The 57671-nt window shown below is 47.7% G+C and carries 52 protein-coding genes and 1 rRNA gene (1 of these 53 running past the window's edge); 23 read left to right on the top strand and 30 right to left on the bottom strand.

Features of this window, described 5'->3' with window-relative positions; all coding sequences use genetic code 11:
• From rrf to aroA, 3 genes are all read left to right on the top strand, one after another.
• Positions 1-108 (top strand): 5S ribosomal RNA (gene rrf, locus NDA03_RS16635); the annotation flags it as partial.
• Positions 109-241: 133 nt separating this feature from the next.
• A complete protein-coding gene (locus NDA03_RS16640) occupies positions 242-1579 on the top strand; it encodes a hypothetical protein (protein ID WP_348238629.1) in 1338 nt (445 codons plus the stop codon).
• A 202-nt stretch (positions 1580-1781) separates the two neighbouring features.
• Positions 1782-3128, top strand: a complete 1347-nt coding sequence (gene aroA / locus NDA03_RS16645; protein WP_348238630.1) for a 3-phosphoshikimate 1-carboxyvinyltransferase — start codon at positions 1782-1784, stop codon at positions 3126-3128.
• 94 nt (positions 3129-3222) lie between these two features.
• On the opposite strand, the gene NDA03_RS16650 is transcribed toward aroA, so the two are convergent.
• The 4 genes from NDA03_RS16650 to NDA03_RS16665 all read right to left on the bottom strand — a co-directional run bounded on the left by NDA03_RS16650 (position 3223) and on the right by NDA03_RS16665 (position 6194).
• Positions 3223-4212 (bottom strand): glutathione S-transferase family protein, encoded by a 990-nt coding sequence (locus NDA03_RS16650; RefSeq protein ID WP_348238631.1) that lies wholly within the window; start codon positions 4210-4212, stop codon positions 3223-3225.
• A 113-nt stretch (positions 4213-4325) separates the two neighbouring features.
• Positions 4326-4616 carry an Asp-tRNA(Asn)/Glu-tRNA(Gln) amidotransferase subunit GatC gene (gene gatC, locus NDA03_RS16655; protein ID WP_348238632.1) on the bottom strand — a complete coding sequence of 97 codons (291 nt, stop codon included), beginning with the start codon at positions 4614-4616 and terminating at the stop codon, positions 4326-4328.
• A 90-nt stretch (positions 4617-4706) separates the two neighbouring features.
• Positions 4707-5228 carry a photosystem I assembly protein Ycf3 gene (locus NDA03_RS16660; protein ID WP_190430410.1) on the bottom strand — a complete coding sequence of 174 codons (522 nt, stop codon included), beginning with the start codon at positions 5226-5228 and terminating at the stop codon, positions 4707-4709.
• 318 nt (positions 5229-5546) lie between these two features.
• Entirely contained in the window at positions 5547-6194 is a 648-nt protein-coding gene (locus NDA03_RS16665; protein ID WP_242037125.1) for a pentapeptide repeat-containing protein, read from the bottom strand.
• A 68-nt stretch (positions 6195-6262) separates the two neighbouring features.
• Between NDA03_RS16665 and NDA03_RS16670 the strand changes: the two genes are divergently transcribed.
• Positions 6263-7588, top strand: a complete 1326-nt coding sequence (locus NDA03_RS16670; RefSeq protein WP_348238633.1) for a hypothetical protein — start codon at positions 6263-6265, stop codon at positions 7586-7588.
• On the opposite strand, the gene NDA03_RS16675 is transcribed toward NDA03_RS16670, so the two are convergent.
• Together NDA03_RS16675 and NDA03_RS16680 are read right to left on the bottom strand one after the other, a co-directional pair.
• Positions 7583-7807 (bottom strand): hypothetical protein, encoded by a 225-nt coding sequence (locus tag NDA03_RS16675; protein ID WP_190414362.1) that lies wholly within the window; start codon positions 7805-7807, stop codon positions 7583-7585. The genes NDA03_RS16670 and NDA03_RS16675 overlap by 6 nt on opposite strands.
• A 130-nt stretch (positions 7808-7937) precedes the next feature.
• A complete protein-coding gene (locus tag NDA03_RS16680) occupies positions 7938-9083 on the bottom strand; it encodes a SpoIID/LytB domain-containing protein (RefSeq protein ID WP_190430423.1) in 1146 nt (381 codons plus the stop codon).
• A gap of 471 nt (positions 9084-9554) precedes the next feature.
• On the opposite strand from NDA03_RS16680, the gene NDA03_RS16685 reads away from it, so the two are divergent.
• Positions 9555-10511 (top strand): ribonuclease Z, encoded by a 957-nt coding sequence (locus NDA03_RS16685; RefSeq protein WP_190526345.1) that lies wholly within the window; start codon positions 9555-9557, stop codon positions 10509-10511.
• A gap of 40 nt (positions 10512-10551) precedes the next feature.
• Here the strand turns inward: NDA03_RS16685 and NDA03_RS16690 are convergent, their stop codons facing one another.
• Both NDA03_RS16690 and cobU read right to left on the bottom strand, forming a co-directional pair.
• Positions 10552-10974 (bottom strand): hypothetical protein, encoded by a 423-nt coding sequence (locus tag NDA03_RS16690; protein WP_348238634.1) that lies wholly within the window; start codon positions 10972-10974, stop codon positions 10552-10554.
• Between the two features lie 113 nt (positions 10975-11087).
• The gene (gene cobU / locus NDA03_RS16695; protein WP_348238635.1) at positions 11088-11642 is read right to left on the bottom strand and encodes a bifunctional adenosylcobinamide kinase/adenosylcobinamide-phosphate guanylyltransferase; all 555 of its coding nucleotides are present in this window, start codon (positions 11640-11642) and stop codon (positions 11088-11090) included.
• 319 nt (positions 11643-11961) lie between these two features.
• Between cobU and NDA03_RS16700 the strand changes: the two genes are divergently transcribed.
• From NDA03_RS16700 to hpsU, 4 genes are all read left to right on the top strand, one after another.
• The gene (locus NDA03_RS16700) at positions 11962-12699 is read left to right on the top strand and encodes a hypothetical protein (protein ID WP_190414370.1); all 738 of its coding nucleotides are present in this window, start codon (positions 11962-11964) and stop codon (positions 12697-12699) included.
• A 93-nt stretch (positions 12700-12792) separates the two neighbouring features.
• Positions 12793-13755, top strand: coding sequence for a glycosyltransferase family 2 protein (locus NDA03_RS16705; protein ID WP_190414371.1), 963 nt, complete (start codon positions 12793-12795; stop codon positions 13753-13755).
• A 51-nt stretch (positions 13756-13806) separates the two neighbouring features.
• Complete coding sequence (locus NDA03_RS16710) at positions 13807-14760, top strand: glycosyltransferase family 2 protein (RefSeq protein ID WP_190414372.1); 954 nt, start codon at positions 13807-13809, stop codon at positions 14758-14760.
• 1 nt (position 14761) lies between these two features.
• The gene (gene hpsU / locus NDA03_RS16715; protein ID WP_339380476.1) at positions 14762-15355 is read left to right on the top strand and encodes a hormogonium polysaccharide biosynthesis acetyltransferase HpsU; all 594 of its coding nucleotides are present in this window, start codon (positions 14762-14764) and stop codon (positions 15353-15355) included.
• Positions 15356-15416: 61 nt separating this feature from the next.
• Here hpsU and NDA03_RS16720 read toward each other — a convergent pair whose 3' ends face one another.
• The gene (locus tag NDA03_RS16720) at positions 15417-16793 is read right to left on the bottom strand and encodes a proton extrusion protein PcxA (protein WP_190414373.1); all 1377 of its coding nucleotides are present in this window, start codon (positions 16791-16793) and stop codon (positions 15417-15419) included.
• A 44-nt stretch (positions 16794-16837) separates the two neighbouring features.
• Here NDA03_RS16720 and NDA03_RS16725 point away from each other — a divergent pair, with 44 nt between their 5' ends.
• The gene (locus NDA03_RS16725) at positions 16838-19030 is read left to right on the top strand and encodes a recombinase family protein (RefSeq protein ID WP_190414374.1); all 2193 of its coding nucleotides are present in this window, start codon (positions 16838-16840) and stop codon (positions 19028-19030) included.
• A gap of 22 nt (positions 19031-19052) precedes the next feature.
• Here NDA03_RS16725 and NDA03_RS16730 read toward each other — a convergent pair whose 3' ends face one another.
• From NDA03_RS16730 to NDA03_RS16740, 3 genes are all read right to left on the bottom strand, one after another.
• Entirely contained in the window at positions 19053-20240 is a 1188-nt protein-coding gene (locus NDA03_RS16730) for a serine/threonine-protein kinase (RefSeq protein WP_348238636.1), read from the bottom strand.
• Between the two features lie 106 nt (positions 20241-20346).
• Complete coding sequence (locus NDA03_RS16735) at positions 20347-21714, bottom strand: type IV pilin-like G/H family protein (protein WP_348238637.1); 1368 nt, start codon at positions 21712-21714, stop codon at positions 20347-20349.
• Between the two features lie 83 nt (positions 21715-21797).
• Positions 21798-23216: a serine/threonine-protein kinase gene (locus NDA03_RS16740; RefSeq protein ID WP_348238638.1), complete on the bottom strand. Its 1419-nt coding sequence runs from the start codon at positions 23214-23216 to the stop codon at positions 21798-21800.
• A 25-nt stretch (positions 23217-23241) separates the two neighbouring features.
• Here NDA03_RS16740 and NDA03_RS16745 point away from each other — a divergent pair, with 25 nt between their 5' ends.
• Positions 23242-23472, top strand: a complete 231-nt coding sequence (locus NDA03_RS16745) for a hypothetical protein (protein ID WP_190678743.1) — start codon at positions 23242-23244, stop codon at positions 23470-23472.
• Here NDA03_RS16745 and NDA03_RS16750 read toward each other — a convergent pair.
• The gene (locus NDA03_RS16750) at positions 23469-24668 is read right to left on the bottom strand and encodes a phosphoglycerate kinase (RefSeq protein WP_190526327.1); all 1200 of its coding nucleotides are present in this window, start codon (positions 24666-24668) and stop codon (positions 23469-23471) included. The two genes, NDA03_RS16745 and NDA03_RS16750, sit on opposite strands and share 4 nt — an antisense overlap.
• A gap of 177 nt (positions 24669-24845) precedes the next feature.
• Between NDA03_RS16750 and NDA03_RS16755 the strand changes: the two genes are divergently transcribed.
• Positions 24846-25268: a universal stress protein gene (locus tag NDA03_RS16755; RefSeq protein WP_190433305.1), complete on the top strand. Its 423-nt coding sequence runs from the start codon at positions 24846-24848 to the stop codon at positions 25266-25268.
• Between the two features lie 77 nt (positions 25269-25345).
• Entirely contained in the window at positions 25346-26209 is an 864-nt protein-coding gene (gene ylqF, locus NDA03_RS16760; RefSeq protein ID WP_348238639.1) for a ribosome biogenesis GTPase YlqF, read from the top strand.
• 47 nt (positions 26210-26256) lie between these two features.
• Here the strand turns inward: ylqF and NDA03_RS16765 are convergent, their stop codons facing one another.
• Complete coding sequence (locus NDA03_RS16765) at positions 26257-27780, bottom strand: protein kinase (protein ID WP_190414479.1); 1524 nt, start codon at positions 27778-27780, stop codon at positions 26257-26259.
• Positions 27781-28309: 529 nt separating this feature from the next.
• Here NDA03_RS16765 and NDA03_RS16770 point away from each other — a divergent pair.
• Entirely contained in the window at positions 28310-29920 is a 1611-nt protein-coding gene (locus tag NDA03_RS16770) for an adenylate/guanylate cyclase domain-containing protein (protein ID WP_348238640.1), read from the top strand.
• A 131-nt stretch (positions 29921-30051) separates the two neighbouring features.
• Here the strand turns inward: NDA03_RS16770 and NDA03_RS16775 are convergent, their stop codons facing one another.
• Positions 30052-30309: a hypothetical protein gene (locus NDA03_RS16775; RefSeq protein ID WP_348238641.1), complete on the bottom strand. Its 258-nt coding sequence runs from the start codon at positions 30307-30309 to the stop codon at positions 30052-30054.
• Positions 30310-30323: 14 nt separating this feature from the next.
• Between NDA03_RS16775 and NDA03_RS16780 the strand changes: the two genes are divergently transcribed.
• Positions 30324-31976 carry an adenylate/guanylate cyclase domain-containing protein gene (locus tag NDA03_RS16780; RefSeq protein WP_190689045.1) on the top strand — a complete coding sequence of 551 codons (1653 nt, stop codon included), beginning with the start codon at positions 30324-30326 and terminating at the stop codon, positions 31974-31976.
• An 8-nt stretch (positions 31977-31984) separates the two neighbouring features.
• Here the strand turns inward: NDA03_RS16780 and NDA03_RS16785 are convergent, their stop codons facing one another.
• Complete coding sequence (locus NDA03_RS16785) at positions 31985-33157, bottom strand: glycosyltransferase (protein WP_348238642.1); 1173 nt, start codon at positions 33155-33157, stop codon at positions 31985-31987.
• 270 nt (positions 33158-33427) lie between these two features.
• On the opposite strand from NDA03_RS16785, the gene NDA03_RS16790 reads away from it, so the two are divergent.
• Entirely contained in the window at positions 33428-33838 is a 411-nt protein-coding gene (locus tag NDA03_RS16790) for a VOC family protein (RefSeq protein WP_190414385.1), read from the top strand.
• A 53-nt stretch (positions 33839-33891) separates the two neighbouring features.
• On the opposite strand, the gene NDA03_RS16795 is transcribed toward NDA03_RS16790, so the two are convergent.
• Positions 33892-36027 (bottom strand): pentapeptide repeat-containing protein, encoded by a 2136-nt coding sequence (locus NDA03_RS16795; RefSeq protein WP_348238643.1) that lies wholly within the window; start codon positions 36025-36027, stop codon positions 33892-33894.
• 236 nt (positions 36028-36263) lie between these two features.
• On the bottom strand, positions 36264-36614 hold the full coding sequence (locus NDA03_RS16800) for a hypothetical protein (protein ID WP_190986390.1): 351 nt from the start codon (positions 36612-36614) through the stop codon (positions 36264-36266).
• Positions 36615-36860: 246 nt separating this feature from the next.
• Here NDA03_RS16800 and NDA03_RS16805 point away from each other — a divergent pair, with 246 nt between their 5' ends.
• A complete protein-coding gene (locus NDA03_RS16805; protein WP_190526312.1) occupies positions 36861-37295 on the top strand; it encodes a hypothetical protein in 435 nt (144 codons plus the stop codon).
• 58 nt (positions 37296-37353) lie between these two features.
• Here NDA03_RS16805 and NDA03_RS16810 read toward each other — a convergent pair whose 3' ends face one another.
• From NDA03_RS16810 to petB, 5 genes are all read right to left on the bottom strand, one after another.
• Positions 37354-37734: a hypothetical protein gene (locus NDA03_RS16810; protein WP_190414389.1), complete on the bottom strand. Its 381-nt coding sequence runs from the start codon at positions 37732-37734 to the stop codon at positions 37354-37356.
• Positions 37735-37848: 114 nt separating this feature from the next.
• On the bottom strand, positions 37849-38997 hold the full coding sequence (locus NDA03_RS16815) for a glycosyltransferase family 4 protein (protein WP_348238644.1): 1149 nt from the start codon (positions 38995-38997) through the stop codon (positions 37849-37851).
• A gap of 18 nt (positions 38998-39015) precedes the next feature.
• The gene (locus tag NDA03_RS16820; protein ID WP_190526307.1) at positions 39016-40017 is read right to left on the bottom strand and encodes a GDP-mannose 4,6-dehydratase; all 1002 of its coding nucleotides are present in this window, start codon (positions 40015-40017) and stop codon (positions 39016-39018) included.
• 189 nt (positions 40018-40206) lie between these two features.
• Positions 40207-40689 (bottom strand): cytochrome b6-f complex subunit IV, encoded by a 483-nt coding sequence (petD, locus tag NDA03_RS16825; RefSeq protein WP_190414392.1) that lies wholly within the window; start codon positions 40687-40689, stop codon positions 40207-40209.
• A gap of 210 nt (positions 40690-40899) precedes the next feature.
• Positions 40900-41568 carry a cytochrome b6 gene (gene petB, locus NDA03_RS16830; RefSeq protein ID WP_190430667.1) on the bottom strand — a complete coding sequence of 223 codons (669 nt, stop codon included), beginning with the start codon at positions 41566-41568 and terminating at the stop codon, positions 40900-40902.
• A gap of 181 nt (positions 41569-41749) precedes the next feature.
• Between petB and ctpA the strand changes: the two genes are divergently transcribed.
• The 5 genes from ctpA (at position 41750) to trmFO (ending at position 50019) form a co-directional block, all read left to right on the top strand.
• Entirely contained in the window at positions 41750-42985 is a 1236-nt protein-coding gene (gene ctpA / locus NDA03_RS16835; protein ID WP_348238645.1) for a carboxyl-terminal processing protease CtpA, read from the top strand.
• Positions 42986-43641: 656 nt separating this feature from the next.
• On the top strand, positions 43642-46590 hold the full coding sequence (locus NDA03_RS16840) for an ATP-binding protein (protein ID WP_348238646.1): 2949 nt from the start codon (positions 43642-43644) through the stop codon (positions 46588-46590).
• Positions 46591-46706: 116 nt separating this feature from the next.
• A complete protein-coding gene (locus NDA03_RS16845) occupies positions 46707-46952 on the top strand; it encodes a hypothetical protein (protein WP_190414396.1) in 246 nt (81 codons plus the stop codon).
• A gap of 19 nt (positions 46953-46971) precedes the next feature.
• Positions 46972-48471, top strand: coding sequence for a site-2 protease family protein (locus tag NDA03_RS16850; RefSeq protein ID WP_348238647.1), 1500 nt, complete (start codon positions 46972-46974; stop codon positions 48469-48471).
• A gap of 147 nt (positions 48472-48618) precedes the next feature.
• A complete protein-coding gene (gene trmFO / locus NDA03_RS16855) occupies positions 48619-50019 on the top strand; it encodes an FADH(2)-oxidizing methylenetetrahydrofolate--tRNA-(uracil(54)-C(5))-methyltransferase TrmFO (protein ID WP_348238648.1) in 1401 nt (466 codons plus the stop codon).
• Positions 50020-50126: 107 nt separating this feature from the next.
• On the opposite strand, the gene NDA03_RS16860 is transcribed toward trmFO, so the two are convergent.
• From NDA03_RS16860 to NDA03_RS16880, 5 genes are all read right to left on the bottom strand, one after another.
• A complete protein-coding gene (locus NDA03_RS16860; protein WP_190414399.1) occupies positions 50127-50294 on the bottom strand; it encodes a hypothetical protein in 168 nt (55 codons plus the stop codon).
• Between the two features lie 258 nt (positions 50295-50552).
• Positions 50553-51596 (bottom strand): UDP-N-acetylglucosamine--LPS N-acetylglucosamine transferase, encoded by a 1044-nt coding sequence (locus tag NDA03_RS16865; protein WP_348238649.1) that lies wholly within the window; start codon positions 51594-51596, stop codon positions 50553-50555.
• Positions 51597-51708: 112 nt separating this feature from the next.
• The gene (locus NDA03_RS16870; RefSeq protein WP_348238650.1) at positions 51709-52362 is read right to left on the bottom strand and encodes an FHA domain-containing protein; all 654 of its coding nucleotides are present in this window, start codon (positions 52360-52362) and stop codon (positions 51709-51711) included.
• A 3-nt stretch (positions 52363-52365) separates the two neighbouring features.
• Positions 52366-53058 (bottom strand): hypothetical protein, encoded by a 693-nt coding sequence (locus tag NDA03_RS16875; RefSeq protein WP_348238651.1) that lies wholly within the window; start codon positions 53056-53058, stop codon positions 52366-52368.
• A 100-nt stretch (positions 53059-53158) separates the two neighbouring features.
• Positions 53159-54082: a hypothetical protein gene (locus NDA03_RS16880; protein ID WP_348238652.1), complete on the bottom strand. Its 924-nt coding sequence runs from the start codon at positions 54080-54082 to the stop codon at positions 53159-53161.
• A gap of 164 nt (positions 54083-54246) precedes the next feature.
• On the opposite strand from NDA03_RS16880, the gene NDA03_RS16885 reads away from it, so the two are divergent.
• Positions 54247-55512, top strand: coding sequence for a glycosyltransferase family 4 protein (locus NDA03_RS16885; RefSeq protein WP_348238653.1), 1266 nt, complete (start codon positions 54247-54249; stop codon positions 55510-55512).
• Here the strand turns inward: NDA03_RS16885 and NDA03_RS16890 are convergent.
• Together NDA03_RS16890 and NDA03_RS16895 are read right to left on the bottom strand one after the other, a co-directional pair.
• Entirely contained in the window at positions 55473-56690 is a 1218-nt protein-coding gene (locus NDA03_RS16890) for a glycosyltransferase (protein WP_190531694.1), read from the bottom strand. The genes NDA03_RS16885 and NDA03_RS16890 overlap by 40 nt on opposite strands.
• A 281-nt stretch (positions 56691-56971) precedes the next feature.
• Positions 56972-57671, bottom strand: partial view of a PP2C family serine/threonine-protein phosphatase gene (locus NDA03_RS16895; RefSeq protein WP_348238654.1) — the 3' portion only. 38 nt of this gene lie beyond the right edge of the window; only the last 700 of its 738 coding nucleotides appear in the window; its start codon lies beyond the right edge, outside the window — the gene reads right to left on this strand; its stop codon occupies positions 56972-56974.

The following is a 57671-nucleotide window of genomic DNA, read 5'->3' on the forward strand; positions in this document are numbered from 1 at the left end:
CTAGCGTTGTGGAACCACACCGACTCCATCCCGAACTCGGAGGTGAAACGCAACTGCGGCGAAGATACTCGGTGGGTGACTGCCTGGGAAAATAGCTCAGTGCCAGGTTGATTATCAAAAAGCTCTCTTGCCGAATAATGATGCAAGAGAGCTTTTTTGCTTTTTGTATTGGGGGATAAATACTTTTGCTTAATTTCTTGAATAACCTTTAACCTAGAATTGTTGAACGAGAGATTGAGCTGTGGATGCCATATTAGAGCGATCGCATGAATTAAAACAAGCTTTAATTGAGTTTGTCTTGGAGGCGGAAGGAGAGCTGGCGCAATCGCTAGAAGCTTATGCCGCTGCTCAGCCACACCGAGAGCGTCAGGATATTGCACAAAGAGACCTAATTATTGATACCTTCTTGACTGAAGGAAAAGTAGGGGATGGGGATAAAGACGTTTTGGATTTGTTTCTGGAGAGCCAGCCAGAATTGTCCGAAAATGATCGCAACTTAGTCGGTAGCTGGCGGTGTAGCTTCATTGGCTTGTTTGCTACGCTCCAAGTCTTACCAGATGGCTTTGAGTTGATGAACTGGCTGACTGCTAAGCGCTACATCGTCAAGCCAAACACGCTTCTAACGTGGCAGGAGATGAGCCGGTTTAAAGAGGGAGAAATTTTACTCACTCGCATTGCACCTGTAACCGAGAGCGTCTGGATGTTTTCTGGCCCTTGTATCCCAATGGGGAGATTAGGAAAACCCAAGCTGGCGGTGGCAATCGGAAATTTTAAGGAAAATTACAACAAGTCGCTTTATAGCGATGCCCCAGAACTTCTAGAACTGGCGTGGCAATCAGTAGAACAATATCACCAAGATTTTCTGGGCTTTTTTGGTAGCGACGAAGTCGTAATGCCTGGGTACCAGATGAATAAGAAGATAGAAGAATTTCAGGAATTACTAACTAAGAAACGCTTAGCAGCGGCAGGCATTGATGAAAATAAATCGCTCTCCGAAATAGCCGCAGAAGCTGGGGTTACAGAAGAGGAAATGAAAGCAGCCGCAGAAGAATCAGGTGCCGATTCAAAAGCGATCGCTCAGATGTTTGACAGCAAAAACCCAACTAAGATGGTGACACCTAAAGTTGAGTTGCCTGCAAATCTCAAGAAAGCCGAACAGCTAACAGCCCTCACCCATCCTCGTTGGGGTCAAATATTTCTGCCTACATACAGCCGGTTCAAGGCAATGCTAGAAGCAGAAGACTGGCAGAACAACATTGAAAACACTGAGAAGCTGGTTCGTCAGTATCTAGAAGACTCGACGATTAATGCCTTCATTTGGCATCGCTTAGCCGAAACTTATCCAGCCCAAATGGAAAAGCTGTTGAAAACAGTGTTACAGCGTCCAGAATTGAAAATTGACCGCGATTTAGACGCTTTACTCCAAGAATATAACAAGGCGTTAGAGCCTGATTTACCGGAGATTGCCAGTGTGCCAGTGCATTTACATGATTTATTTCAGGAAGCGCTGGCAGAGGTTAATAAATCAAAATCTAAGGGCAAGAGTAAAAAGAAGATAGGAATAGGCTTTCAAAAGTAGCTATTGGGACTGAAGTGGTTACTGTAGCACTTCTCAGTTGGATGGAATGTATTGCGGTTCTAAGGTTTGGTAGGGGCTTTTTGATTGCCATGCCCCTACAGATGTATCGCAACCCAATCGAGAATTGCTATAACTCCAGTGCTATCGTCAGTGTCAGCAATTGGTAGAATCACTATTTGCAACTTCATCCCAGTCCTTCTTCATGCCAGCCGCAGTTGTCACGCTAGAAAATACTGAAAATCAGGATCGTTTAATTATTCAGAATCCCGCAGCAGGGCTATCCTTGCAGGGACGCATTCGGGTGCCAGGGGATAAATCTATCTCCCACCGGGCTTTGATGTTGGGAGCGATCGCCCAAGGAGAAACCACCATTCAGGGACTCCTCTTGGGAGAAGATCCCCGCAGCACTGCTAGCTGTTTTCGGGCGATGGGTGCCGAAATTTCGGAACTGAATACGGAAATGGTGCGAATTCAGGGCATCGGACTCGGCTGCCTACAAGAACCAACCTCAGTCTTGGACGCCGGTAACTCAGGTACTACCTTGCGACTGATGCTGGGGCTTCTCGCCTCTCATCCGGGACGTTTTTTTGCTGTGACGGGGGATAGCTCGCTGCGATCGCGCCCAATGTCCCGTGTTGTCAAACCGTTACAAGAGATGGGCGCTCAAATTTGGGGACGTCAGAACGGCTCTTTAGCGCCTCTGGCAATTCAAGGACGACAACTGCGACCGATTCACTATCACTCCCCGATTGCCTCAGCACAAGTCAAATCTTGTATCCTCCTAGCTGGATTAATGGTGGAAGGACAAACTACCGTTACCGAACCTGCCCTCTCCCGGGACCACAGCGAACGGATGCTCAAAGCTTTTGGGGCAGAACTCAGCATCGATCCAGAAACCAATAGCGTTACCATTACTGGCTCAACCAAGCTGCAAGGGCAGCCGGTGGTTGTGCCTGGGGATATCAGCTCAGCTGCCTTTTGGTTGGTTGCTGGGGCGATTGTACCGGGTTCGGAGTTATGTGTTGAAAATGTTGGGATTAATCCCACTCGTACCGGCATTCTAGAAGCTCTGGAGAAGATGGGCGCTGACATTCAAATTGAAAATCAGCGGGTTGTCGCGGGTGAGCCAGTCGCAGATTTGCGGGTACGTTCCAGTGGCCTTAAGGCATGTGAAATTGCTGGCACTCTAATTCCTCGCCTGATAGATGAGATTCCAATTTTGGCTGTAGCGGCAGTGTTTGCCCAAGGAACTACTGTCATTCGAGATGCAGCCGAGTTGCGGGTCAAAGAAAGCGATCGCATTGCCGTTATGGCATCTCAGCTCAACCGCATGGGTGCCAAGGTTACAGAAAGACCCGATGGGTTAGAAATTACGGGGGGCACTCCTCTCATCGGCACTGATGTTGATAGTCATACCGACCATCGAATTGCCATGAGTTTAGCAATTGCTGCCCTTAATGCAGAAGGCACTACCACAATTGGGCGTGCGGAAGCCGCGGCTATTTCTTACCCTGACTTCTTTCAATCCTTAATCGGGATTATCAAGTGATATTTAAGCTCAGATGCTTACAGCATTTGCGTTTTCACCCTAGTTAAAAAAAAAGCAAGGTGGGTAGTATCCACTTTGCTTTTTAAATGAAGAATCACACAGCGATCGCCTTGGTTTTAGGCGATAATTGTTCGCGGTTATGAGGTTCCTCAAAATCAATTAACGGCCCTTTCGGAACAATTCTGGTGGGATTAACTTTTGGGTGGCTTTTATAGTAATGGCGTTTGATATGGTCGAGGTTGCAGGTTTCCTTTACCCCCGGCACCTGGTAGAGGTCTTTCAGGTAATTCCAGAGATTGGGGTAATCCACAATCCGGCGTGAATTGCACTTGAAGTGGACATAGTAAACGGCATCGAAGCGCAAGAGAGTGGTAAACATACACCAATCTGCCTCGGTGAGGCTTTCTCCACACAAATAGCGTTGCTCCGCTAACACTTTTTCCCAACGATCGAGAGCATCGAATAGTTCCGTCACCGCTTCATCGTAGGCGGCTTGGCTAGTCGCAAATCCTGCCCGATAAACGCCATTATTAATCGGTTGGTAAATTGCATCAATCGTCTTATCAACCGCCTCCTGCAATTCTGTTGGATAAAAATTCATCTCAGACTTGGCGAAATCATCGAATTCTGTATCAAACATCCGAATGATCTCGCGGGATTCATTATTCACAATCGTGGCAGTTTCTTTATCCCAAAGAACTGGGACAGTCACCCGCCCATTATAATTAGAATCCGCTTTAAGATAAACTTCCCACAAATAGCGAGTCTTATTTACCGTATCGGGGATAGAACCTGGTTCTTCTGAGAATTCCCAACTACTTTGAGCAATTTCGGGTGCCACAACTGAGAGACTGATAACATCTTCTAATCCCTTCAATTGGCGCATAATTGCGGTTCGTTGCGCCCAAGGACAAGCCCAGGAAATATAGAGATGATAGCGGCCCGGTTCAGCCTTAAAGCCACTAGAACCATCAGCTGTAACTTTGTTGCGGAAGGTTGTTGATGGGCGAATAAATTTTCCTTGGGAGTCTTCTTGTTCTCGTTCGCTAACCCACTTTCCATCAATCAAAAGACCTAAACCCATAACGTTCTCCTTTGAGAGTATGAAGGGCAACCCCAGGAAGATTGCCCCACACTTATTGGCTCAGGTTCTCACCTAAAATTCATCGGTCTTAGGTGCAAAATAGGGCGAGTACCTTACTCAGCGCTGAGGATTTTTGGCACTTTGAAAAAGTCACCCTCTTGATCTGGGGCACCTGTGAGAATAGCTTCCCGGTGGGGAAAGGGTTGCAGTTCATCAGGGCGGGTCACATTGCTGACATCAATTGCCCTTGTTGTGGGTTGCACATCACTGACATCAAGTTCGCTTAATTGTTCAAAATACTCCAAAATACTGCCTAGTTGGGTTGTAAATTGGGCTTCTTCTTCGGGGGTCAGTTCTAGGCGAGCCAGATGGGCAACTTTGCGAACTTGTTCGCGGTCAATCATAACAGTGGTAATGGCTTATTGGTAATTGGTCATTGGATAGTAGGTAGTAGGTAATTTTTTCTCTTGTGTTGATTACCTATTCCCTATTACCTAAAAGAAGATATCCATCGTAGAGCGCCCAGTCGTTTTGAGCCAATTTTGGGCTTCGATGTAGTTATTCGGAGCCATACTAATCGCTTGTTTCCAATATTCTCCTGCTTTGTCAAACAAAGCTTCAGCAGCTTCGGGATCTCCATCTTCCTTGATCTTTTCACCCTGGAAGTGGTAAATGACGGCAATATTATTCAACGCTTGAGGCAGGCGGGGATTACAGTCAAGGGCTTGGTGGTAGTATTCCAAAGCCTGCTCGTGGTCACCATTGCTGGCGTATATCAGCCCCATATTGTAGAGGATATAACTGCGGTCGTAAGTGTCTTCCTCTAGCGTTAGGGCTTCCCTGTAATTGTCTAGAGCTTCGGCGTATTCACCATCTGCCTGCGCTGACATACCATCGCGGTAGTAGATGAAGGCTTCTTTTGCTTTCTTGTTGGCAGGCAGGATTTTCAGGATTATATCCGCCATTACCGTGAAGCTCTTGTCAATGAAGTTATCGTTTTTTTGCGTTCTTGGCATATCCGGCTCTGTAATGCTGCGCTAATTAGGAGAGTGTAGACTGGTCAGTTTATCGCTCAGTGATGCTCTTTAAGCTAATTTAACGCGCTCTGGGAGTCAACTGGATTGAGATTAACAAATGCGATCGCGCATTTCTTGTTCTTTCCTCAATCAACCGAGTTTCTCAGCATTTTTTTCGCAGACGTATTATTTTATACAAAATAAATACTAGTTCTTGTGTATATTTAGAGAATGGAAATCTGTGCGCTTATATATACGGAATTAAAGCTTGGCGATCGCTCAGATGTAAGGCTAATGCACCCTTGACTATGGTTGAGGTTAATAATGCAAAGTGCCATCTGGGAGAATTGCACTATTGAGCTGGACGCCTTCGAGAAGCGCATTCTCAAAATCAGCATTTCGCAAATCTGCCCCCCGCAAGTCCGTTCCTCGGAGAATGGCATTGCTCAAGTCAGCACTAATCAGATTAGTTTCCCGCAAATCAGCCTTTGTGAGGTCAGCGCCCGGTAACTTCGCCATCGTCAACTCAGAACCGGCAAGGTTAGCGCCTGTGAGATTGGCTTTAATCAGCGCAGCCAAATTCAAATTAACGCCGCTCAAGTTAGCACCGCTGAGGTCGCTATTAATAAAGCTGGCACCGCCTAGATTTGCCCCGCCAAAATTGGCACCCCTTAAATCGGCAGCACTAAGATTGGCACCGGCGAGATCGGCACGCCTCAAGTCAGCCGCCCTCAAGTCCGCATCTCTTAACTCAGCGCCCCTCAAGTCACACTGAGGACATTGTTTAGTTTTTAGCAACTGTTGAACGTGTTCCAGATTGGCTGCTTTGAGTGGTGTTGCTAATCCCAGAAGTGAGAATAGAAAAAGGGACAGCCACATTAGCGAGGCGAAGCGGTGCTTCAGTTTAGTGTGGCAGATGCTAACAGAGAATAGGTTAAGAGCGATCGCGCAAGTTCTGGGTTTCATAATCTGCCTGCTGGAATTTGCCAAAATTTTATACTGGTGATAGTAGCCTCCGTCCTTGAGGAAAGCACATGGCTCCCAATCCCACCCTCATGCAAGCAGTTGAACACCTGGGCTACCGTGTCACGGTTGGCGACGTGGCAACCCAAGCTGGGTTAAATGTCAACATGGCTCAGGCTGGATTACTCGCTCTGGCATCCGACGCCGGTGGACACTTGCAGATAGCAGAAACCGGCGAGATAGTCTACCTTTTCCCTAAGAATTTCCGAACCGTTCTCCGCAATAAGTTCTTGCGGCTGCGACTGAAGGAATGGTGGGAAAAAATTTGGAAAGTTTTGTTTTACCTGATCCGGATTTCCTTCGGGATTATCCTGATTGCTTCCATTGTCCTAATTTTTGTCGCGATCGCAGTTATTCTAATCGCCGTCAATAGCAGCCGCGACAGCGATGATTCCGGCGGCGGTCATCACGGTGGCGGCGGTATGGTATTTATGCCCCGCTTCTGGTTTGGCCCTGACATCTGGTGGTTTTTCTATCCAGACTATAGCGATCGCTACCAGCAGCGTCGTGTCTCATCCCCTCAAGGCAAGAGAGAGATGAACTTCCTAGAAGCCGTCTTCTCCTTTCTATTTGGCGATGGGAATCCTAATGCCGATTTAGAAGAACGCCGCTGGCAAGAAATTGCCACTGTCATTCGCAATAATCAGGGTGCGGTGACAGCCGAACAAATCGCCCCTTATCTCGATGACATGGGTAAAGGCTGGGGCAAAGAATACGAAGATTATATGCTGCCCGTCCTCACTCGTTTTAATGGGCAACCAGAAGTCAGCCCAGACGGAGAAATCGTCTATCACTTCCCAGAATTACAAACTACAGCGCAAGAGCGAAATTCGCAGCCGGTGGCTGCTTATCTTCGAGAGCGTCCTTGGCGCTTTAGCCAAGCCGATAGCGGACAAATTATGCTCTCTGCTGGATTAGGTGCCGTGAATATTATCGGTGCTTTAGTTCTTAATTCCCTGTTACGGGGTGAGATAGGAGTTCAATTAGCACAATCTGGCGGACTCATCGCCTTCGTGCAGTCAATTTACTGGATTTTACTGAGTTACGGCATCGCCTTCCTGTCAATTCCCTTAATTCGCTATTTCTGGATTCAGTGGAGAAATCAGCGAATTGAAGCCCGAAATCAACAACGACAAGAACGAGCCATCTTGTTAAATCAAGCGAATTCCGCTTTGCAGAAGAAAATTGCTTATGCTCAACAATTTGCTGCGAAAACAGTCATCGGTCGCGAGGATTTAGCCTACACGACCGAAACCGAGCTTATAGAACAGGAGATTGAGCAAGCCGATAAGATTGATGCAGAATGGCAGCGTCGCCTCAACCAGAGCGGTTCATAAAGATTCCTTGGGGCGTTTAAAAATCAAGAAACCATAACCATAACCCGGATGGGAATTCACGCCGGTTAATTCCCAGCCTTCCTGTCCGAGTTGATTGGATAATTCATGGAGAGGTGGGATGTCTTGTTTATCTCGAAAGTCTTTTTCGTTGACACTTTTGGGTCGGAGATCGCCTGCAAAGTAGTCAAACCGAACAAAGAGATACTCCCACTTTTTCACAGCAATCCTTCTGGCGTTTGATTAAGTCAGCTGAAAAGCAAGGAGCGATCGCTCCGGGATGAGCGAAGCGATGTCACTTGGTGGCTACCGCTTCGCTCATCCCGACTTTGGGGAGGTAACAGCCCCGCCTCTACTGCACTTTCATGCTAGCGATCGCGGTGCGCTGGTAATAATGCCCCAAAATTTGCTGGTAGTTTGTCCCCTGCTGAGCTAAATTGTAAGCCCCCCACTGGCTTAAACCAAGACCGTGACCGAAACCACGACCGTTGAGCTGAAAACCCGTTCCTGTAGAGCTAACCGTGAACAACGTACTCCTAAGCTTCAGTGCTTGACGCAGCTGACTTCCAGTCATCCGCCGCGTGCTACCACTTCCAACGACTTTCATCGTCATAATCCGTCCGCTAGGAGTGGTGCGTTCCGGTATCAAAGATTTAACATTGCTTACACCCAGAAGCCGACTAAGTTCGTTGCGGGAGAAGCTTTTCTGCCACTGGTAGCCCGGTGTCCCTTGGTCGTAGTCAGGAACGCCGCGCAGGTAAGCCAAGGGTTCCGACCAAACATTTTCCACATTTTCCGTGTGTCCTCCAGAAGCGGAGTGGAAGACAGCAAGAATAATTTGACCGTTGTAGGTTAAAACTTGCCCAGCCGTGGCATTTACAGCCATTTGCGTTGACTCGGCTTCGGTTTCCAGACCTTTGTAAACTTGCCAAGTCTGGGTATCGCCGACATCAAAAACGCTATTGCCAGCAGTTTGACGCTTATACAGGGCGTAGGAACGAGCGGCGACAGCTTGCGCCTTCAAGGCTTCCAGAGGCCAATTAGCACTCATTTCCGAGCCTAAGACGCTGTAAAGATATTGTTCTAAATCAACTTGGTTGACGGCGGTGAGTCCTTTGCCGGTGCGAACCAATCGAGTGCGTCCCCGATACCAGCGATCGCCGATCCAAACATAACCGCCAGCCGTCGGTTCCACTATCAGTTGCGTGCTTTGCTCTCCGCCCAGCGCCACGCCACCGCCTGTAGGACGGGCTTCCATGCCATCCATTGCCGCCATTTGCCCTACTACTCGACCGGCACTATCGCGGATTACGGCTTTGGTGGAACTGCCCACGGTAATCTTGCTGACGCCTTCTTGAATCGCTACGCGCAGTTCCATCGCTTTCGCAGGAGCAACCAGCATGAGCCACAACAAAAAAGTCAGCCACCATTTAGAAGGATGTAGCCGCCCGGAGGACGCCTTCCCGAAGCCTAAGATGAAGCAAGAAGTCTGAAGCATGAAGGATTTCTGTTTGCCTAGGAACTGTTTAGTTACCATCTATATAAAATTCCTCACACGATGCCAAATGGAGTGCTAGGGATAGTCATCATTAAATTCCACTTAAATTGAGCATGAGAGCCAGAATCCCGTCCTTGAACTTCTCTTAGGAAGGTGGATTTATTAAGCCCCAATTCAAAAGCGTATGGATATGGCACAGAAAAAGCCCTTACAGAAGATGAATGAGTGTCAGTTATTTAATCCACGTTCCTTAGTTCAAGACCCTTGAGAGCAAATCCGCTTGTAAATTGGCACAACCCACTGAACTGTTCTTATCGTGGATATATTTACCATGTTTGCTGCCGGAGTGCTACTCATAAACCTTGTGAACTTTTATCCTGAGTCTTCAGAGGAAGTGCGTGTTCCCCAGATGCTGTGTCAGGATAGTTACGGAAGGCAATTCCTAGACTTTGTGACCGTTTTCTTGCCAAAATGCAAATTACTTTTTTAGGGACAAGCTCCGGTGTACCGACGCGATCGCGCAATGTGTCCAGCGTGGCTTTACGGCTACCTCAACGAGGAGAACTCTGGCTGTTTGACTGTGGTGAAGGTACCCAACACCAGCTATTACGGAGTGACCTGAAAATCGGTCAACTGAACCGTATTTTTATCACCCATATGCACGGAGACCATATATTCGGCTTAATGGGTCTTTTAGCAACCTGTGGTTTGGCTGGCAATGTTCAACGCATTGACCTCTACGGTCCCCCCGGTCTCAATGAATACCTGCGTGCTTGCAGACAATACTCTTCAACCCATTTTTCCTACCCGGTTCAGGTTCACATCGTACAGCCTGGAGTGGTGTATGAAGATGAAGAATTTATCGTCACCTGTGGTCCCCTGAAGCATCGCGTCACTGCTTTTGGCTACCGAGTCACTGAAAAAGACCGTCCGGGGCGCTTCGACGTGGAAAAAGCCGCAGCCCTGTCAATTCCTCCGGGTCGGGTCTATGGACAACTCAAACGTGGCGAAACTGTGACGCTGCTAGATGGGCGGCAAATTCATGGGGCAGATCTGTGTGGGCCGACAGAAATCGGTCGCAAAATTGTTTACTGTACCGACACAGTTTATTGCGACGAGGCGGTAGAACTTTCGCAGGATGCAGATGTGTTAATTCACGAAGCGACCTTTGCCCACCAAGACGCCCAGCTAGCTTTTGATCGCTTGCACTCCACTTCAACGATGGCGGCTCAAGTTGCTCATACTGCTGGTGTTAAGCACTTGATCATGACTCATTTCAGTCCCCGCTATGCCCCCGGTAATGCCATTGTGCTGGATGACCTGCTTACGGAAGCGCGTGCCATTTTTCCGAGTACGGAATTGGCTTATGATTTTCTAAATTATGAGGTGCCTCGGCGGCGGGAAGAGGAATTAAAAATTAAAAATTAAAAAAGAGAATCTTTAATTTTTAATTGTGCATTGTTACTGTTTACAGACCGCTGGCGTTCCGGAGCCGGTCGCGTATTTCAACGAGACGGTTTTGACTGCTGACGGGCGATCGCGGTAGCGGAACTTCTGTGTTGGGCCAGCCGCTGAGATCGTTACAGGGACACTCTAAAGGCGGCATTCCCGCAGTCCGGACGGGGACGGGCATGGTGCAACGAGAACAGGGTGAGACATCCCATGCCGGTGTCAGCAACTGGGCAATTGGTTCTGCGGTGCCCTCTAAGTAGCAGTCCCCCGACTCTGGGGAGAGGATTTGCTGCCAGCAGTTTTCAAATTCTTGCGAGTAGCGATCGCCCCGAATCACGGGTTGCGGCAGCAGCGCTTCTTGACCATTCCGAATCAAAACTTTTTTGCCTAACTGAAACCAATAAGCAAGATACTGTTTGACTTGGTGTTGAGATGCCATAGCAAAGGAGTGAATGGTAATAGGTATAGGGTAATGAACAACTCGCTTTTTCTCAATTAGCAATGAGTCATTCGCAATTGCCAGTTTGCCTTTAAGTCTTTCTATGCTAGCGCCTATGATAATTTTGGTAACGGCGTTCCCAGGTGGCTCAGGTTGAGAACGTGACCGGCAGTAACTAAGTAGACTGGGTTAGCGATCGCGCCCACTCGACGCACCAACCCTCCCAAGCGATCGCGGAACATTCGACCGAGGGGATAGGCGGGAACAACGCCCCACCCCGTTTCCTCTGCCACCAAGATCGCATCACTGATGCTACTTTGCAAACTTTCCAGCAACTCCTGGCACGTCCTTTCCCAAGATTCATCGTCTTGGTCTAAAAAATTCGCCACCCAAGTTCCCAAAGAATCAACGAGGAGACAACTAGAATTTTGAGATGCCCGAATCGTTGCCGCCAGTGTTAGTGGCACTTGCAGCGTTGTCCATTCCCTAGGGCGTCGTTGTTGATGTTGTTCAATTCGAGCCAGCCATTCTAGATCGTTGGGGTCAACGTGAGCCGTTGCCACATAGATAACCGGCTTACCCGAACGCATTGCCAGAGTCTCCGCCCACTCACTTTTCCCGGAACGGGCTGGACCAGTCACTAAGATTAAATGCTTAACAGAAGTCATTCAGATGCGATCGCAAAGAACTTTTTTATCCGTTTCCGGCGAGTTGTGCATTAAAGTTAAATTCAACAGTGGCAGGATTTGTATCTTACCCACCTGTACAGTGTCCGGGTTATTCTAGCGGTCAGGCTTCCCATAAATTTTCATTTTGTGCATCGAGACCGTTAATCCTACCAGACAAATAAACAAATAAAATAGAAACACAAAGCATAGAAACACAAAGCAAGTAAAAATACCAGGAAAAGCACCAATCCCAACCTTTTAGAGATTCTAGCGGCAGTTAGTTAACAGGTTTGATTTGCAGGAGTGGCGTCAGATAACTATGAAACCAGAATTAAAACGGATTGAGACAACACTGGATCGATTGGCTGATCAAAGTCCTGTCATAGACAATCCGTCCCCTTGGGAAGATCAGCCCGATCCGAAGGGGTGGGGTTCAGAGGCATCATCAGATGCCAATCGCTCAATTTCAATGACCGTACAGGCTCTCTCTGACCAAAAGCAATCTGGCAAGACACCCGTCCTGCCAAAATTAAAAGCTCCCAGTTTCACCAACCATCGGAACGCTGCCAATCCTGCCTTGGCGATGACCCTGTTGCAAGAAATTGAAGCGATTGTTGGAGGTTGGCAGAAAGAACTTCATCAAACCTTGCGCCAAATTCAAGATATTTATCTAGAAGGGCCGATTGTTGATGGTTGGTTAGAGTCTCATTCCCGCGAACCAGAGGTTGGGGTTGAGGCGCTGCGTCAGGTGGTAGACAAGGGTCATGCCAAGTCCGTACACCAGCTGATGGACTATGTAGAAGAACTGTGCAATCAACCCGATGAAAAGGTGACTTGTGAATCTCCACGGGCTGGATACCGCCTGGTAGGAATGGATGAGAATGGTCAATTTTGGTCGCGTCCCTGTCCACCCGAACAGATTCCGAGTGTGAGTGTCGCGATCGCTCGTTATCAAAAGCTGCGCCTGCTGCTGAATCGCAAAGAGGATCTGGAAACCCGCCTCAGTCAACTAGCGGAAACACTCGTTGTTCTACATAGTCATCTAAGTGAGAATTAAAAATGCAAAATTCAAAATTGAAAATCAGTAATTTCTGCGATTTTTAATTTGTAATTTTGCACTTTTAATTAAGGTGTCCCCAATCCCAAATTTATGACAGAGCCTAAAGTTTCTGCGATTATCTGTACTCACAATCGAGAGCAGTATTTAGGTGCTGCCATTGATAGTTTGCTGAATCAAGATTTTCCGGATTTTGAAGTCGTGGTAGTGGATAATGCCTCCAGCGATCGCACATCCGAAATCGTCAAAGCACGACCAGGGGTAAGATACGTCTACGAAGGCGTTATGGGTCTATCTGTCGCCCGCAACACGGGTGCCAAGGAAGCCAAAAGTGCAATTCTCGCCTATCTAGATGATGATGCCGTTGCTAGCCCGTCTTGGCTGTCGGCACTCTATGATGCTTATCAAAGCAATGAAAAACTAGCGATCGCGGGTGGCAAAGTTACCTTAATCTGGCCCGATGGCATCACGCCTCCTCTGTGGCTTTCCCCTGGACTATCTGGGTGCTTGGGAGCATACGATTTAGGAGATTCCATCGTCTATATCAAACAACCTGGTATGACCCCCAGAGGCTTGAATTACTCGCTCAGACGTACCTTTTTAGAGCAAATTGAGGGGTTCGATGTTAATCTGGGTCGAGTCGGAAAAAATTTGTTATCAAATGAAGAATTACACATGACAGAACGGGCACTCAAATTAGGTTGGCAAGTTGCCTATCTGCCTGACGCCTTGGTTGCCCATAATGTATCTCCCGAACGCCTTGAACAAGCTTGGTTTTTGAGCCGAGGCTGGTGGCAGGGCATCAGTGAATGTTACCGCGAACAAATCGCCGGTAAGGCAGGACCGCGCCAGCTATTGTTAGGAGGCGAACGACTCGTGCGAGGTCTCTACAAATCTGTTAAATATTTTGGTGATGCTGCCCAACGGTTTGACAATCTCGTGTATGCCTACGGTCAGGTGGGTTATTTGAGTGCAGCAATTCAAGGGATGTTATCTGCTCCTTTCAAAGTGCAAAATCCAGAGCCGGAATTAAAAATTGAAAAAGAAAATTCTTAATTTTTAATTCTTAATTGCTAATTTCTAATTGTTCTTTCATCCTTCACGGTCATGACCTCCACACCCTCCAAACTTCCTGTTTCGGTTCTGATTCCCGCTAAAAATGAACAAGCAAATCTGGCGGCTTGCCTGGAGAGTGTAGCCAGGGCTGATGAAGTGTTTGTCGTAGATTCCCAAAGTAGCGATCGCTCGATTGAAATTTCCGAAAGTTACGGCGCAAAAGTTGTCCAATTTCACTTCAACGGTCGCTGGCCTAAAAAGAAAAACTGGGCTTTGGACAATCTGCCTTTTAGTAACGAATGGGTGCTAATTGTTGATTGTGATGAGCGCATTACCCCCGAACTCTGGGATGAAATTGCAACTGCCATTCAGAATCCAGAATACGAAGGCTACTACCTGAACCGTAAAGTATTTTTCCTTGGCAAATGGATTCAACATGGCGGTAGGTATCCCGACTGGAACCTGCGTTTGTTTAAGCACAAAACAGGTCGCTACGAAAACTTGGGGACAGAAGAAATCCGCAACACAGGCGACAACGAAGTTCACGAACACGTCATTTTGCAAGGCAAAGCAGGCTATCTGAAAAACGATATGCTGCACATTGACTTTCGGGACGTATTCCACTGGTTGGAACGGCATAACCGCTACTCGAACTGGGAAGCCCGCGTTTATTTAAATATCCTGACTGGCAAAGACGAAAGCGGCACGATTGGCGCTAATTTGTTTGGGGATGCGGTACAGCGCAAGCGGTATCTCAAAAAAACTTGGGTGCGCCTTCCATTCAAACCGTTGATTCGGTTTATTTTGATTTACATTATTCAGCGAGGCTTTTTGGATGGGAAAGCTGGATACATCTATGCACGGTTGATGAGTCAATACGAGTATCAAATTGGCGTCAAACTTTATGAATTAATGGAGTTTGGCGGTCAGTTGAACGTAGCAGCTTCCTCCTCCGTGCCTCCCCAGCCCGTACCCCAGCCAGATTCATTAAAAGGAAGCGTGTAGGGTGTTGGAACCAGGCGAACAACCGCCAGCGATCGCGTCGGAATCTCTTGTTGATTTACGCCGCTACGACCAATCCTGGTTTGACAGAGGACGACCGGGTTGGTTTGTCTTGCTGTGGTGGTTGGTACAAGCGATCGCCTTTCCCTTAACTCCCCATCCCTCTAGCGGTATCCGCTGCTGGCTTTTGCGTCTGTTTGGGGCAAAAATCGGCAGCGGCTTAGTCATCCGACCAACCGCCCGCTTTACTTATCCCTGGAAAATCGAAATCGGAGATTATAGCTGGATTGGGGATGATGTCGTTTTATACAGCCTTGACCGCATTCAGATCGGTCAGCACTGCGTCATTTCCCAAAAAAGCTACCTCTGTACCGGCAGTCATGACATCCAAGACCCAGCTTTCAAGCTAATGACAGCCAGTATCACGATTGGCAACGGCGTCTGGATTGCCACAGATTGCTTTATTGCGCCTGGGGTTGAAATCGGAGCGAATTCTGTGATTGGGGCACGTAGCAGCGTTTTCGGTAACATTCCACCCCAGCAGGTCTGCTGGGGCAGTCCTTGCCGTCCCCACTACCCTAGAGAAATTAAAAATTAGAAATTAAAAGTGGTGGAAAGAATCCCTTTTCTTTAATCTTTAAGTTTGCATTTTTAATTATTCATTCATTCATATTCCGATAAGTAGCAACGGCTGACGGAGAGATTCGGTTTAAGTAGCGGAAAATCCAATACTTAAATATCGTGTCCAAAATGACGGGAAATGTAGCAATAAATAGAAAGTTAAAATCTCTGTTTTCTGGTAAGCCTAAATGCCTTGCCGTTCCTTCCAGAATGACTTCCCAGCCGTGAGGAGAGTGAAATCCTACAAAGATGTCAGTGAACAAGATAATAATAAAAGCTTTAGCACTGTCACTGAGACCATAAACTACGTCATCTATAAAAGCTTTGAAAACTGCAATTTCTTTTTGGCTATTAAGTAGTAATAGGTAAAGAGATCCCGCTGCAATTAGGTCGGCAAAAACATTTTTGATAGCGTTGGCACTTCGGTGACTATATTCCTCCCCAATTTTTAATGCCTTCTCTTTAACTTCTTCTTCCATTTCCTCCTTAGATAATTGAGGAGCTATACCCATTAAGTTTTTGAATTTTAGTAATTCTTCAAATCTTTGCAATTCCTGAAAAGCCTCTTCTTCTAGATCGACATTCAGGAAAATCTCAGTTTTGTTTGGCTCCCGGAAGCGATCGACAAGAGGGCCGACGAAGAAAGTTTTACTTACTTGTTGAGTTAATAGAGGAACTAAAATTAAAACTAAAATAAACCGAATAGAAACAATGGTTTTCGTTTGAGAAGTACGAAAACTTTGAACAACTTCTTCTTCTGAATTCGGGTCAAAGTTTCTCTTGAGTCGATCTAGCGTACTCAAGATTGAGCGAGGCACAAAACTGGTTGTGTCAGTCATTGTTTCTGCCTCATCAGCCACTCGGTCGTCTGTAGAAAACAAAGTTGGCTGATTGACTAGATTCTTCGCTTCAATCCGGTCAACCTTCCTCAAATTTACTTCTACAGATTTAGATTTAGGAACAGGGACTAAGGCTGATGAGGAACGATTTTTTTCAGGCTTGTATTTAGATAAAACATCATCAATAAATTTAAGCTTTTCTAAAGTTATGGATTGTTTATCTTGAGGTTCAAAATCTTCTGTTCTAAAATTTGCCGCTCCAGTCGTCCTTGTTTTTCTTGTTACATCTGGATTAGAACGAGTCACTACTGAAGTGCTGGCCTGAAACTCTGCTAGCCCAAATTTAGCCGTTTTTAAATATTTTTTAAGTTTCGTTTCAAAAAAAGACATGGCATTTTCACGGTATTTTTGACCATCGGGGGAGATTTTTTTTCCGTCAAAATGTTCATCTTCCAAAGCCTTAATCATTAAGGCTGCCTTATATGCGCGATCCAAGGCTCTCTCAGGAGTTTCTGAGAACCACTGGTTGGCAGTTCCTAAGTAAGATTGGAGCTGTGACAAGAAAGATAGTTTCATAATAGAAACCGAACGATTACACAAGTATCACTCAGCGTTTAGCAATGTTAACGCAATCGCAGACCATCTGGATCGTCGGGCCGACTCGCAGTGGAAAGACAACTCGCCTTGTAAACCTGTTTTGCCAGTGGGTTGAACGGGGATCTCAACCGCGAGGTTGGCGTCGGAAGGCGGGAAGGCGGGAGCAGGCACCGACAATTTTAGTCTTTGCTGCTAATGATGATAATCGGAGCGAATTAGCTGACCGCTTGGCTACAGCAACACAGGGGCGGTATCCGATTCAATCTAAAACGCCTTTGGGTTTCTTTCAGGACGAGGCGATCTTATTTTGGCCTTTATTGATTCAGCGGTTGAATCTTAGGGCACAATTTCCAGTTAGACTGCGCCCAGAAACTGAGCAGGAGTTAGCCACCCGGTTGTGGCGTCCGGAGTTGGATAATGGTAGCCTTCAGTTTTTGGGGGTGAGCGAGTCTCGTTCGGTGCGTCGCGTTCTGGACTTGTTGCAGCTGTGCGCGATCGCAGGACGACCTATTGAAGAAATTCCCAGTCTTCTCGAACAAGGTTTTGCAGATCAACAAGGGTTTGCCAGGGACGACGATCCGGTGGTGGATCGTCCCGACTGGGAGAAAATCGGAAAATTGCTGATTGATTGGCGGCAATGGTGTTTAGACCGGGGATTGCTGACCTATGGGATTATTTGCGAACTTTATTGGCGTTATCTGCTGCCAGACGAAGCTTATCAGCAGCACTTGATTCGCCGGTATCAGGGAGTACTGGCGGATAATGTGGATGATTATCCAGCGATCGCCTGCGATCTATTCAACTTCCTTTTAGATAAAGGAGCAGCCGGAGCCTTTACCTATAATCCGGATGGGGCAGTACGACTCGGTTTGAACGCCGATCCAAATTATCTAGCCAGTCTGGAGTGGCGCTGTCAGGTAGAAACTTTGAGCCAGGAACCGAGCAGTGTGGCGGCACTTTACGGAAAGCCGGTGGTGGAAGCGGTGAGCGATCCCATGTTTCTGTTGACCTTACCAGATTCGGTACAGTTGATTCAAACCACATCCCGCGCTCAGTTGTTGCGAGAAACCGCTTTGGCGATCGCAAAGGCGATACACAGTGGGCAGGTGCAACCTCAGGAAGTGGCAGTGATTGCCCCTGGTTTGGATGCGATCGCTCGCTATACCTTAATCGAAATCCTCAGCAGCCAGGATATCCCCGTCCAAACCTTGAGCGAACAGCGTCCCCTGAATGCTTCCCCGACGATCCGGGCGCTGCTGACGCTGCTGGCACTCGTTTATCCAGGCTTGGGGCGGCTGGTAGACCGGGATGCCGTTGCGGAAATGCTGGTAGTACTGAGTCAGGAGTCCGGATTCAGGAGTCCGGAGTCAGGAGGTAGCACCCATTCATCCCCGATCGTTCATCCTTCATCCTTCAAGATTGACCCAGTCAGGGCGGGTTTATTAGCCGATTACTGCTATTCCCCCGATCCAGAGCAACCCCGGTTGCTGCCGGTGACGTATTTCCCCCGCTGGGATCGGCTAGGGCACTCAGCCTGTGCTGCTTATGAAGAAATTTTGCAGTGGCTAGAAGTGCAACGAGGTCAGCTGGAACAGCGTCTGATTCCCAACTGCGTCGCCTTGCTTGACCGGGCAATTCAGCAGTTTTTGTGGAAAGGCAGCAATCTCCCCTACGACCAGCTAGCCGCCTTACGCGAACTGATGGAAACCGCCCAACACTACTGGGAAGTCGATGGACGGCTGCGGCAGAGCGATCGCATTGAAACCCCAGATTACACCACCATCGATCGGTTTATCTGCTTGTTGCGTCGCGGTACTGTCACCGCTAACCCTTACCCCGTGCGCCCCCTGGGTCTTGACCGTCACGCCGTGACTTTGGCAACCATCTTCCAATATCGGGCAGCTCGTCGCTTTCACCGCTGGCAATTTTGGCTCGATGCCGGTTCCCACCTCTGGTCAAAAGGCGGTGCTGCCACTCTCTACGGTGCCCCCTTGTTTCTCAAGGATTGGTCGGGAGAGGCGCTAACCGAAGAAGATACCCAAGAAGCAGATGAGCAAAGACTGCGGCGGATTTTGCTGGATTTACTGGGGCGAGTGGGGGAGCGAATTTATCTGTGCCATAGCGATTTGGCGACCAATGGACAGGAGCAAACTGGCCCGTTATTGTCCTTAGTCAATGCTTCAATTCCTTTGAACCCTGATTATGCACTCAGCTAACCACGCGATCTTGGCGAGGTTTTTAGAGGGCATGGAGAAAAAGGGTGAGTATCCAGATATATGCCCAAGCCATCGGTATCCCGATAAATAATCCCGCGATCGCCCAGCCTCTTTGATGGGCTTTGAATTGTTCAATACTCCGCCATTTTTTACTTTTCCAAGCCCATTCATTGCCCTTAGAACCGAGGGCGAACCCCATCAACCAGCCGACACTCGGTATCCAGGCTAAAAGTCCAATCCAAACATGATTGCTCAAAGGCCATAGATAAGGCATCAGAAATGCGCCCCAATTCCAACCTTTGATTTCATCAGGTACTGGTACTGTCTCATCCAATAAACCGCCTTGCCCAGAATTATTGACCAGGGTTGGTTGCTTTGAAGGTTGGATACCCGTTGAAGTTTTAATCCTTGTTCCTTCTTTAAGCGCTTTCAGGGCAGATTTTGCACCCGCGAACCGTTCCTCTGGAGCTGGTTCTGTTAACTTTTGAATCCAGCTAATGAATGGGGGACTGATGCTCACCTGCTCAGAAAATTGAATCCGCAAGTTCCGAGAAGGCAAATCTGCCGGTGCCGTACCTGTCAACAAATGAATTAAAGTGGCTCCCAGGGAATACAAGTCTGAAGCTGGAACAGACCTTCCGCCAAATTGTTCCATCGGCGCATAGCCGTAAGTTCCGACGACAGTAAAGGTAGCTCCCTCTTTCGCGGCTTTATCTTGCACCGCTCCAAAATCAACCAAATATACCTTGTCGTCATCACCCCAAATTAAATTGCTCGGTTTGATGTCTCGGTGTAGGACTGGGGGACTCAGCTCGTGTAGATAAATCAGAATATTCAGAATTTCCGAGGCAATCTTACGGACTTCCTTTTCAGTGAACTTTTTCCCTTGTACGAGTAATTCCTTCAGAGAGGTACCGGGGATGTGTTCTTGGACTAACCCGAACCAGAGCGATCGCTCATCGATACAAAAATCATCCCCATATTTAGGAATTCGGGGATGATTCAACTGCTTAAGGATTTGTGCTTCTCGCTCAAACAGTTTGAGATCGTCCCACTGTACCTCGCCGCCAAATGCGAGGAGTTTGACAACGACTAAATTTTTTTCTTCAGTTTCAATATCCGTCGCTAACCAAGTTTGTCGTCCCGCATTTTGTCCCAATCTTTGTTTGAGTTGATAACGCCCCTGTAATATCTGTTCGGCTTGCAGCATTATTCGTTATTTTCCGTAGAAAGCTGAGATGAGGGATTTAGAAACTTAGTATTTGCCTTCACGTATACTGATAATTCGGTTTTTCATCTTGTCACAGCGCCCTTATCTACCTTCCTATCTGCTCTTTTGGTATCTCTAGTGTGCCCGCAGGACAGGCTGGTTTGCCATTGTTATAAATTGGCTCTGGTAGTTTGGTAGCACCAACAGCATTAGATTCACACAAAATTGCTATTGTTTTCATCTTGCCCTTAACAGCATCTGAGGATTTTGCAGGTACTATAAACACACCTCCAACATAGCTTTTGTTATTACGATGGGGTATTGCGTAGTTAAATGCAGCTTTACTCGCCACCATACGAGTTGCATATTCGTAATTTCCTTTCTTATTTTCAACGCCAACCCCTAGTTTTTCAACCGAATCAGAAAAGTCATTTTTTTCTATAAAATAAGCTTGCTGACCCCGATTCATGGCCCCAACAGATTGTCTTGCTTCTGATTTTTCAATTTTGGCCCGCTTGTTAAAAAAACTTGGCAGAGCAATAGCCGCAATGAGAGCCATAAAAGTAAATAATGGCAGCACAGTTAAAAGGACTAAACGACCATAACGAACTGAATTGCCCTTTGGCGGAGCCTCTGTTTCGCTATTGGAGCTTTTAAAATTTTCCACTTGTTGCAGAGCTTCAAGTGCCTCGCGCGCCGTGGTAAATCGTTTTTCTGGAGCTGGCTCTATCAGCTTCTCAATCCAACTGCTGAAATGAGGATTGAGGCGAACTTTATCGGTAAATTGAATCCGCATCTGATGCTGCGGTAACTCAGAAGGCGGCGTTCCAGTTAACAAGTGGATTAGGGTGGCTCCTAGTGCGTAAAGGTCGGATGATGGAACTGCACGTCCCCACAACTGTTCTGGTGGCGCATAGCCACTGGTTCCCACCACAGTAAAGGTGACACCTTCTGCCTTTGCACGGTCTTGAACCGCACCAAAATCAACCAAATAAAACTGCCGATCTTCCCCCAAAATTATGTTGCTAGGTTTAATGTCTCGATGTAATACAGGTGGACTTAATTCGTGCAGATAAATTAGAATTTCTAGGATGTCCGTGGCAACATAGCGTACCTGCTCTGGTGTAAATTTTTTGCCTTGATCTAATAGCTGACGCAGGGAATTGCCGGGAATGTAATCTTGCACTAATCCAAACCAATGTAAGCCGCCGCCTGCCTGTTCATCGAGAGAAAAATAATCTTGATAGGTCGGAATTCTGGGATGGTTTAAGTTTTTCAAAACTTGAGCTTCCCGTTCAAACAGCTTGAGTTCCTCCCACTGCATTTGAGGGCTGAAAGCTAGCAATTTGACAATTACCGATTCGCTGGGTTCTGCTTCTAAATCTTCTGCCAGCCAGGTTTGACGCCCTGCATTTTGTCCCAGTTGTTGTGTGAGGTGATAATGCCCCTGTAATATCTTTTCTGCTTGCAGCATGATAATTTTACTTAGTTAGTTGCTAATTGAAGGATTGAAAGATTACGAATACCTAGTTTGGGATGGTCCTTGGTCATTTGCTCCTATCTCAGCCAGTCTTGGATCTGTCGAGCTATCCAGTTACATTCAGGTTCAGTCAGGTTCTGAGCGAAACAGTATTTCAGCAATCCAGTTTCGAGAGTGACTCCTTCTAAAGGAATTGCTTCAACATTTTTGATGCTAGAAACTTTCCCCCGATGGCTAAGATATTTCAACCCAAACAATTCCCTTTTAATTACAAAGTTATCTTGATAGAATTCGATGCAATAATCTCCCCAATAGTTGAGTATGGGCCATTTCAAATCGGCGGGAATTTTCCACAATTCATTGTGTAGGCTCATCCATAGCCGACCCAAAATAAGTGTTAATAGAATGGAGAAAATGAACAAAAACATCGTAGGAAGCGATGACAACAGGGAGAGGAGCATATAAAATATTGAGAAAGCCAGCGATAACAGCACCAAACCCAGCAAAAATAGAGCGATTATGGAGGTCGCTACTAGCATCAATTTCCCTGTAAAGGCGAGAATGTCTTTAACTAGCAAGATTCCCCGCCCAGGAATTTTAATTTTTAACTGAGTAGAAGACTTCCAAAGCTGAACGCGACTGCCAGCAGGCTGACGGATTTGTTGCAGGAGGGCGTTGAGAGAACGATTGGCTTTGAGATCCTCCAGTGCTTGACGGGCGGTGCGATATCGTTGCTCTAAATCGGGTTCTGCGATCGCTTCAATCCACCGGACAAAATTGGAGTTAAGGCTAACCTTGTCGCTAAAGTGAATCCGTAAATTCTTTTGGGGCAAATCTGCCGGGGCGATGCCGGTTAACAAATGGATCAAAGTTGCCCCCAGCGCATACAAGTCGGATGCCGGAACTGCCTTTCCCCAAAATTGCTCTAGGGGCGCATAGCCAGTGGTTCCCACCACAGTGAAGGTGACTCCCTCCGCCACGGCAGAATCTTGAACTGCACCAAAATCCACCAGATAAATTTGTTCATCTTCTCCCCAAATCAAGTTGCTGGGCTTGATGTCGCGGTGCAGCAACGGCGGGCTTAACTCGTGCAGATAGATGAGAATATTCAGTACCTCGGTGGCAATCTGCCGCACCTGGGCTTCGGTAAAGCGTTTGCCCTGTTTCAATAATTCTTGCAGGGAGGCACCGGGAATGTATTCTTGCACCAATCCAAACCAGCACAAACCAGCGCCAACCTGCTTGTCTAGGGAAAAATAATCTCGATATTGGGGAATTTTGGGGTAATCGAGATTTTTCAGAACTTGCGCTTCGCGCTCAAATAGCTTGAATTCGTCCCACTGCATCTGGGGGCTGAAGGCTAGCAGTTTGACGATGACTTGTTGTGGCGGTGATGCCTCAATGTCAGTTGCCAGCCAGGTTTGACGCCCAGCATTTTGTCCTAATTTCGCTTGAAGTTGATAACGCCCTTGCAATACCTGCTGTGCTTGCAGCATCTCGCCCTTGGTTCCTTAGCGCCGTATGTACTCCAATTTAGCTAGCGATCGCTCTAAGCGCTACCGTTTCGCTACCACCCCGTCAGGTGTCCACTCTATTTCACTTAATACTGAATACAAGCGATCGCGCTCTCTTTCCCAACAAACGCGATCGCTCTCTTTGAGAAGGACAGCGAAGCAATATACCCCAAAAAGCGTAGAGACGCGATTAATCGCGTCTCTACAAGAATTTTATTTGTTTACTCTTAGAACTTAAGCATCATTCAACGCCGCAATACCAGGAAGTTCCTTCCCTTCCAGCAACTCCAGACTAGCGCCACCGCCAGTCGAGATGTGGCTCATTTGTTCGCCCAAGTTCAACTGTTCCACGGCTGCCACCGAGTCGCCACCGCCGATAATGGTAGTCGTCCCGCTCTTAGTGAGATCGGCAAGAGTCCGCGCGATCGCTTCCGTCCCTTTGGCAAATTGTGGGAACTCGAACACACCCATCGGGCCATTCCAGATCACCGTCTTGCAATCAGCAAGCGATTCCTGAAAGAATTTCACCGAATCGGGGCCAATATCCAATCCCATCCAACCATCGGGAATGGCGTCAATGCTAACCGTTTGAGCGTTGGCATCAGCAGCAAAATTATCTGCAAGGATGACATCTGTCGGCAATAGCAGTTGAACGCCACGCTCTTTCGCCTTCGCTTCCAAAGACTTCGCCAGTTCTAACTTATCTTCTTCCACCAGCGACTTCCCGACACTTAGCCCACGAGCCTTGTAGAAGGTAAAAATCATGCCGCCGCCCAGGATCAGCTTATCGCACTTATCCAGCAGCGTTTCGATGACGCCAATCTTGCTAGAAACCTTGGAACCTCCGATAATTGCCGCCAGAGGACGCTGAGGGTTTTCAATCGCGCTTTGCAGATACTGGAGTTCTTTTTCAATCAAATACCCAGCCACCGATGGACTGAGATACTTGGTTACACCCTCTGTAGAAGCATGAGCGCGGTGAGCTGTTCCAAACGCATCATTCACATATAAATCGGCAACTGAAGCCAGTTTTTTAGCGAATTCTGGGTCATTCTTCTCTTCTTCCGGGTAGAAGCGGACATTTTCCAGCAGCAGCACGTCGCCATTTTGCATCGCCCCCACCTTGGCAGCGACATCATCACCGATACAGTCGTCAGTCTTGACAACTTCTTTACCCAGCAATTCAGACAGGCGCTTTGCCACCGGCGTCAGGCGGTATTTATCATCGACACCTTTGGGACGCCCAAAGTGACTAGACAGAATTACCTTAGCGCCTTTGGAAGTTAAATCCTGAATTGTCGGCAGAGCTGCCCGAATGCGAGTATCGTCAGTAATGTTGCCATTGTCCAGCGGTACATTAAAATCCGCCCGTACCAGTACCCTTTTGCCGGATAAATCGGATGCCGATAAATTTGCTACAGTTTTCTTGGACACAGCGTAAACCTCCTAATTGCGTCTTTTTATACTCTTCACTAGCAACCGCGTGTCACTGGTCGTTTGCCCTTTTCCCTCAAAAGCTAGATAGACCAAACCAAATGCAGGGGTAAGGTTATTTCTAGCTCTCTAGCCGTCCACATTTTACAAGAGTTGGGGTTTCTACAGGAGCGTGCCATGTTCAAGACTGTTCTGTTTCCTGTCGATCAAAGTCGAGAAGCGCGCGAAGCGGCTGATGTCGTTGTGAATGTTGTGCAAAAGTATGGTAGTAAATTAATTTTGCTTTCGGTGGTAGAAGAACCCAGCCAAGAGCCAGAGGTGTCGCCGCTCAATTCAGATGCTGCAATGACATCGCCAGAAGCAGTCGCCGAACTGCTCAAAACAGCTCAAAATCTATTTGCCGATCAAGGCATCCAGTCTCAAACGATTGAGCGTCAAGGCAAACCAGCTTTTACCATCTGCGATGTTGCTGACGAAATTGACGCCGATTTAATTGTGATGGGCTGTCGAGGGCTGGGTTTGACTGAAGAAGGCATGACTGACAGCGTCACGAACCGGGTAATTAATTTATCTCCTTGTCCGGTATTGATTGTTCCTTAGTCAAAGTTTAGATTTTGGATTTTGGATTTTAGATTCAATCTAAAATCTAAAATCTAAAATCTAAAATCTAAAATCTTATGACGACTCCTTCAATTCAGTGGTATCCCGGACACATTGCCAAGGCTGAGAAAGCGCTTAAAGAACAGCTCAAGCGTGTGGATGTGGTGTTAGAAGTGCGAGACGCCCGAATTCCCATCTCTACGCACCATCCCCGCGTGCCAGAGTGGATAGGCGGCAAGGCAAAGGTATTGGTACTTAACCGCACGGATATGATTTCTCCCGCAGTCCGGCAACTGTGGACTGAGTGGTTTAGGGATCGGGGGGAAACGCCATACTTCACAGATGCCCAGCATGGGAAGGGTGTTGCAGCAGTGGCACAGGCGGCGCAGGCAGCGGGTGTAGAGATGAATCAACGAAGAAGCGATCGCGGGATGCTTCCTCGTCCAGTCCGTGCCGTTGCGATTGGGTTTCCTAATGTGGGCAAATCGGCGCTAATTAATCGTTTATTAGGAAAGCGAGTGGTAGAAAGCGCCCGTCGTGCTGGTGTAACGCGCCAGCTACGCTGGATACGCATTTCCGATGAGATTGAACTTTTAGATGCCCCTGGCGTTTTGCCTTCTAAGTTAGAAAATCAGCCTGCTGCTTTAAAGTTAGCGATTTGTGATGATATTGGTGAGGCGTCTTACGACAATCAACGAGTGGCATCTGCGCTAGTAGATTTGCTCAAAACTCTCAACGCCCCCGATGCCGATTTATTTCTATTGAAGTCTTTACAATCTCGCTACGGAGTCGAGCCGAGTTCCTTCGCAGGCGACGAATATCTACAAGCTGTGGCAGATGAACGTCATAAAGGCGATGTAGAGCGCACAGCACGACAGCTATTAAATGATTTTCGCACGGGTTTATTAGGTGCGATTCCCCTAGAATTGCCGCCAGTCTGAATAGCAAAAGCTCCGGACAATTAAATGTCTTGGAGTCAGAACTATTCCTATTTAGAAGGACAGGTATTTTTTGTCCGACCCTTCCAAATCCAACCGGAGACTGGAGAGTTAATTTCTATCCAGCCACCTTCTTCTTTTCCAGTAACAGAGACTTTGGTTCCTGCTTTCACAACATCCCCTGTTTTCTTTCGTCCATCCACAGAGCGGACATTGGATGAACTAAGAACAACAACACAAGTGTTTTTCACTTCATTTTTAGCTGGCGCAGTAATTTGATTTTTAGCCGTTTCAGGAGAGGACGGGACTTGACGACTTGCAAAAATTACCCCAATTGCAATGACAAAGATAGCAGTGCTTGCTCCAATTAACAGCGGCAATTTGTTAGGAGATTTAAGTCCAGAATCCAGGCTGGACGACGAACTAATCGGAGCTGGGGCGGGATTTCCAGGAGCAATTGTCACCGTGTTCTGCGTGGCGGGTGCGGTTGGAGGCGTTGCTTCATCTACGACGCTAGCCGGAGAATCCACTGTCTTTTCCGATGAATTGCCTGTAGCAATGGTTACGGTATTGTCCGTAGGGGGCGCGATCGCCGGGGTGGAAATAGGAGCAGGGGCGTTATTGGGCGAGACGTGGGGATTGGTGCGTTCTTGAAGCGAGCGCAGTGCCTTATTTGCCGACACAGAACCGTCTTTCCAGTAACCGCGCACCTTCTGTCCCAAGACTGCGGCGATCGCTGCCGGGGAATTCGGATTGGTTAGGGAAGCAAGCGATCGCAATGCCTCGGTTGCTGACTGATAGCGGAATTTGAAGTAGTGGCGTACCATTTGACTCAGGACAGCGGCTAACCCATCGCTAACTTGAGCCAAGTGCCGCCAGAGAATCTCCCCGCTGTCGGGATCTTCTGCTAATTGCCTGGGATTCAGCCCGGTCAAGGCTTGGATACCAATCATGCCCAGTGCGTACAGATCGCTGCTAGGGCGGGGTCTGCCTTGTCCCTGTTCGCTAGGCATATAGCCTGGGGTACCAATCGCAACCGTCTCATTCATCCCTTCTTGAGCGATGACGGATTGCATCTGCACCTGTTTGACGGCACCAAAATCTACCAAAACTAACTTCTTATCGGAAGAACGGCGAATTAAATTATCCGGTTTGAGATCCCGATGAATCACCCCGTTCTCGTGTACAAATTCCAGAATAGATAATACTTCAGACAGCAGTTGAATCACCTGACTTTCGCTCCACTGCTGTCCTGGTGGCAGTTCTACACTTAGAGGCTGTCCGTCGATAAATTCCTGCACTAAGTAAAACTCTTCCTGCTCCTCAAAGTAAGCTAACAGCCGGGGAATTTGGTCGTGGTTCCCCAACTTTTCCAGAGTTTCGGCTTCGCTATTAAACAGGCGTCTCGCTGTTTGTAAAAATTCGGGATTGCTAGTCGCGGGTTTGAGGTGTTTAACAACGCAGGTAGGGTTCCCAGGTCGGCGAGTGTCTTGGGCAATGTAAGTATGACCAAATCCACCTTGGCCTAGCGCCTGGATCACCTGGTAGCGCTGGTCTAGTAATATGCCTATCATGGTGTCGCTGCCCTGAGCTGAGGTAAACCGTTTAACATAATTGAGTTTTTCCAAAAAGGAAGCAGTGTTTTCCGGATGTTTCATCAGATATGCACGGATTGCATATCTGATGAAAGAGCTACCCCCTTTCAGGGAATCGCTCTCTCCCGCCGCACTCTTGATTGACTGCGTATGAAAACCGCACTTTCGCGTCTTCTCTGGTGCCCAGTTGTCAAGGCTTCGACGGTCTCGCTAAAACCTCGACCTGACATCGGGAACCAGCGAATACTATGATACTGTTGTTCAAGGAATGAGGGGTATGACCCCCCATTTATATAAGGTAAGGCTGAAGGGCGCAGAGGCATTAACGCTAAAACTCAAACGATTTGCCGATTAAGCTGCCCTAAGCGTGTAGCTTGGGCAGGGTTGCATAAATGCCTTTGAGAATGCCATAACCTTGAGGGGAAGTGAGGGAAACCAATCAAAAGCCCCTTACTTTGCTGAGTTTTTGCACGCCTCGTTCGCTTCGCTTCAAAAAGGGATAGGAGTCATGGCTGAACTCAATCTGCGTCTACGAGAGGGAGATACAGAAAGAACGATTACGGTGAATCGGGATGAATTTACGATCGGTCGTTTGCCAGAATGCAACTTGCATTTGCCTTTCGAGGGAATTTCCCGGTGTCATGCCCGCTTTTTGAAAACGCCTTCTGGGGCGTGGACAATTGAGGATATGGGCAGCAAAAACGGAACGCGATTGAATGAACGCCCTGTCATCTCGCCTCAACAGGTAAATCACGGCGATATTCTTTGGCTGGGAGATATTAGCCTGAATATTCTTTTGAGCCATCCTGCTCAACCCCATCTAACACAGCTGGTGGAACCCGTGGCTCAAGGAACCACCATCTTTCGCAATGTTCAAGAGCTGCAACAGCAGTGGATACAAGCGGAAGGGACGCTAGACGTAGTTAGCAATAAGGAAAAAGCGATCGCTCGTCTCAAAGATTTGGTGAATATTGCCAAGAATTTGAGCGCAGCTGAATCGATCGAAGCAATATTCTCCCAGGTGCAGGAAGTCGTTTTCCGCGAACTTCAAAGCATTGAGCGCTTGGCATTGTTAATCGATGTAGAGGGTTCCGGCAAACTAGAATTGCTGAATGCCGCCGCTAGAGATATTTTGGAACAACAGAATCTAACAGCAAATGGCAGTTGGATTAGCCGCACCATTTGTCAAAAGGTATTTGCCGAGAAAGTCGCAATTCAAACCGCTGATGCCCAGATGGACAAACGGTTTGAGGGGCAACAGAGCATTTTAGTCAAAGGGATCAAGAGCGCGATCGCCGTCCCGCTTTGGGATGAAAATAAAGTAGTCGGTGTTCTTTATGCCGATGCTCATCTTTCCTCTAGCCATTGGACGAAAGGAGGCGAGGAAGACCTCAGCTTTTTTTCGGCTTTAGCGAATCTGGTCGCATCCGCAGTCCAACGTTGGCTGTTAACGCGGAAACTGAGAAACGAAGAAACCATTCGGACTCGACTAGAGCGCTATCACTCCCCTGCCGTTGTACAGCACATTATGACCCTGGGGGCCTTAGACAACGGTCGTCTCACGCCTGCCGAGGTTGATATCAGCATTCTCTTTGCCGATATTGTTGGCTTTACCGCCCTTTCGGAACGGTTGAGTCCTACAGAAATTGCCCAATTACTCAATGATTTCTTCGAGGAAATGCTACAGGAGGTTTTTACTGCCGGAGGAACGTTAGACAAGTATATTGGAGACTGCATCATGGCATTTTTTGGCGCTCCTGAACCTCAACCGGATCATGCCGACCGAGCTTTCGCCGCCGCCAAAGGAATGCTGACTCGTCTAGAGAAATTAAATGCCGCTCGAGTCTGGCGCGAACCGCTGCAAATTCGGGTTGCTATCAATAGTGGCAGAGCCGTGATTGGAGATGTCGGTAGCTCTCAAAGAGTAGACTATACCGCTTTAGGAGCAACGATTAATTTAGCCTCCCGCATGGAAGGAATCTGCCCCCCCGGTGAATGTGTCGTTAGTGAAGCCACGTATTCATTGCTGAAGCGATCCCAAGACTTGCAGACGGTAGGAGAACACCATTTCAAAGGCATAGACCGACCTGTCAGAGTTTATCAAACCAAGCGGCATTAAAGTGCTGGCTCCCCTCTGAGTTTTAGTGGAGCGAAAGGGCGGATTTTGAGTTTTCGGCTAAGACCAAGCCAAACCCTTTCTCGACGACGAAATCGAGGAGTTTATCGCTTCTCCTCACCAGCCCAAAAAATTTATTCCTCACCGTCCCCGTATCGGGGTGGGTTAGCCAGAGGTGGCAAGAGGTTGAGCAGAAGGTTAACCGAAAAGGAGCTGGGTGCGATTTCCCGGTCGTTGCGACCTATGGCAACACAGCGTATCATCTGTCGAAGGATTTCGTCAGAGTTAAGATGGTGGCAGTAATTGCCGGGAAAACGCATATATTTGTGGGTGCTTTCTTTGACTATTGCTTTGTCCAGGAGTTTTAGCAAGCCTTGTTCGCCTTGGTTCAAGGAGGTTTAGAGTCATGGCTGAACTCAAGCTGCGCCTACAAGTTGAGGAAAATGCTGAAAGCACCGTCACGGTGGATAAAGAGGAATTTATTATTGGTCGTTTGCCAGAATGCGATCTGTACTTGCCTTATTTTGAAATTTCCCGCTGTCATGCCCGGTTGTTAAATACACCGGATGGCGTGTGGGTAGTCGAAGATATGCATAGCACAAACGGAACGCGGTTAAATGACCGTCTGCTAGCAGCGCCCCAAAGAGTGAATCATGGGGATGTTATTCAGATGGGTCATGTTTTCATCCACGTTCTTTTAGCCAGTTCTCCTCAACAAAAGACTCAACTCAATCCCATCAATGCAGATCCGATCCCCGAAGAAGTGACGATTCTTCGCAATGCCAAAGAACTGCAACAGCAATGGATACAAGCGGATGATGAAGGGAGTAATATTGCGAATCCCCACAAAGCGATCGCTCGGCTGAAAGACTTGGTTGATATCGCTAGATGTCTGAATTCTGCCGAATCGATCGAAGCAATTTTCCAGCAGATACAAGAAATTGTTTTCCGCGATCTCATTAGTATCGATCGGTTGGCATTGTTGATTGATGTCGATTGTTCGGGGGAACTTGAATTACTTCAAGCAGCAGCGAGAGATATTTCTCAGCAGGAAAATCTCGCCGCAGATGGCAGTTGGATTAGCCGCACCATTTGTCAAAAAGTATTTACGGATAAAGTCGCCATTAAAACCGCTGATGCCCAAATGGATGAACGGTTTGAAGGCGAACATAGTATTTTAGCAAAAGGCATTCGTAGCGCTCTAGCGGTTCCTCTGTGGGATGAAAATCAGGTAGTCGGCGTTCTTTATGCCGATGCCCATCTTTCTTTTACCCATTGGAACAAAGGAGGAGATGAAGACCTCAGCTTTTTTTCAGCTTTAGCGAATTTGGTGGCGTCGGCGGTGCAACGTTGGCTGTTAGCAGAGAAACTCAGAAGCGAAGCCAACATTCGACACCGATTAGAACGCTATCACTCTCCTTCAGTTGTGCAGCATATTATGAATGTAGGAGGATTAGAAGGCGGTCGTCTTACCCCCACAGAAGGCGAAATCAGCATTCTTTTTGCCGATATTGTTGGCTTTACTGCGCTTTCGGAACGTTTAACTCCGACAGAAATTGCCGATTTGCTCAATAGTTTCTTTGAGGAGATGCTCAAAGAAGTTTTTGCCGCCAGAGGAACGCTAGATAAATTTATTGGAGATTGCATTATGGCATTTTTTGGCGCTCCAGAACCCCAGCCGGATCATGCCGACCGGGCTTTTGCCGCTGCTTGGGGAATGCTGGAACGTCTGGAGCGTCTGAATGCTCGTAAGTTCTTTCAACAACCGCTGCAATTGCGGATAGCGATTAACAGCGGTAAAGCGGTGGTTGGAGATGTGGGCAGCTCTCAGAGAGTAGACTATACCGTCTTAGGCGCTACGATTAATCTTGCCTCGCGGATGGAAGGAATTTGTCCCCCTGGTGAATGTGTCGTGAGTGAAGCCAGCTATTCTTTGCTCAGTCAACCGAAAGATTTGTTTCCGATGGGAGAGTACCGTTTTAAAGGTATTGACCGACCGATACGGGTTTATCAGACTAAGCGGCAGAGCGTTATCCACGATGGTATTCAGTCGGGTTAGAGATGAGATTAAACCTGGAACCCCATTTCTTGCAATCCTTGGCGGAGCCTAGCGGCTTCCTCTGGGTTGTGTTGCTCGTGAAGGGCGATCGCTTTCCCAAATGCTTCTAAACTTTCGATTACGTTCCCCATTTTCAACAGGGCAACTCCCAGATTTTGATACGCCTCTGCATAGTCTGGGTTCAGTTGAATCGCTTGGCGGTAAGCAGCGATCGCATCCGGCAAACGCCCGATTGCTTTTAATGCCATGCCTAGATTGTACTTTCCGACCGCAAAACTAGGGTCAATTTGTAAGGTCGTTTCATAAGCTTTTTGAGCATTAGTAAAATCCCCAGATGCTATCAACAAGTTGCCTAAATTGTTATAAGCCCCTAGTTTAAGTTTGGGCAGAATTGGTTGTTGAATGGCGACTTGATAGTGTGTCGCTGCTTGTGCAAGATCGTTCACACGAGTATAAGCATTGCCTAGATGGTAGTGCAACTCGTATAAAACAGAAGCGTCAGTCTGTGTTGATTTTAAGCCGCGCTTGAGGATTCCGATTCCCTTACTAATTTTCCCGGTTTCTATATAAAGCGCCCCCAATTTACAACAATCATAGGGATCGTTGGGATGGCTTGCCAGATAGCCTTCCATCGCCGCCTGCGCCCTATCGAATTTGTTTAAAGATGCGATCGCTCCCGGTTGATAGCCATAGTGCAAAATTGCGACATCCGACAGAGAAACGATCTGCCACTGGGGTTCTCTCTGCAACAATTCGGCAACGCTATCATCCACTAGGGAATGGTAAGGACGAGAAAAGCGCACGTCTGGGTGATTGCGAAATAGACGAGAAACTAGGGAATAGGGTGATTGGGATGCTCCAACTTCTTGACGAATCAGGTTGATAACGAGGTTGCGATCGCTTTCCATCGCTTGCTTCATCTGCGGCACAATTTCCGGTGTCAGCACTTCATCCGCATCCAACACCAGCACCCAATCTCCCTGAACGTACTTCAGCGACTCATTCCGCGCCGCTGAGAAGTCATTGCACCATTCAAAGTGATAAACCTTCGCCCCAAATTCTCTGGCAATTTCAACGGTTTTGTCAGTGGAGCCGGTATCCAGCACCACCATTTCATCTACCACATCTTTGACACTATTCAAGCATTGTGGTAAAGACGATTCTTCGTTTTTAACAATCATGCAGAAGCTTAGCTTCATTGGACACCATGAACTGGCTTAAGGGACTCGTGGTTATTTTAAATGCGATCGCATAAAGCTAATTAAACAGTAAAAAAAGAATTCTTTTTTTGCCTGCCCTTCGGTAGATAGGGATCAAAACTTATATATTTTTGATGTGTAACAGCATACAAAATATCGGCTCCTGGCTAAAAATTGGATTTCCTGCTCTGAACCAACTTGCAAAACGGGAGTTTATAATACATTTGTTCTTCCGAAACAGGGTAGATTTGTATGACCCTTGGTACCTTGAATCACCTAAGCTTGACGGTTAGCGATCGCTCGAAATCGGAACCGTTTTATAACGCAATTTTGGAATTCATGGGCTACCAGCAGGTGGAGAAAAATGATGAGTTTATTATGTGGTGGTCAAAGGATGTCGGGGCAATTTTGATTTATGCCGCGAATCCAGATTCCCCGAACAAACTACACGATCGATACTCGCCAGGACTACACCATCTTGCCTTTAACGCCGACAGCCGCGAACAGGTAGATAACTTATACAACCTGATTCTTGAACTAGGCGCTACAGTCCTCGATCCGCCAGCCGAATACAACCAGTATGCACCGGGCTACTACGCTGTCTTCTTTGCCGATCCCGATGGGATCAAACTGGAATTGGTTCATATGCCCAATCTACCCTAGAGCACTTTCCTGCTCGCTGGATCTTGCGGTTTCTAGGTGCCCTTCTGCCTGATTTACTGACAGCGAGGATGACGCCCTCCTTGGTCACAAATTAAGTCAATTTGCTTGGCATCTAAATTCTTGGCTTGAGAAAAATCGACGCCCTTAACACGAGCCAAGGATGCGGCATTGGGTGCCTCTTGAATGAATTGATCCGACTGCAAGGGTTTTGGGGCGGCAAAGGTTGCCCCCTTCAAATTAGCTCCTGCTAAATTCGCCCCGCGCAGGTCTGCCGCACTCAGGTTGGTGTTTTGTAAATTGGCATTTTGCAACTGAGCCTGAGCGAGATTGGCACCAACCAGCCTGGTGGCGCTGAGGTCAGCTTTTTGGAGATTGGCGTTCTGAAAATCTGCTTCTGAAAGGTCTGCTCCTTGCCAGTTGGAGTTCGTCAGCAGCGCAAAGGGAAACTTAGCCCCGACAGCGCTAACTTGTCCGAGACGGGCGCTAGAGAGATTGGACTGAGTAAAGTTGGCATTGGCTAAATCTGCACCCGTCAGGCTGGCATTTTCTAAGACAGCTTGATGGAAGTCTGCACCGATTAGCTTGGCACTACTGAGGTTGGCTCCGACGAGTTGAGCCTGGGACAAATTAGCCCGATTCAAGGTGGCACGGATTAGGTTGGTGCGATTCAGGGGGACACGGCTCAAAAGAGCGCCACTGAGGTTCGCTTCTTTAAGATCGGCTCCATTGAAGTCCGCAATCCGATCATCAAAGGTGCCCAGACGCCCATCCTCACCGGCACCCAAGAAGCGGCTATTCCGTAAACTGGCACCTGCGAGGGAGGCTCCTTTGAAAAGAATCCCAGAAAGATCAGCTTTGTCTAGAACCAGAGTAAATGGAGCAGGCTCGTGGCGTACCTGTGCGAGGTCGGTGCGACTGAGATCGGCCTTGTAGACTTGAGCGGGGTAGATGCTGAGAATTTTAGCGATCGCGCGTTGAGTGCCCACCAGTCGCCTTGCTATTAACTGTTGCTCTACGAATCCACTCCCTTGCAGCAGCGCTTCGTCCTTTTGCAGGGAAAGATTTAAGCGCTGCAAGTAGGGTAAAGCTTCCGGACCCGTACTGACTAAGGTTTGCCCAATTGTCTCCATCAAAGCAGGTACCCTTTCTTGACCCAGCAAATCTACTAAGAAGGGAATCGCTCGCGAGTCGTCCAACCTTGCCAGCGCCAGGATAGCACTCCGTCGTTCTTCTAATTGGTTGGGGGAAGATCGACTTAACCGCTCGACTAGCGCCAAAAACACTTTGTTATTCTGTTGCTTAGACGAGCGCCAATTTGCCTGACTTTGAATGTACATTTGAGTGCCGACAAAGGTTCCCAAGACAGCACTCATGCAAGAAAAGCCGACAATTATCAGCGTCAGACTGGGGTTTTGGCGCATCCAATCCCAAAGACGCAGCGATCGCTTGGAAGAGGGTTTGGAAGATTGAGAAGTCAGGGCAATGCTTGTGATGGTTTCCCTTGCTCGCTTCGCTGGCTGTTCGGTTCCCGGCAATTGGTTTAACTGAGGAGCATTCCGCGACCGATCGGGTACAAAAGCCCTGGCTCCATCGATGACAAAGGTTCCAGCGATTCTATCGTGCAAGGTGCGACGTTCGGGATTGAACAGCGCGATCGCATTTTCCCCCAGCCACATCAAAGCAGACAATCCCAGCAAAATCCCCAAATCTGGAAAAGCACCGCTGTAGCGCCATATCAGATAAGCCATCGAAAGCGGCAATCCCCACCTGCCGACTCCCTCTCTCCAAATCGCGCGAATCAATCCCGGCGGGTCGCCTGATTCTTGTACTACTTGGACGCCTAGCCAGCCCTTGGGCGAGGTTTGTCCGGTTTTGCCCAATTTATACAGTTGCCAGCCTACGATCAGGACAGGAGCCACCAGCGCCCCGCACCAAAACAAATTGGTAAGTGGAGCAACTCGTTGGTTGCTTGCGCGTCGGGGAATTGCCAACGTTTGAGCGATCGCATCCTCGGTGGTTGCTAACACTGGGTTGAGAGGAACGGTTTCCGGAGAGACACACGCGCCAGCATTCGTACAAAACTTGGCGGCAAGACCGATGCTATAGGGAACTAAAGCACTCGCAACCACCAGCGAGACTTCCACAATCGTGGCAGCACCCCGTCGGGTACCCAGTGGTAGTCGGTGCATCTGTATCCGCCAAGACGGGCTTTTGCGATTCGAGCTTTTTTTCACGCTTTGGGTAGCCATTCGAGCATTCCACAAATAGCAGTTAGCTGTTCGCTTCTAGCAAATTTTGTCCGGGCAGGCAACCCTTATTTTGCTGGTAAAGATCCGCATTAGTAATGAACCTGCCCTACGTCCTTAGACGACTATACCCGTCCGGAGTCCATAGTCCTCATTGCTACCCAAAAAATTAAGACTTGCTAATCGGGGGACTTGGGGGCAATAAACAGTTTGTACGCCAAATACACTAACCCTGCCAAGATGCCGAGACTAATCAGGGATGCAACTAGATACAAAACGCTTCTGATTAGCCCAAAACCAACCAAAGCCGCGACGGCGACAACAGCAACTTTACCAGCACCAGGAAGCCTTTGAAACCAGTTAGCAATTTTGTTGAACAGAGACTGAATTGATTGAGATTCTTTAGGTTGAACCTGGAGAGGTTTCCCCGGTTCGGTTTCTATCATTGGCGCGGGAGGGTTGCTCTGATTGATTTGAGCATCTAGTTCTTGGAGTTTACGCTCCCAGTCTTGATTTTCTTGAGGATTCATCTTTTGTTTTTATAGTGAATGACGAAAATGACGGTTGCAAATGAAAAACTGACGGTCAAGCATGGATTGTCTTGGTGATTTAAACAAAAGTCTGTTTTAGCAACACCATGACTTAAAAAAGAAGGAATTTTAGCGCCCTTTCAGATACGTGACACTTTAAGAAAAGGAACACACTCGAAACACCTTTATGTACTCATGTAGGACACTTATAGTAAGACTTCCTTAAAAAGGCAAGGGGATGACGAAATGAAGATGCTTCGCAAATGGATAGTTATTCCCACAACCTTGGCGTTAATCTTAACAGGCGCTGGGGCGGCTCGTAGTGATGCCCCAGTGTTAGAACTGTCGTCGAAGTTGTCGAACGATCCGGTCGTCCTCAACGGGGCTTCTGGCGGTCAAACAAGTAGTAATTGCGGTTATATCTCCCAAACCCCGAATCAAGTTGTTCGGGTAACGGCAGATCGGATCGATTACTTGCGGTTGAGTATCCAAAGCAGTGGCGAGCCTACGCTTCTGGTTGATGGCCCAGGAGGACGATTCTGCGTGTTGGCAGATAGTGTTTCTGGAGATAAGCCGGAGATTTCAGGAGTTTGGCTTCGGGGGGATTATAACGTTTATGTCGGCGATCGCGCGGGTGGCACCCATCCTTATACTCTATCGATTACTGGACAGACTAAATAATCAGTCATTCGTCAGTCGTAATCAATCAAAAACGAGTGACGAATAACTTGATTTTGTTCTAGTCTTCCAAAGAGCGGGCAGATACCTCAACGGCTTCAACGTCAATCGTTCCGGGAGGCGTCAAACGGTTAAAGTGTCCCTGTTCGATTTTGAGCGACTCGCCACAATTGGGGCACTGGCACTCGGTTCGATTCAAAGCTGTAAATTCATAGCTACAGACGGGACACTGGTCGGCAATAAGGTTGCGTTGCAACCACCAGCGAAAGCCCAGGAAGGCAAGGACTGGTGCGACGAGGATTAAACCTATCAGAATCAGAAAAGATTTTACCAACCAGCCAAGCCCAATCGACCCCAGCAACCAAATGATTAGCAGCAAGGTAAGCCAAGAGCCGACGCCAGAAAGCTTGAATTGAAAGGAATTGGGGCTGTTCTGGTTCACGGCAGTCTCCAACAAAAGCAAGGTAGTATGGACTACTTCCATCCTAAATCAGAATCGATTCTCTCTGAGAACAGAGGCCGTTCGGCATTGATTTTTAAGCGTGCCTAATCGCATTTAAACAAGCAGCTGTTTTAACTGCTGGGCAAGGGCATCTTTGCCAAACAAGGCGAGGCTTTGTTCTCGCAACCACTGAGAGTTGCAGCGCTGGTCGTCCCCTTTGAGGATTTCAATACAGGCATTTGCCACGGCTTCTGGATTGCGATGGGGGACGCGCCAGCCTAAACGTCCATCCTGAAGGGGATCGGCGGAGCCATCATCGTTACCGGATAGGACGGGGATGCCACAAGCCATCGCCTCTAAATAGACAATGCCGAAGCCTTCTTGGGAAGGCATGATGTAAGCATCAGCGACGCGGTAATGGTCTACCAGGTCTTCGGTGGGAACGAACCCGGCAAAGACAACCCGGTCGGCAACTCCTAAATCTTTGGCAAGCTGCGCCAGTCGGGGTTGATCGTCGCCACGACCGATCACCAAATATTTGACTTCTGGAAATACTTGGGCGATCGCAGGGATGGCTCGAATGGTAACGTCTACGCCTTTGTAGATATCGCCCGACCACAGCCGCGCTACAGTCATCAAAACTTTGGCACCGCCAAGATTATACCGTTCGATCAATACGGGTGGCTTGGGGCCTGGAGTAAAGTAATTCCCATCCACCGCACAGGGTAGCATTTGCACTTTCTTAGGGTCTAGGTCATTCACCGCGCAGGCGCGATCGCGGCTATAGCGACTAATTGTCCAAATTCCCTCCGCCTGCTTGAGTGCCCTTCGTTCTTGATTGGCTAAGGGTTCCCAAAATTCTTTTCCGTAAGTCAGCACCGTATAGGGAATCCCCAGCGGCTGACATAGCAGCCTTACCAAGGGTGACAGATTAATATGACCGCAAAAAACATGGTGGGGACGGCGTTGTAACAGACAAGCTAGCAGTGAAGTTGCTAGCCTTAAGCGTCCCTTTTGGGGATTTTGGTTTTTGAGATAATGAAATTTGAGGTTTTTTCCCTCAAAGGGATTTGGGCAGCCAACGCCATCCCGTAGCAAAAATACCTCGCCTTTGGCTTGATTTCCCAATGAGGTATAAGACTGCAAAATATCCTTAACGTAGGATTGGATGCCCCCTTCGCATCCAAAAACTTCCAGAAAAATAAATATATGGTTTGCGACTGGTTTAACAGTCGGCTCTAAATAATCTATCTTTTCTCCCACTTCAATAATCCCTGAATTTTAGGAGTTTTGTTCCATCTGGGCGATGGACGGCACCTCAGCACTTTGTAAACGTTCCAAGTCCTTCAACACCATTTTTTCCAAAAGACCCTCGAAGCTAACTTGCGGTTCCCAGTTGAGTTGGCGCTTGGCTTTTTCTGGATTTGCCACCAGATGGAAATGTTCATCCGATCGCAGAAACTTGGGATCGACAACGACATAACGAGTCCAATCTAGCCCCACACACTCAAAAGCAGTCGCCACCAATTCCCGAACGCTGTGTAACTGACCCGTCCCAATCACGTAGTCTTCTGGTTCATCTGCCTGCAACATCCGCCACATTGCTTCCACATGATCGCCAGCATAACCCCAGTCGCGTTTGGCGTCCAGGTTGCCCATTTCCAGGCGATCGCTTAACCCCAATTTAATCGAGGCTGCTGCTAAAGACACCTTTCGCGTAACAAAATTTGGAGGTCGTCTCGATGACTCGTGGTTGTATAAAATACCGCTACAGGCAAACCAACCGTAGCGCTGTCGGTGATGTACCATCGTCCAATGGGCGTGCAACTTTGCCGCTGCGTAAGGGTTCATCGGACGAAAAGGCGTATTCTCATCTTGAGGCGACCGATCCACCTGCCCAAACATCTCGGAACTGCTGGCTTGATAAAACCGCGTGTTCAATCCAGCCAGACGCACTGCATCTAACAGCCTGGTCGCCGTACCCGTTACCAAGTCCAGCGTTCCCAGCGGGTCTTGCCACGAATCTGGGACGAAACTGGGAGCGGCTAAATTATAAATTTCTTGAGGCTGTAGTTGTTCCACTACTTCCAACAGAGTCGCGCTATCCCTCATGTCAACCGCACAAACCTCAATCTGGCTGGCGAGGGAACCCAGTTTAGCCAGACTGGATTGGCGGTGCAGCGGTACCAACCCAGCCACCCGATAACCCCGTTCCAAAAGTAAACGGCTGAGATAGTAGCCGTCTTGCCCGGTGATTCCTGTAATTAGCGCTGTCTTTGCCATGAGTTGAGTTTAACCACTTAATGTTGCGTTGGGGCTGGAGTTTGGTTCAGGCAGCTACATCCTCTGTTCTTTTATACTTTGCTTTTTCGGAAGCGACCAGATAATACTTAACGCCCGTAGATGCTTCAAAAGCAGCACAAAAGCACTGCTTTTGAAACCCACAGGCGTCAAGGATAACAAATGATTGTCTTAAAACAGACCCAATGTCAGAGATTTGTCAATGGGGAAGGTGGCACCGATACCCAACCAGAGGGTAAAGAAGGTTCCAAACAGGAAAACCGCCGTGGCGACTGGGCGACGGAAGGGATTTTGGAATTTGTTAACGTTCTCAATGAAGGGAACGAGAATCAAGCCCAAAGGAATCCCTGCCATGCAGGCGATACCCAGCAGTTTATTGGGTAGAATCCGCAGAATTTGGAAAACAGGCCAGAAGTACCATTCTGGGAGAATTTCCAGAGGGGTGGCAAAGGGGTTTGCCGGTTCGCCAATCATCGCTGGGTCAAGCACAGCCAGACCCGTACACAGTGCAATCGTCCCCATAATTACTACAGGGAAAATGTAGAGTAGGTCGTTGGGCCAAGCGGGTTCGCCATAGTAGTTATGACCCATGCCTTTGGCAAGTTTTTCACGTAACTGCGGATCGGTTAGATCCGGCTTTTTTTGGGTTCCCATTGTTGTATGTGTTCTCCTATGCGTTTTGAAAGCTTTGAGCTAAGCAAGAGGCAAAGTGGTCAGGGGGTAATAGAGAGATAGATAATGCAGGGAAGAAAAATGACTTTCCCACTTTCTCTCCTCTCCCCATTGGGCGCTGGACATGGGCTGGATATCTCCTGCCCTGCTGTAGGGACGGAGATATCCCGTCTCTACAGCACTCAGTACTTTTTACAATGGGCCAGAGATGCCTTGCTTGCGAATCATCAAGAAGTGTAGCAACATGAAGACGGCAATCAGCCAGGGCAGCACAAAGGTATGCAGGCTGTAGAAGCGTGTCAGAGTGGCTTGTCCAACGCTGGAACTCCCGCGCATCAGCTCGACGATTTGATCACCGACCAAGGGAATCGCAGCAGGGACGCCAGAGACAATCTTAACGGCCCAGTAACCAACCTGATCCCAAGGAAGTGAATAGCCGGTGACGCCGAAAGAAACGGTGATCACAGCCAGAGTCACACCCGTCACCCAGGTCAACTCGCGGGGCTTTTTGAAACCGCCGGTGAGGTAAACCCGAAAGGTGTGCAAAATCATCATCAGCACCATCATGCTGGCAGACCAGCGGTGGATGGAGCGAATCAGCCAACCGAAGTTGACGTCCGTCATCAGGTACTGGATGGAGGAAAAAGCCTCGGTGACGGTCGGCTTGTAGTAAAACGTCATGGCGAATCCAGTGGCAAACTGGATCAAAAAGCAAGTCAGTGTAATTCCACCCAGGCAGTAGAAGATATTTACGTGGGGAGGCACATACTTGCTGCTGACGTCATCGGCAAGCGCCTGAATCTCCAGACGCTCCTCAAACCAGTTGTAGGCTTTTGAATCAGTTACCTGCTTAGAAAACATGAACCCAGAGTTCCTAAAAATTTATTGCTGTTTTTGACACGAGCCAACCCCATGAGACAGTTTTCCGCTCTTTTCGGGGGCATGAAGCTGCAATGGGGATCAGTAGACACCGCGATAGAGAGAAGTCTAGGCGTAGCCTCTACAAAAAATGTAACATAGCCCGAAAGGGGGATTCTGTGTCATGCACAAACGAGTGTTAAGGGTTGTATTCGTACTAATCATACAAACTATCTTTACGTTAAGTTGGTGGACTTCGCCAGCGATCGCTTTAACGGAGGAACAGCAGCTTTTATCGGAAGCATGGCGAATTGTCAACTATGCTTACGTGGATGACAGTTTCAATCAACAAAACTGGTGGATGGCTCGTCAGAAGGCGATCAAGCAGCCTCTGTCTAATCGTGAGGCGACTTACACGGCAATTCAAAATATGCTCAAAACTCTGGAAGATCCGTTCACGCGGTTTTTAAAACCTGACCAGTACCGAAGTTTACAGGTGAATACTTCCGGAGAGCTTCAAGGGGTGGGACTGCAAATTGCCCTTGATGCCGAGACGGGCGAGTTGCAAGTGGTGGCACCAATTGACGGTTCGCCTGCTGCGAAGGCGGGAATCCGATCGCGCGATCGCATCCTGGAAATTGATGGCATCCAGAGTGCCCAACTGACCCTCGATGAAGCCGCCGCGAGGATGCGGGGCGCTGCGGGCACAGAGGTGAGGCTCCTGATGCAACGGGAGACAAAAACGCCTGAAGAAATTACCCTAGTGCGATCGCGAATTGCTCTTAACCCCGTTTATGCAGTCTTAGATTCCAGCAGTTCTCGCCTCCCGGTGGGTTACATTCGTCTGAGCCAGTTTAGTGCCAATGCCCCAACTGAGCTGGCGAATGCCGTCACCAAGTTGGAGAAACAAGGGGCACAAGCTTATCTGCTCGATTTGAGAAATAATCCAGGAGGGCTTTTGCAGGCAGGCATTGAGATTGCTCGGATGTGGTTGGATGAAGGCACGATTGTCTATACGGTCAACCGACAAGGCATTCTGGGCAGTTTTGAGGCGTCTGCACCAGCTCTTACCCACGCTCCTCTCGTTGTTTTAGTGAATCAGGGAAGCGCCAGTGCTAGCGAGATTCTGGCTGGGGCACTTCAAGACAATGGTCGTGCCCAATTGGTAGGCGCTCGAACTTTTGGCAAAGGCCTAATTCAATCTTTGTTTGACCTCTCAGATGGGTCAGGATTGGCGGTGACGGTTGCCAAGTACGAAACGCCAAACCATCACGATATTAACAAGCTAGGCATTACGCCAGATCGGGAAGTGCCTCTGGAGCCAATTACGCTTGACCAGGTGGGTACGGAAGCAGACCAGCAATACAAAACGGCGTTGGAGGTGTTAACCGCTAATGCGGTCGTTGGCGATGCGGCTTGATTCAGGAGTCAGGGCTGAGGGCTGAGGACTGAGGACTGAGGGCTGAGGAGTTAGGACTGAGGACTGAGGAGTTAGGACTGAGGAGTTAGGAGTTAGGACTGAGGAGTTAGGAGTTAGGACTGAGGAACTGAAGAGGCACAGGTGCTTCAGGGGCAGATGGATTGAGAGAATTCTTGCTTAGTGCTTAGTCCGTGCTTGGCACCGAACACAACGACTATAAACATTAACGGATATCGCCTAACGGCTGATAATAACAGCCTTCAGTTTTTTTATTTCTGTTGTGAGTAATACCAAAATCGCAAAAAAAGAAAATCTAGATAAAACTTAATAGTGCATTTACCGAAGCGAGTGCAGTAAGTTTGATTCCACAATGAAAGAGCAGTGTAAATTGGGAATCAAGCAATGCTCGGCTTGAGTGGAAATAGATTCTAGAAAAATCTGAGGCTGAGTGGGTTTTAACTGCGATCGCACGGGCCCATGCGATTGCTTAATTTTTAAGGCACGCCTACCACTGGTGAGAGTTTTTACCCCTAAATATAGCGATCGCGCTCATGGTTTTCCTGGCAAACGATCTTAGATACTCTATCAGTCGGTCAACAGTTTTATCTGTTGCCCACTCATTGCTGAAGTTTTTAGCTTCACAACCAGATTCCAGAGTGGTACTCATCGCCGGGGGTAAGTCTGACTTTACTCCGAGCGACCTGTGCCCGGAGAGACAATCAAAAGGAGCGCGGTGCGGGTATGCATCCCCAGAAGCAGGTGCTTTGGGTTTGCCGGAGCTGCTGACCCCGCCCAACTGTTTTTTGAATCTGGCAATGGGGAAGCCATCAGCAACCCATTGCGAGAATAAATGTGAGAATCAACACAGATGGTTGCCTTGTTCGTTGAAGCTGCGGAAGTTAACTCGAACCCTTAGCTCAACTCCAGAGACTCAAAGCAAGGTGCCCTCGTTGGTGATTTTGGGATTGGGCGATCGCTTCAATGTGATGTTGCACAGCTACAAAACCACTGAGAATTCTGAACTAAACGCCAATCCTTACGAGCTGTGTTTTGGCTTCGATCCGGCGATTGTGGGCAGTATTTGCGCCGAAATTTCTCGCGGGTTGCACTTAACCCCAGAAATCTCCCCTCTTTTCGAGCGAGCCATTGCCGATTGGTTCCCTCAACCCAATCTCCCAGCTTTGCAGAGCGAATTCACATCAACGCTGGTGAGTGCTATCTTAACCAGTCAAATTAGCACTCAGACTCCAGAAAAAGCAGATACAAATGCTTGTAGCAGTGCTGGGGCGAGTTTAATCGGCAATCCTACAACCGACATTCAGATTAAAACCGCCTTGTTGAGGGAGCCGGGAATCCAGGCGCACCTTGTCCACCCCCCCATTCCCCAGGCTGTAGTGCCGAGTTGGCAACAGCCAGAAAAGTTACTCCAAGAACTGCTACGAATTAGCTGGTCAAGCCAGGGAGCGCAGGTAATTTTGCAGCGTTCGGCGGTGTTGATTCAAGAGACTTTTGGGGTTAGTCGGTGTTTAATTGCGTTCTATAGCGCTAAAGATGAGCGTACCTTGTGGAGTGCGATCGCCCACGATTCATCTATCCCCCTTTCGGCTCGGCAAACTCACGATCCTGAATGGGCAAACATCGAACAGTGCCTTCTCAAACATCATCAGGGCAATCCTTGGGCAACTGAGCGAAACATTGGCTCAACGGCTGCCGAATCTATCTTTTTGACCTGGTTGCATACACACCCGCAGAAAATCGAGCCGCGAGAGATGGCATCTCTACACGGTGCGTCTGGACTGGTTGGTTTGCTACTGCTTGAGCAATGGGATGAGAAGCGGGAGTGGCAACCGGGAGAGCGGCAATTACTGCATCTGGCGCTGCAATTGGTAGAGCGAGGACACAACCTGGCGACGCTTTACCAGCAAGCGGAGGAACGAATTACTCATGCGGCGCTATTAAATCGGCTGGTTGCCCAAATCCGGGCTTCTTTAGAACTGTCCCATATCTTTGAAACGGTGACGCTGGAACTGGGTCATCTTTTGGTGGCAGATCGATGTTTGATTTTTCAGTATTTAGAGGAACAGCAGTGTTGGAAGCCGCTGACTGAGTATCGCGCTCATGCTGATATCCTCACAGCCATGAACTTGATCGTTCCCGATCAAAAAAACTGTTGTTCCAGAACGCTGCGAAATCTACAGGTTGTCCAGGTGAGCGATACGCGCTTAGTGGATGACCCGATGAATCGCTCTTTGGCGGCAAAATATCCGGGCGCTTGGTTAATGGTGCCAATTCACCGACAGCAAAAGATTTGGGGCTGCTTAACCTTCGCTCAGGATCAATTTCCCCGTTACTGGCACGAGTCGGAGTTAAGATTTATCACGACCGTTGCCGACCAACTAGCGATCGCTATCTACCAAGCAACCCTTTACCAACAAATTCAGGCGCAAAACCAAACCCTAGAAGCCTTGGTACGAGAACGCACCGCTGAGCTGGAAAGTTTCTTTGATGCTCACCCAGACTACATTTTTGTGGTCGAGCGCGAGAATCTGCGTCTGCGCTTTTGCAATCATGCTTTTGCTCAAAGGATGGGGTTTGACAACCGATATGCCGTTCAGGATCGGTCGATTCTAGAATGCTTCCCGCCTCTGATTGCTAAGTCGTTTGCCAAACAAAATTTGCGGGTTTTTGAATCGGGAGAAACGCTACACGAACAGGAAACCCTAGTTTTCCCAGATGGGATTCACCACTTCGACACTTCCAGAGTGCCGTTGAAGCACTCTAATGGTGAGGTTTATGCTTGCTTGGGGACTTTCCGTGAAATTACGGAGCTAGTGGAGACGAAGCAGGCGCTATCTCTGAGAACCGAGCAGTTGCAAGATGCCTTGACTGCTGCGAATGCAGCTTCTCAGGCTAAAACTGAGTTTCTAGCAACCATGAGTCATGAATTGCGGACACCGCTCACATCTGTGATTGGGATGTCCTCCGCTTTAATGCAACCGTATTTTGGCGAACTGAGCGGAAAACAGAAAGAATATCTCAAGATTATTCACAATAGCGGACAGCACCTGTTGCAGCTGATTAACGATATTCTCGATTTATCTAAGATTGAATCCGGTAAGGCGTCTTTAACCCTCAGTCAGTTTTCTCTGCGTCAGGTAGGGATTGAAAGTTTGGAACTGCTGCAAGAAAAGGCTCAAGTCCAACAGGTGAAGCTAACAGGGGATTTCGCTGAGTTGCCTCCCGCCGATGAATTTTGGGGGGATGAACGGCGCGTGCGGCAAATCTTGCTGAATCTACTCTCGAATGCGGTAAAGTTCACACCACCAGGGGGTGAGGTATGGCTGCGGATGCAGTGTGAAAGTAACCAGGCGATGATTGAGGTGGCAGACACGGGAATTGGGATTCCGATGGAGAAACAGCATCTTTTGTTTGAGGCGTTTCAACAAATTGATAGCTCTCTGCATCGGCAGCACGAAGGGACTGGGTTGGGATTGGCTTTAACTCGCCAGTTGGTGGAGATGCATGGCGGCACGATTAGCTTCCATTCAGAGGTAGATGCGGGAACGGTATTCGTGGTTTATCTTCTAGCCCAAAATCCAAAGTGAATGGGTGAGGGAGAATCGGTCGCAAAGAATAAATAAAATCTAGCGACTCCCGACTTTGTTTTCGGCAAACCTTCAAAACAATCGGTCGGGATATCCCCTGGGTTTTCTACAATGGAATGGGGTGTTCCATCCGATGTGTCCCGATTGGGTGGAGATGCACAAATGGTGTTAAGGATGGTGTCAAGGACAGCCAGTTGAAGTTTTACGTGCTGGATGCGGCTGTTCCTTCGAGGGGTTATAAGTCGGGATGGTGGCGCTGTATTCTGGAGAATCTGCTTGCACTTTGCTCTTTTAAGCAATTGGCTGGCACGTTAATTGCCAATCTGGAATGGCTAATTGCTAGCCAGTTAATTCTCCTGTAGACCAATTCAGATTTAGATCATGGAACTCTGGTTGCTCCTACTGTTACTAGGACTGTTTACTTACTTCATCGTGAAGCGCAGTGTTGCCAGCATCACCCGAACCCCAATCTGGCTTTTGTGGATGGTGATGATGACACCGGCATTCATTTGGAGTGCCTGGATTTTGGTCTACGGTGAAGATAAGCGAATGCCGCCAGCTTTGGAGATTGCCCCGTTTATCATTTGCCCGATATTGTACTGGCTGCTGATTCAGTGGGGGCGTCGAGATTTTACCCCGCCGCCAAAACCGCAAGAAATGGTGGCGGAACAAGCTCAGAATCCATCTGAGGTACAGCCTGTTTCTGCTAGCGACGCAGGAAGTACTGTCCGTCCGATTGATAAAACGGAAGAAACGAATCTTCGCAATTGCTTTCCCTGGTCTATCTATTACCTCCAGAACATCGATTACCGACCCCAAGCGGTAATTTGTCGCGGCAAGTTGCGAACGAATCCGGAGGTGGCGTACCAGACAATTCGGGAGAATATTGAGAAATTATTTGGCGATCGCTTCTTTGTTGTCTTTCAAGAAGGTTTGAATGGGAGTCCGTTCTTCGCACTGGTTCCCAATCCCCAAGCTCACTCGCAGGCACAGCAGCAAACCGAACCTTTAAAACGACCGGCTTTAGCCTTAGGGCTGCTGCTTGTAACTTTGTTTACCACTACTTTAGTTGGGGTGGAAATTTCAGAAATTTCTAACGCCGCACTGCAATCTAACCCAGCTTTGCTGTTAAAAGGACTGCCCTATGCTTTGGCATTGGTGGCTATCTTAGGCATCCACGAACTCGGTCATTACCTGAGTGCCCAATATTACAAAATTCGCACCACGCTGCCTTACTTTATCCCTGTACCTTTTTTCTTGGGCACATTTGGAGCGTTCATTGGGCGGCGATCGCCCGTACCCAGCCGCAAAGCGTTATTCGATTTGGGCATTGCCAGTTCCGTTGCTGGTTTTTTGGTGACGTTACCGCTATTGTTTTGGGGATTAGCCCACTCGGATGTGGTTGCTGTGTCGGAGCAGTCGAGTATCTTAAACTTCACTTCTTTGAATCCCCGGTTTTCCCTGTTATTAACTTTGCTAAGTAAATGGGCCCTGGGATCTGAACTGACAGCAAACATGGCAATCAAGCTTCACCCAGTGGGAGTGGCGGCTTATATCGGTTTTATCTGGACAGCGTTTAAGTTGATGCCGGTAGGACATCTGGATGGCGGTCACATTGTCCATGCCATGTTTGGACAACGAAATGGGGCGATGATTGGTCAAATTAGCAGACTGCTGATGCTGGGATTGTCTTTAGTTCAGCCAGATTTGTTTATTTGGGCAATATTCTTATTCTTGATGCCAGTTTCTGATGAACCGGCGCTGAATGATGTGAGCGAACTTGACAACAAGCGCGATCTCTGGGGATTGTTAGTTTTGGCGCTTTTAGTGAGCATTCTATTGCCAGTGCCAGGAAATCTCGCGCAGTTGTTGAAGGTTTGATTCAAATAATTGAGTAAACGGTAATTGGTAATTGGTAAAAATTTTTAAGGGAGACGCGATGAATCGTGTCTGAGTTATGAGTTGTGAATTCAAGAATTTTCTTGTAACTCATCACTCTCATTAGCCATTAGCAAAGGAATAAGAACAATGGAAAAACAGCCGATTCAGGTGATAGGTGGTGGTTTAGCGGGGACGGAAGCGGCGTGGCAAATTGCGAATGCGGGTGTGCCAGTGGTGCTGCACGAAATGCGACCGTTACGGTTTAGCCCCGCCCATCACTCCGAACACCTGGCAGAATTGGTGTGCAGTAATTCCTTTGGGGCAATGTCGAGCGATCGCGCAGCCGGTCTTTTGCATGAAGAATTACGTCGTCTTGGCTCAATGATTATTAGTAAAGCCGACGAACACGCGGTTCCCGCTGGGGGTGCCTTGGCGGTGGATAGGGGCGTATTTAGCCGCGAATTGACAGAAACCCTCGCGAATCATCCCCTGATTGAGTTACGACGCGGTGAATTGCGCCAAATCCCCACAGAAGGCATTGTCGTCCTCACCAGTGGCCCGCTAACCAGTCCCGATCTGGCTGAAGATTTGCAGCAGTTCACGGGCATGGAATACATGAGCTTTTTCGATGCCGCCAGCCCGATTGTGGTGGGAGAATCGATTAACCGGGATGTGGCTTTCTTGGCTTCTCGTTACGACAAGGGAGACGCGGCTTATCTCAATTGCCCAATGAATCGGGAGCAATATCTCCACTTTAGGCAGGAACTTTGTAAGGCTGAACAAACGGAACTGAAAGACTTTGAGCGGGAAACGGCTAAGTTTTTTGAAGCTTGTCTGCCGATTGAAGAACTGGCGCAGCGGGGGGAAGATACGATGCGTTATGGCCCGTTGAAGCCGGTGGGATTGTTTGATGCCCGTAAAGGCGATTTCCGCGCTCCAGAAAATCAGTCGCAACGTCCTTATGCGGTGGTGCAGTTGCGTCAAGAAGATAAGGCGGGGCAGTTGTGGAATCTGGTAGGATTTCAGACGAATTTGCGCTGGGGCGAACAAAAGAGAGTGTTTCAGCTGATTCCAGGGTTGGAAAATGCTGAGTTTGTGCGGCTGGGCGTGATGCACCGCAACACGTTTATTAATGCGCCCCAACTGTTAAAACCTTCTTTGCAATTCCACAAACGCGCCACGTTGCTTGCGGCGGGACAGTTGGTGGGGACTGAGGGCTATACGGCAGCGGCGGCGGGTGGCTGGCTGGCAGGGACGAATGCGGCGCGGCTGGCTTTAGGCAAAGATCCGCTAACGCTACCAGGAACGACGATGATGGGGGCGTTGTTTGAATTTATTAGTTCGGCGTCATCAAAGCATTTTCAACCAATGCCGCCTAATTTCGGAATTTTGCCGGAACTGCCGACTCGGATTCGCAATAAGCAAGAGCGATATGGAGTTTATCGCGATCGCTCTTTTGCCGATTTAGCGAGTTGGAAAGCTGCGGCTAAATTGCTCGTTCCCAAGCTGAGCTTGGAACGAGAAGCAACAAGCGCTTCCATTGAATAAGGAACGGGGATTTAAGTAACCTCCCATTTTGCGTAGGGAGATGGCGCTGCCATCCCCTACAGAATGGGAATGAGTGTAAGTGATTTGATCCACCTTCCTCAGTAGCATTAAGATCCCATGAGTCCGAAATAATAACTTGCAGCAACCACGAGAATTGTTAATACTCCGATTGTCGTGCTGATAAGAAATTGCTTAGAGGTTTTTTGATTAAGCTCCTGTTTACTTTCACCTTGCTCAGTGGTAGCCCCACGATTGGTTGCTTCGTTAGTTTTCATGGTTGTTAATGGTTTATGGTTATTTAGTACCCAGTTTGCTACAACTGCCAGAAACTTCATCTAACTTAAGAATTATCAAATAAATGTATACAGCGATACTTAATAGCTTTATACTCAGTTGTCTAACAAGCAGAACTGGTTGCTTATGAATTGAATTTAACAATCTTTTGCTAAGGCTTTTTTAGGCTTTAAATTACCTAAAGCAGCTTGTACAAATGATTTTTTGATAGTATATTTTTATAATGGAAATCTGTGCGTTCAGGTAAATTGTTTCTCAATTAGCCGTACTGCCTCTACAGCACCATTAGGATAATCCGCAGGGCGATTGGATACCTGATTTTGCAGCATTGCCACAGTCGCGATCGCGTCCTCAATCTCTTCAACACAGTAGGCGCATCGCAAAGCCCTAACCTTTTGACGGTCATATAGTCGCTTAAAAGCAAAAGCAACTAACGGGACGCCTACCGCAGCACATTCATGAACTGTGTTATAACCAGCGCCGCCGGCAACGACATCAGCAGCTGGGAGGCATTCAATTCCTGGCGAATGAGACACCCAGAACTGCCGCGGACATCCCTCTGGACAGACGGGTGCTAAGACACGCACCGTTGCCTCTGGAAACGCTGCATCTAGGTGAGTTGATAACTTACCAAAGAAAGATAATTCGGAAGCTTGTCCGGCGGCACAGACAAGGATAATCTTTTTTCTAACCTCCGCTGGTGGGGTTTGTTTGTGTAGCTGCGACTTACAGTCGCCAGGTTTATGACACAATGCATCAAGACCTAGTAGAGATCGCGCCTTTTTTCTATCTGGCAGTTCCTCAGCATTGCGAATTAGCCAGGGACTGGTGTAATGGACAATTGGTAAATCTGCTAGCGGTGAATCTTCTCCTTCTCCCGGCACAATAACCGCATCGAAGTTTTCTTTAACAAAAGAGCGCAACGCGAAGCGGTGAATATAAACTGGGCTGATATCGCGGTGAATTAAAATTCGGGGGATGTGTTTTAACTGGGGCAAAATATCTGCCAATTCACCACCCAAACCGCGAGGAAAAGTATCAACAATTAAACAGTCGTAACGGGTGTTCAATAAAACATCTCGCACTTGTTCGCAAGTCGCCCCAAAACCAGCGTCAGGTGCAATGATTTGCACATCGCAATCTTCCCCGCGCAAGTAAGTTGCATAAGGGCTATTCGTAAGAATTCTGACGTTATGGTAACGGGTAGCCATTCGTCCGAGAGATAAGCTACGGGTAAGATGTCCCCAACCGCCTCCCAAAGCATAAATTAACCAAGTTGACATTTTCGGAGTTTTCAACGCAAAGAATACAAAGGTAAATGCAAAAGTACGCTAAGGAATCCTTTTTTCTTAGCGTACCTCTGCGTTATCCTTGGCGTACTTCTGCGTTAAAAATTTAACTTGCCCCCATATCCATCTCAAAATCGGCATCCATTTCTCCTTCTAGACTCATATTGTCTGCTTCGGTGAAATCGACATTGCCAGTTTCCGGGTCATAATCATAGCGATCGCGGTTGTCATAGTAGTTGCTGCCCCAATAACCGCGATTGTAGTTACCATATCCAGAGTAATAGGAATAATCGTAGTAATAGGGGTTATTATCTGGGTAACTACAATAAGGACAGCCAATGTTTGTAGTGCGTCCGCAGCGACGTTTGAAGAGAAATCCCACCATGCGATCGCATTCTCCACTTGCAGCCATCCCCGATGAACTGGTAGCCTGACTGCTGCTGGGATTGAGTTGAATTTCGTAGGAGCCGATTTGCAAGCGATCGCCATCGATTAGCGTACTACTGGGCAACCGGACGCTGTTAATTAAGGTGCCAGTACTGCTATTTTGATCGACTACGATTAACTCGCCATTCGCTACATCAATTAGAGCATGATATTCAGCCACTTGCTCGTTGGCTAACACAATTCTAGCAACCCGATTACCATCAATTTCTTGGGGCATTGAGGCAAATTCTCGACCCAAGGCGACAGGCGTTTCTAACATGGGCTCTCGTCTTTCGCCGGTGGCTGGATCTATCCAACTCAGTTGAATTTGCAAGGATTATTTCCCTCCCGAACGATTAACTGCGTAAGCTAAAGCGGCTTTTTGTTCTTTGCTTAAAACGTCGAATCCGAAACTAGCGATCGCAGCTGGGTTTACCTGCGATTTAGTAGAAAAAACTGGTTTGTCGGCTGCATTTATCAAAGAAGTTTTGCCATTTTTTACTTTTACCTTATAAAGCGACTGTTTATCCGGTGACTCAACCTCAAAACCATAATCTCGCGCTTTAATTCTGTAAATCTCTTTATCCGCCGCATCTTCTAACTTATAATCTCCATCATTCTGTCTTCGCAAAATATACAATTCTTTTGTCTGAGCTGCATTTTCAACCTTCCAGTAACCCTCTTTTGTTACAACGTAGCCTAAAACTTGATCGGCAGGATTCTTGATTTTTACTTTCCCCTCACCATCAACATTAAACCGGGCTAATTCTTTGTCCTTGTCATCAAGCAATTTAGCCCCATCTGCCTCTGGTTTCAGCGCAAAAGATTCCGCACCTCCTTCTTGTTTAAATTTGATTTTTTCTGTATTAGTCGCCACCGTTGACGAATTATTCTGGGCAATCGGAGATGTTTGCGGGTTAGATGTTGTAGATACTTCTGGTGCCTGCTTAACAGAATTACTACAAGAACCTAGCAGTATTACCGCTGCCAAAGCTAAGCCGGAAAAAAATGTTCTGTTCATGTTATTCATTGTTCAAGTTTCTACCAAAATACTTTCTTTATTTAGTAACAGTTTGCATAATTAATGTTCCGGATTTTTGCAAACAAACTAAATATGTTTTTACTTTTACTTACTTTGCCTTAGATAACATCCGAGCTAAATTTAGAACTTGATACAGGCTGAGAAACATCATCGTGATAGTTTGATACAATGTTTCTTCGTTCCAAGGCATCGAAGGTGGCATTTTCACGACTAAGTTTATTCCCTTATCCGTCACTCTCATCCGTTTTACCTTAGTCAGTTTTGGAATTTTTACTGCATTCACAGCTTCATTGTTCAGAACTTTGATTGCCCCGTACCGTCGTTGCGGATAAGTTAAATCCACACTGATATCTAATCCCTTGGCTTTCGATTTCGTTTTGTATTTTGATTTGCCGCTTCTAGAAGTTTTCCATCCATAAGCGGTCTGATTTAGCTCAGAAGTTGTTAATACAAAACGAGTTTTATCTGAAAATTGTCCTTCCATTTTTAGCCAATCATCTTGGAAAATATCTATTTTAAATCCTGATTTCGAGGGATGGGCAACTGTTTTAATCTGCTTAGATTTTTGATGGGCTGGACTGAGATCTAAATGAACACTGACCTTAGCTTCCTTATCCATATCTCGCTCCAGCATTTCCAAAATTTTTTCCGTTAATGCATAGCGATGATTTGGTAAATTTAATCGGCTATATTTACTCCTCCTTATTCCTGCATAAATCGCTACGATCGTACATCCTAATCCAACAAACAATAATAAAATAGTTACAATATTTCCAAATAATTGAAGCCCATCTCCCATCTCTCCTACAACTATCATTAAAATGAACGCTATAACAATTGAAGTAATCGCACCAATAACACATTTGGTTGCTAAACTTCCAAACTCTGTTTGCTTTGCCTCCGAGGCTCTATCTAGGGTTGCCATTTCCCTTAAGTCTTTGACAATATCAGAAACAGCAGCCGTCACCGAATAAGTCAGAGATTTGCGAAAGGTTTCTAAATTTATTGACATTTGTAATAAAAATTCAATATCAATGAATCGGGAATTACGGAAGGTAGCGATCGCTTACCTAAAATCACACTCAAACGCTTTGATAACAGATACGTTCTCGGAAGTGGTAATTATCGTTACAAAAAGTTAGAATCTTAGGGCAAAATTGAGTCATAGTTTAGTTGATGAACGATTCTAGAATAGTTTACGTTTCTTTTGATACCGTACCAGCGCCCAAGGGAGCCGCAATTCATATTTCTGCTTTTACTCAAGCTTTGGCAGATGCTTTTGGCGACATTCAGCTAGTGACAGTTTCCCCGACAGCCTACGCAGTAAATCAGAGGGAATCACCCTATGTTATCCAATCCATGTTACCTGCGCTAGGAGATACGTTAATTAATCGAGTGCTTTATTTTCGCGCGATGCTGGGCAATTGGTGGCAGAATCAGTGGTTTGAGACAGTGCATATCCGTTCTATTTATGAAGGATTTCCCATTGCCCTGAGCAAAGAAAAATTATGTAAGTATTTAATTTTTGAAGTTAATGGATTGCCATCCATTGAACTCAAATATCGCTATCCAGCAGTGGCAGAAGATCGGGAATTATTGCACAAATTAAAGGCGCAAGAAAAAATTTGTTTAGAAGCATCAGATTTAATTTTAACGCCTAGTTCCGTAACCAGAGACTATCTCCAAACAAGAGGGGTTCCCGGCTCAAAAATCCGTGTCATTCCCAATGGAGTTGATTTAGATATATTTACTTATCGTCCTTCAAAATTTAGGGATGCCGAGTATCCAAATCTTCCCTATCAGGACAAGGAAACGCCACCCCTACAGATTGAAAATGATTCAATAAAGACTCAGCCTCGATTTCAGGTGTTATATTTTGGGACGTTTTCCCCTTGGCAAGGGATTAATCTTGCTGTTGAAGCACTGGCACTTGCTGACCGGGATTTTCCTACTCAATTAACAGTCCTTGGACAAGGTCGCGACTTTCAGATCTTAGCCTTAAAACAGCTAGCTTTAAAACTAGGAGTAGCAGAGTCTCTCACGATTTTAGACCCTGTATCGCAAGCGGAACTCGTCCAAAAAATTCATGCATCTGATGTAATTTTGGCTCCGTTGACGCCCAATGACCGAAATCTGGTTCAGGGTTGTTGTCCTTTAAAGATTTTGGAAGGAATGGCGACAGGTACGCCGGTGATTGCTAGCGATTTACCAGTAGCGAGAGAATTGGGTGAGGATGGGGTGCATTTTCTGCTCGTGAAACCGGGTTCTGCAAAGGCAATTAAAGATGCTTTACTGAGGTTAAAAACAGAACCGGAATTGGCAAGAAATTTGGCGAGGAATGCCCGTCAGCAGATCGAAAATGCTTACACTTGGAAACACGCCGGTGATGCTTTGGTGGCAGCTTATGAGGAACTTGGAATTAAACGATCGATAACAGTTTGAAGCCGCTGATTTTCATGTTTTAGAGAAAATTCAGCGAGAATGCGATCGCGCCCTGCCATCCCAATCTGACGCCTAGCACTTGGCTCTAAATCTAAACACTCCAGCACCGCCTCACCCAGTCGATGTAACTGGGAACGAGGAAGCAAAAATCCACTTTTCCCATGCTCAATCACCTCTGGAATTCCACCGGCATCGCTGGCAATACAGCAACAACCACAAGCGATCGCTTCTAGCAGCGCATTCGGCATCCCCTCCCATACAGAAGGTTGCAGATAGACATCACACAGCCGCAGATGCCCCGCTACCGCCGCAGGACTCGCTAAATGTCCGGTAATAATCACCCGCTTGGCGTCTTCTGGATGCTGAGTCGCATACAGTTGTAGTGCTGCTTCTTGAGACGCCCGCACTTCCCCGATAATTAACAAACAGGCAGGACGCTGAGCGCGGACTATTGTTAAGGCATTCAGCAGAAACTGCTGCCCTTTCTTTTCTCGTAATTCTCCGGAAAATCCCAGTACCGCTTCATCAGGAGCAATGCCTAAAGATGCTCTCAGAAGGGATGATTCATGAGTTGCGCCAATAATGGGGGGCGAAAATACCCGCTCGTTGACGCCATTTTTCAAAACCATTACATTATCCCGCTGGGCGAGTAGCTGAATCTTTCGCGCCATATCAGCACTTACCGCTGTAATCAACCCGGTGTTTAACAGCGTCCATTGCAGTCGCGCAAAATCCCCCGGTGGAAACATGGCTCGATCGATATCATTCCCACGGGCGCTTACCGTGCTGGGAAGGCCATTTGTCGCTGCAAACCAAGTAGCTAAGAACCCACTGGGGAAGACATAGTGCCCCCAAACAGCATCGTACCCACGGCACTGATGCAGCCAGTCGAGGACATTGAGCGTATGGGGCATCGTCATATCCCAGTGGCGATATAGCCCCACCCGATAGACTTTGAGATGTTTGATAGTTTGGAAATTTTGACTTTCGGCGTGCCTAGTTGCCTTGCTAGCTACGTCTGAACTCTGGACTTCTCCCGGTTGCAAGTAACGACTCCACGCCACAACGTCTACTTCAATGCCCAACTGGCAGAGGGCGGCGGCGATGCGTCCGGCGCTACTCGCTAACCCGCCAATATCTGGGGGAAATCGTTCCGTGAGAAAAAGAAGACGTCTCAAGGGACTCTAAAGAATTGCTACTAGGACTGTTTAAAGTCTAAAGTCTAAAATGCGATCGCTCAGTTGTGAATCTGATTCCCTTAACGTTTTGTCTAACCTAGAGGGATTTCGTTTAATTCAGGAAAAATTTGAAAAACCCAGGATCTTATTCCCTTTCTGCGAACGAGTTATTCAGCGCTCAACGGAATGAGACAGCTAATCCCCATTGGCGGGGATTAGGGGCAGGGAGCCGCAGGCGATGGTGGCGTGGTTTTTTTTGATCGCGGGGAATCACCTCACCGCTATTCCTTCTCACCCGCCCCCTCAATCGCTACCAGCACCACTGTAATATTGTCTCTGCCCCCTTTATCTTTAGCGGACTCGACAAGGGCGTCGGCTGCCTTTTCCAAGGAAGTAACCTTGAGGTGAGTTGCAATCAACTGATCCGAGAGTTCTTCTGTAAGTCCATCGCTACACAGCAGCAGTCTGTCGCCTGCTTGCACATCCAGCGGTTGGATCTCAATCAGACGCAAATCTTTACGACCCAGACACTGAGACAATACGTGACGCCACGGGTGCATTTTAGCTTGTTCGGAAGTCAGCTCCCCAGCTTTCATCGCCCGTGCCACCCAAGTATGATCCTCAGTGATTTGCTCTAGAGTTGCCCCTCGCATTCGATAAAGGCGAGAGTCCCCCACATGAGCGACCCAAGGCTGCTGTTGGCGAAACATCACTACAACGCCTGTCGTGCCCATATCTGAGCGTTCTGGATGATTCGCTTGATCTTGTAAAATCGCCTGATTTGCATCCAAGAAGGCTTTTTCTAATAACGCTGGGCAAGTCTCGTCGGAATGCCAATGCTCATCTAGATAGGTGTAGATAGCCTGAGTGGCGATTTGGCTTGCCTCCTGGCCTCCTGCATGTCCTCCCATGCCATCAGCAACTATAAAAAATCGCCCATCAGGGTCGATATGGTAGTCATCTTGGTTGACGGAACGAAGA

It is taken from the genome of Trichocoleus sp. Lan (assembly GCF_039961855.1).
GTDB lineage: Bacteria > Cyanobacteriota > Cyanobacteriia > Cyanobacteriales > FACHB-T130 > FACHB-T130.

What these genes read in the sequence shown, in the direction of transcription:
- NDA03_RS16650 (WP_348238631.1), bottom strand. Translation starts at nt 4,212, where the DNA reads ATGGGTTTAGGTCTTTTGATTGATGGAAAGTGGGTTAGCGAACGAGAA.
- NDA03_RS16880 (WP_348238652.1), bottom strand. Translation starts at nt 54,082, where the DNA reads ATGTCAATAAATTTAGAAACCTTTCGCAAATCTCTGACTTATTCGGTG.
- NDA03_RS16755 (WP_190433305.1), top strand. Translation starts at nt 24,846, where the DNA reads ATGTTCAAGACTGTTCTGTTTCCTGTCGATCAAAGTCGAGAAGCGCGC.
- NDA03_RS16770 (WP_348238640.1), top strand. Translation starts at nt 28,310, where the DNA reads ATGGCTGAACTCAATCTGCGTCTACGAGAGGGAGATACAGAAAGAACG.
- NDA03_RS16725 (WP_190414374.1), top strand. Translation starts at nt 16,838, where the DNA reads ATGTTAACGCAATCGCAGACCATCTGGATCGTCGGGCCGACTCGCAGT.
- petB (WP_190430667.1), bottom strand. Translation starts at nt 41,568, where the DNA reads ATGTTTTCTAAGCAGGTAACTGATTCAAAAGCCTACAACTGGTTTGAG.
- NDA03_RS16685 (WP_190526345.1), top strand. Translation starts at nt 9,555, where the DNA reads ATGCAAATTACTTTTTTAGGGACAAGCTCCGGTGTACCGACGCGATCG.
- NDA03_RS16735 (WP_348238637.1), bottom strand. Translation starts at nt 21,714, where the DNA reads ATGCTGCAAGCAGAAAAGATATTACAGGGGCATTATCACCTCACACAA.
- NDA03_RS16740 (WP_348238638.1), bottom strand. Translation starts at nt 23,216, where the DNA reads ATGCTGCAAGCACAGCAGGTATTGCAAGGGCGTTATCAACTTCAAGCG.
- NDA03_RS16805 (WP_190526312.1), top strand. Translation starts at nt 36,861, where the DNA reads ATGAAGATGCTTCGCAAATGGATAGTTATTCCCACAACCTTGGCGTTA.
- NDA03_RS16670 (WP_348238633.1), top strand. Translation starts at nt 6,263, where the DNA reads ATGGCTCCCAATCCCACCCTCATGCAAGCAGTTGAACACCTGGGCTAC.
- NDA03_RS16820 (WP_190526307.1), bottom strand. Translation starts at nt 40,017, where the DNA reads ATGGCAAAGACAGCGCTAATTACAGGAATCACCGGGCAAGACGGCTAC.
- NDA03_RS16780 (WP_190689045.1), top strand. Translation starts at nt 30,324, where the DNA reads ATGGCTGAACTCAAGCTGCGCCTACAAGTTGAGGAAAATGCTGAAAGC.
- ctpA (WP_348238645.1), top strand. Translation starts at nt 41,750, where the DNA reads ATGCACAAACGAGTGTTAAGGGTTGTATTCGTACTAATCATACAAACT.
- NDA03_RS16790 (WP_190414385.1), top strand. Translation starts at nt 33,428, where the DNA reads ATGACCCTTGGTACCTTGAATCACCTAAGCTTGACGGTTAGCGATCGC.
- NDA03_RS16660 (WP_190430410.1), bottom strand. Translation starts at nt 5,228, where the DNA reads ATGCCAAGAACGCAAAAAAACGATAACTTCATTGACAAGAGCTTCACG.
- cobU (WP_348238635.1), bottom strand. Translation starts at nt 11,642, where the DNA reads ATGACTTCTGTTAAGCATTTAATCTTAGTGACTGGTCCAGCCCGTTCC.
- NDA03_RS16745 (WP_190678743.1), top strand. Translation starts at nt 23,242, where the DNA reads ATGTACTCCAATTTAGCTAGCGATCGCTCTAAGCGCTACCGTTTCGCT.
- NDA03_RS16800 (WP_190986390.1), bottom strand. Translation starts at nt 36,614, where the DNA reads ATGAATCCTCAAGAAAATCAAGACTGGGAGCGTAAACTCCAAGAACTA.
- NDA03_RS16850 (WP_348238647.1), top strand. Translation starts at nt 46,972, where the DNA reads ATGGAACTCTGGTTGCTCCTACTGTTACTAGGACTGTTTACTTACTTC.
- NDA03_RS16845 (WP_190414396.1), top strand. Translation starts at nt 46,707, where the DNA reads ATGGGGTGTTCCATCCGATGTGTCCCGATTGGGTGGAGATGCACAAAT.
- NDA03_RS16690 (WP_348238634.1), bottom strand. Translation starts at nt 10,974, where the DNA reads ATGGCATCTCAACACCAAGTCAAACAGTATCTTGCTTATTGGTTTCAG.
- NDA03_RS16700 (WP_190414370.1), top strand. Translation starts at nt 11,962, where the DNA reads ATGAAACCAGAATTAAAACGGATTGAGACAACACTGGATCGATTGGCT.
- NDA03_RS16765 (WP_190414479.1), bottom strand. Translation starts at nt 27,780, where the DNA reads ATGATAGGCATATTACTAGACCAGCGCTACCAGGTGATCCAGGCGCTA.
- NDA03_RS16730 (WP_348238636.1), bottom strand. Translation starts at nt 20,240, where the DNA reads ATGCTGCAAGCCGAACAGATATTACAGGGGCGTTATCAACTCAAACAA.
- NDA03_RS16860 (WP_190414399.1), bottom strand. Translation starts at nt 50,294, where the DNA reads ATGAAAACTAACGAAGCAACCAATCGTGGGGCTACCACTGAGCAAGGT.
- NDA03_RS16885 (WP_348238653.1), top strand. Translation starts at nt 54,247, where the DNA reads ATGAACGATTCTAGAATAGTTTACGTTTCTTTTGATACCGTACCAGCG.
- ylqF (WP_348238639.1), top strand. Translation starts at nt 25,346, where the DNA reads ATGACGACTCCTTCAATTCAGTGGTATCCCGGACACATTGCCAAGGCT.
- NDA03_RS16665 (WP_242037125.1), bottom strand. Translation starts at nt 6,194, where the DNA reads ATGAAACCCAGAACTTGCGCGATCGCTCTTAACCTATTCTCTGTTAGC.
- NDA03_RS16680 (WP_190430423.1), bottom strand. Translation starts at nt 9,083, where the DNA reads ATGCTTCAGACTTCTTGCTTCATCTTAGGCTTCGGGAAGGCGTCCTCC.
- gatC (WP_348238632.1), bottom strand. Translation starts at nt 4,616, where the DNA reads ATGATTGACCGCGAACAAGTTCGCAAAGTTGCCCATCTGGCTCGCCTA.
- NDA03_RS16795 (WP_348238643.1), bottom strand. Translation starts at nt 36,027, where the DNA reads ATGCACCGACTACCACTGGGTACCCGACGGGGTGCTGCCACGATTGTG.
- aroA (WP_348238630.1), top strand. Translation starts at nt 1,782, where the DNA reads ATGCCAGCCGCAGTTGTCACGCTAGAAAATACTGAAAATCAGGATCGT.
- NDA03_RS16720 (WP_190414373.1), bottom strand. Translation starts at nt 16,793, where the DNA reads ATGAAACTATCTTTCTTGTCACAGCTCCAATCTTACTTAGGAACTGCC.
- NDA03_RS16875 (WP_348238651.1), bottom strand. Translation starts at nt 53,058, where the DNA reads ATGAATAACATGAACAGAACATTTTTTTCCGGCTTAGCTTTGGCAGCG.
- NDA03_RS16865 (WP_348238649.1), bottom strand. Translation starts at nt 51,596, where the DNA reads ATGTCAACTTGGTTAATTTATGCTTTGGGAGGCGGTTGGGGACATCTT.
- NDA03_RS16710 (WP_190414372.1), top strand. Translation starts at nt 13,807, where the DNA reads ATGACCTCCACACCCTCCAAACTTCCTGTTTCGGTTCTGATTCCCGCT.
- NDA03_RS16785 (WP_348238642.1), bottom strand. Translation starts at nt 33,157, where the DNA reads ATGATTGTTAAAAACGAAGAATCGTCTTTACCACAATGCTTGAATAGT.
- NDA03_RS16705 (WP_190414371.1), top strand. Translation starts at nt 12,793, where the DNA reads ATGACAGAGCCTAAAGTTTCTGCGATTATCTGTACTCACAATCGAGAG.
- petD (WP_190414392.1), bottom strand. Translation starts at nt 40,689, where the DNA reads ATGGGAACCCAAAAAAAGCCGGATCTAACCGATCCGCAGTTACGTGAA.
- trmFO (WP_348238648.1), top strand. Translation starts at nt 48,619, where the DNA reads ATGGAAAAACAGCCGATTCAGGTGATAGGTGGTGGTTTAGCGGGGACG.